The 57,671-nt window shown below is 48.2% G+C and carries 47 protein-coding genes, 4 tRNA genes and 9 pseudogenes (1 of these 60 running past the window's edge); 30 read left to right on the top strand and 30 right to left on the bottom strand.

Going from position 1 to position 57,671, the window contains the following annotated elements; genetic code table 11:
- Both NSMM_RS03070 and NSMM_RS03065 read right to left on the bottom strand, forming a co-directional pair.
- Window positions 1-147: the 5' portion of a hypothetical protein gene (locus tag NSMM_RS03070; protein ID WP_090284492.1), read on the bottom strand. It extends 2,112 nt beyond the left edge of the window; the window shows 147 of its 2,259 coding nt (coding positions 1-147); the start codon lies at window positions 145-147; the stop codon falls past the left edge of the window.
- A 105-nt stretch (window positions 148-252) separates the two neighbouring features.
- Entirely contained in the window at window positions 253-2,670 is a 2,418-nt protein-coding gene (locus NSMM_RS03065) for a TonB-dependent siderophore receptor (RefSeq protein WP_090284489.1), read from the bottom strand.
- A gap of 1,045 nt (window positions 2,671-3,715) precedes the next feature.
- Between NSMM_RS03065 and NSMM_RS15045 the strand changes: the two genes are divergently transcribed.
- Genes NSMM_RS15045 through NSMM_RS03045 form a run of 4 tightly spaced genes read left to right on the top strand, consistent with a single transcriptional unit; the run spans window position 3,716 to window position 9,661 of the window.
- Window positions 3,716-3,922, top strand: a complete 207-nt coding sequence (locus tag NSMM_RS15045) for a hypothetical protein (protein ID WP_143001839.1) — start codon at window positions 3,716-3,718, stop codon at window positions 3,920-3,922.
- Between the two features lie 19 nt (window positions 3,923-3,941).
- Entirely contained in the window at window positions 3,942-5,033 is a 1,092-nt protein-coding gene (locus NSMM_RS03055; RefSeq protein ID WP_090284487.1) for an efflux RND transporter periplasmic adaptor subunit, read from the top strand.
- A 25-nt stretch (window positions 5,034-5,058) separates the two neighbouring features.
- On the top strand, window positions 5,059-8,238 hold the full coding sequence (locus NSMM_RS03050) for an efflux RND transporter permease subunit (RefSeq protein ID WP_090284484.1): 3,180 nt from the start codon (window positions 5,059-5,061) through the stop codon (window positions 8,236-8,238).
- Complete coding sequence (locus tag NSMM_RS03045) at window positions 8,204-9,661, top strand: TolC family protein (RefSeq protein ID WP_425412349.1); 1,458 nt, start codon at window positions 8,204-8,206, stop codon at window positions 9,659-9,661. The genes NSMM_RS03050 and NSMM_RS03045 overlap by 35 nt, the downstream gene beginning before the upstream one ends.
- Window positions 9,662-10,055: 394 nt before the next feature.
- On the opposite strand, the gene NSMM_RS03040 is transcribed toward NSMM_RS03045, so the two are convergent.
- Genes NSMM_RS03040 through NSMM_RS03030 form a run of 3 tightly spaced genes read right to left on the bottom strand, consistent with a single transcriptional unit; the run spans window position 10,056 to window position 15,510 of the window.
- Window positions 10,056-13,235, bottom strand: coding sequence for an AAA family ATPase (locus tag NSMM_RS03040; protein ID WP_090284479.1), 3,180 nt, complete (start codon window positions 13,233-13,235; stop codon window positions 10,056-10,058).
- 1 nt (window position 13,236) lies between these two features.
- Complete coding sequence (locus NSMM_RS03035) at window positions 13,237-14,271, bottom strand: hypothetical protein (protein WP_090284477.1); 1,035 nt, start codon at window positions 14,269-14,271, stop codon at window positions 13,237-13,239.
- A gap of 15 nt (window positions 14,272-14,286) precedes the next feature.
- Window positions 14,287-15,510 (bottom strand): endonuclease domain-containing protein, encoded by a 1,224-nt coding sequence (locus NSMM_RS03030; protein ID WP_090284474.1) that lies wholly within the window; start codon window positions 15,508-15,510, stop codon window positions 14,287-14,289.
- Window positions 15,511-15,914: 404 nt separating this feature from the next.
- On the opposite strand from NSMM_RS03030, the gene merF reads away from it, so the two are divergent.
- Window positions 15,915-16,139: a mercury resistance system transport protein MerF gene (merF, locus tag NSMM_RS03025; protein WP_245654657.1), complete on the top strand. Its 225-nt coding sequence runs from the start codon at window positions 15,915-15,917 to the stop codon at window positions 16,137-16,139.
- Between the two features lie 23 nt (window positions 16,140-16,162).
- Here the strand turns inward: merF and NSMM_RS03020 are convergent, their stop codons facing one another.
- From NSMM_RS03020 to efp, 5 genes are all read right to left on the bottom strand, one after another.
- A complete protein-coding gene (locus tag NSMM_RS03020) occupies window positions 16,163-16,750 on the bottom strand; it encodes a DUF3619 family protein (protein WP_090284472.1) in 588 nt (195 codons plus the stop codon).
- Window positions 16,747-17,313 carry an RNA polymerase sigma factor gene (locus tag NSMM_RS03015; RefSeq protein ID WP_090284626.1) on the bottom strand — a complete coding sequence of 189 codons (567 nt, stop codon included), beginning with the start codon at window positions 17,311-17,313 and terminating at the stop codon, window positions 16,747-16,749. Before NSMM_RS03015 ends, NSMM_RS03020 begins: the two co-directional genes overlap by 4 nt.
- A gap of 182 nt (window positions 17,314-17,495) precedes the next feature.
- Entirely contained in the window at window positions 17,496-21,401 is a 3,906-nt protein-coding gene (locus NSMM_RS03010) for a translocation/assembly module TamB domain-containing protein (protein WP_176753836.1), read from the bottom strand.
- Window position 21,402: 1 nt separating this feature from the next.
- Complete coding sequence (locus tag NSMM_RS03005; protein ID WP_245654656.1) at window positions 21,403-23,142, bottom strand: autotransporter assembly complex protein TamA; 1,740 nt, start codon at window positions 23,140-23,142, stop codon at window positions 21,403-21,405.
- A 40-nt stretch (window positions 23,143-23,182) separates the two neighbouring features.
- Window positions 23,183-23,749, bottom strand: a complete 567-nt coding sequence (efp, locus tag NSMM_RS03000; RefSeq protein WP_090284468.1) for an elongation factor P — start codon at window positions 23,747-23,749, stop codon at window positions 23,183-23,185.
- A gap of 43 nt (window positions 23,750-23,792) precedes the next feature.
- On the opposite strand from efp, the gene NSMM_RS02995 reads away from it, so the two are divergent.
- Entirely contained in the window at window positions 23,793-24,437 is a 645-nt protein-coding gene (locus NSMM_RS02995) for a uracil-DNA glycosylase (protein ID WP_090284466.1), read from the top strand.
- Window positions 24,438-24,554: 117 nt separating this feature from the next.
- Here NSMM_RS02995 and NSMM_RS02990 read toward each other — a convergent pair whose 3' ends face one another.
- The 5 genes from NSMM_RS02990 to NSMM_RS02970 all read right to left on the bottom strand — a co-directional run bounded on the left by NSMM_RS02990 (window position 24,555) and on the right by NSMM_RS02970 (window position 28,750).
- Window positions 24,555-25,244 carry a DUF6781 family protein gene (locus tag NSMM_RS02990; RefSeq protein ID WP_090284464.1) on the bottom strand — a complete coding sequence of 230 codons (690 nt, stop codon included), beginning with the start codon at window positions 25,242-25,244 and terminating at the stop codon, window positions 24,555-24,557.
- Window positions 25,245-25,301: 57 nt separating this feature from the next.
- On the bottom strand, window positions 25,302-26,627 hold the full coding sequence (serS, locus tag NSMM_RS02985) for a serine--tRNA ligase (RefSeq protein WP_090284462.1): 1,326 nt from the start codon (window positions 26,625-26,627) through the stop codon (window positions 25,302-25,304).
- Window positions 26,628-26,677: 50 nt separating this feature from the next.
- Window positions 26,678-27,202 carry an adenine phosphoribosyltransferase gene (locus tag NSMM_RS02980; RefSeq protein ID WP_090284460.1) on the bottom strand — a complete coding sequence of 175 codons (525 nt, stop codon included), beginning with the start codon at window positions 27,200-27,202 and terminating at the stop codon, window positions 26,678-26,680.
- Window positions 27,203-27,305: 103 nt separating this feature from the next.
- Window positions 27,306-27,788 carry a YbhB/YbcL family Raf kinase inhibitor-like protein gene (locus tag NSMM_RS02975; protein WP_090284621.1) on the bottom strand — a complete coding sequence of 161 codons (483 nt, stop codon included), beginning with the start codon at window positions 27,786-27,788 and terminating at the stop codon, window positions 27,306-27,308.
- Between the two features lie 323 nt (window positions 27,789-28,111).
- Complete coding sequence (locus tag NSMM_RS02970; protein ID WP_090284458.1) at window positions 28,112-28,750, bottom strand: hypothetical protein; 639 nt, start codon at window positions 28,748-28,750, stop codon at window positions 28,112-28,114.
- A 403-nt stretch (window positions 28,751-29,153) separates the two neighbouring features.
- Here NSMM_RS02970 and NSMM_RS02965 point away from each other — a divergent pair.
- The 9 genes from NSMM_RS02965 (at window position 29,154) to ubiD (ending at window position 36,269) form a co-directional block, all read left to right on the top strand.
- Window positions 29,154-29,230 (top strand) — tRNA-Pro (locus tag NSMM_RS02965).
- A gap of 39 nt (window positions 29,231-29,269) precedes the next feature.
- Window positions 29,270-29,346: transfer RNA gene (locus tag NSMM_RS02960), tRNA-Arg, on the top strand.
- A gap of 78 nt (window positions 29,347-29,424) precedes the next feature.
- Window positions 29,425-29,500 (top strand) — tRNA-His (locus NSMM_RS02955).
- 255 nt (window positions 29,501-29,755) lie between these two features.
- Window positions 29,756-31,201, top strand: coding sequence for a Trk system potassium transporter TrkA (gene trkA, locus NSMM_RS02950; RefSeq protein WP_090284456.1), 1,446 nt, complete (start codon window positions 29,756-29,758; stop codon window positions 31,199-31,201).
- Between the two features lie 12 nt (window positions 31,202-31,213).
- Entirely contained in the window at window positions 31,214-32,671 is a 1,458-nt protein-coding gene (locus tag NSMM_RS02945) for a TrkH family potassium uptake protein (RefSeq protein ID WP_090284454.1), read from the top strand.
- Between the two features lie 148 nt (window positions 32,672-32,819).
- Window positions 32,820-33,215, top strand: a complete 396-nt coding sequence (locus NSMM_RS02940) for a response regulator (RefSeq protein WP_090284451.1) — start codon at window positions 32,820-32,822, stop codon at window positions 33,213-33,215.
- Window positions 33,216-33,319: 104 nt separating this feature from the next.
- Window positions 33,320-33,868: a chorismate--pyruvate lyase family protein gene (locus tag NSMM_RS02935; protein ID WP_090284449.1), complete on the top strand. Its 549-nt coding sequence runs from the start codon at window positions 33,320-33,322 to the stop codon at window positions 33,866-33,868.
- Between the two features lie 50 nt (window positions 33,869-33,918).
- Entirely contained in the window at window positions 33,919-34,782 is an 864-nt protein-coding gene (gene ubiA / locus NSMM_RS02930) for a 4-hydroxybenzoate octaprenyltransferase (RefSeq protein WP_090284447.1), read from the top strand.
- Window positions 34,783-34,805: 23 nt separating this feature from the next.
- Entirely contained in the window at window positions 34,806-36,269 is a 1,464-nt protein-coding gene (gene ubiD / locus NSMM_RS02925; protein WP_090284445.1) for a 4-hydroxy-3-polyprenylbenzoate decarboxylase, read from the top strand.
- Between the two features lie 171 nt (window positions 36,270-36,440).
- Here the strand turns inward: ubiD and NSMM_RS02920 are convergent.
- Window positions 36,441-36,725 (bottom strand): annotated as a pseudogene (locus NSMM_RS02920) (transposase); the annotation flags it as partial.
- A 171-nt stretch (window positions 36,726-36,896) separates the two neighbouring features.
- On the opposite strand from NSMM_RS02920, the gene NSMM_RS02915 reads away from it, so the two are divergent.
- Window positions 36,897-37,211 carry a BON domain-containing protein gene (locus NSMM_RS02915; RefSeq protein ID WP_090284440.1) on the top strand — a complete coding sequence of 105 codons (315 nt, stop codon included), beginning with the start codon at window positions 36,897-36,899 and terminating at the stop codon, window positions 37,209-37,211.
- A 111-nt stretch (window positions 37,212-37,322) separates the two neighbouring features.
- On the opposite strand, the pseudogene NSMM_RS16950 reads toward NSMM_RS02915, so the two are convergent.
- Together NSMM_RS16950 and NSMM_RS02910 are read right to left on the bottom strand one after the other, a co-directional pair.
- A pseudogene (locus tag NSMM_RS16950) lies at window positions 37,323-37,620 on the bottom strand (transposase); the annotation flags it as partial.
- A 160-nt stretch (window positions 37,621-37,780) separates the two neighbouring features.
- A pseudogene (locus NSMM_RS02910) lies at window positions 37,781-38,451 on the bottom strand (IS1595 family transposase).
- Window positions 38,452-38,819: 368 nt separating this feature from the next.
- Here NSMM_RS02910 and NSMM_RS02905 point away from each other — a divergent pair.
- Window positions 38,820-38,895 (top strand) — tRNA-Thr (locus NSMM_RS02905).
- A 50-nt stretch (window positions 38,896-38,945) separates the two neighbouring features.
- On the opposite strand, the gene NSMM_RS02900 is transcribed toward NSMM_RS02905, so the two are convergent.
- The 3 genes from NSMM_RS02900 to NSMM_RS02885 form a co-directional block, all read right to left on the bottom strand.
- On the bottom strand, window positions 38,946-39,155 hold the full coding sequence (locus tag NSMM_RS02900) for a hypothetical protein (protein WP_090284438.1): 210 nt from the start codon (window positions 39,153-39,155) through the stop codon (window positions 38,946-38,948).
- Window positions 39,156-39,741: 586 nt separating this feature from the next.
- Window positions 39,742-40,635 carry a carbon-nitrogen hydrolase family protein gene (locus tag NSMM_RS02890; RefSeq protein WP_090284436.1) on the bottom strand — a complete coding sequence of 298 codons (894 nt, stop codon included), beginning with the start codon at window positions 40,633-40,635 and terminating at the stop codon, window positions 39,742-39,744.
- The gene (locus NSMM_RS02885; protein ID WP_090284434.1) at window positions 40,632-41,291 is read right to left on the bottom strand and encodes a GNAT family N-acetyltransferase; all 660 of its coding nucleotides are present in this window, start codon (window positions 41,289-41,291) and stop codon (window positions 40,632-40,634) included. Before NSMM_RS02885 ends, NSMM_RS02890 begins: the two co-directional genes overlap by 4 nt.
- 186 nt (window positions 41,292-41,477) lie before the next feature.
- Between NSMM_RS02885 and NSMM_RS02880 the strand changes: the two genes are divergently transcribed.
- The 3 genes from NSMM_RS02880 to NSMM_RS02870 are packed head-to-tail and all read left to right on the top strand — an operon-like array spanning window position 41,478 to window position 45,129.
- The gene (locus tag NSMM_RS02880) at window positions 41,478-42,239 is read left to right on the top strand and encodes a 2Fe-2S iron-sulfur cluster-binding protein (RefSeq protein ID WP_218120987.1); all 762 of its coding nucleotides are present in this window, start codon (window positions 41,478-41,480) and stop codon (window positions 42,237-42,239) included.
- A 20-nt stretch (window positions 42,240-42,259) separates the two neighbouring features.
- Entirely contained in the window at window positions 42,260-43,876 is a 1,617-nt protein-coding gene (locus NSMM_RS02875) for an FAD-dependent oxidoreductase (protein ID WP_090284432.1), read from the top strand.
- Entirely contained in the window at window positions 43,873-45,129 is a 1,257-nt protein-coding gene (locus NSMM_RS02870) for an NADH-ubiquinone oxidoreductase-F iron-sulfur binding region domain-containing protein (RefSeq protein ID WP_218120986.1), read from the top strand. Before NSMM_RS02875 ends, NSMM_RS02870 begins: the two co-directional genes overlap by 4 nt.
- A gap of 175 nt (window positions 45,130-45,304) precedes the next feature.
- On the opposite strand, the gene NSMM_RS15955 is transcribed toward NSMM_RS02870, so the two are convergent.
- Window positions 45,305-45,484 carry a hypothetical protein gene (locus tag NSMM_RS15955; protein ID WP_090284430.1) on the bottom strand — a complete coding sequence of 60 codons (180 nt, stop codon included), beginning with the start codon at window positions 45,482-45,484 and terminating at the stop codon, window positions 45,305-45,307.
- A 27-nt stretch (window positions 45,485-45,511) separates the two neighbouring features.
- Window positions 45,512-45,841 carry a transposase gene (locus NSMM_RS02860; protein ID WP_090284428.1) on the bottom strand — a complete coding sequence of 110 codons (330 nt, stop codon included), beginning with the start codon at window positions 45,839-45,841 and terminating at the stop codon, window positions 45,512-45,514.
- Window positions 45,842-46,008: 167 nt separating this feature from the next.
- Here NSMM_RS02860 and NSMM_RS02855 point away from each other — a divergent pair, with 167 nt between their 5' ends.
- A complete protein-coding gene (locus NSMM_RS02855) occupies window positions 46,009-46,818 on the top strand; it encodes a VOC family protein (RefSeq protein ID WP_090284426.1) in 810 nt (269 codons plus the stop codon).
- A gap of 11 nt (window positions 46,819-46,829) precedes the next feature.
- Here the strand turns inward: NSMM_RS02855 and NSMM_RS02850 are convergent, their stop codons facing one another.
- Both NSMM_RS02850 and NSMM_RS02845 read right to left on the bottom strand, forming a co-directional pair.
- Window positions 46,830-47,318, bottom strand: a complete 489-nt coding sequence (locus tag NSMM_RS02850) for a nucleoside deaminase (protein ID WP_090284424.1) — start codon at window positions 47,316-47,318, stop codon at window positions 46,830-46,832.
- Between the two features lie 49 nt (window positions 47,319-47,367).
- Window positions 47,368-48,039, bottom strand: coding sequence for an SDR family oxidoreductase (locus tag NSMM_RS02845; RefSeq protein WP_090284422.1), 672 nt, complete (start codon window positions 48,037-48,039; stop codon window positions 47,368-47,370).
- A gap of 561 nt (window positions 48,040-48,600) precedes the next feature.
- On the opposite strand from NSMM_RS02845, the pseudogene NSMM_RS02835 reads away from it, so the two are divergent.
- A pseudogene (locus NSMM_RS02835) lies at window positions 48,601-48,870 on the top strand (transposase); the annotation flags it as partial.
- A gap of 102 nt (window positions 48,871-48,972) precedes the next feature.
- Window positions 48,973-49,056 (top strand): annotated as a pseudogene (locus NSMM_RS15040) (IS5/IS1182 family transposase); the annotation flags it as partial.
- Between the two features lie 9 nt (window positions 49,057-49,065).
- Here NSMM_RS15040 and NSMM_RS15035 read toward each other — a convergent pair.
- A pseudogene (locus NSMM_RS15035) lies at window positions 49,066-49,224 on the bottom strand (IS256 family transposase); the annotation flags it as partial.
- Window positions 49,225-49,278: 54 nt separating this feature from the next.
- Between NSMM_RS15035 and NSMM_RS02830 the strand changes: the two are divergent.
- The 3 genes and pseudogenes from NSMM_RS02830 to NSMM_RS02815 all read left to right on the top strand — a co-directional run.
- Window positions 49,279-49,467, top strand: a pseudogene (locus NSMM_RS02830) (type II toxin-antitoxin system RelE/ParE family toxin); the annotation flags it as partial.
- A gap of 156 nt (window positions 49,468-49,623) precedes the next feature.
- Complete coding sequence (locus NSMM_RS02825; protein ID WP_218120985.1) at window positions 49,624-50,679, top strand: zinc-dependent alcohol dehydrogenase family protein; 1,056 nt, start codon at window positions 49,624-49,626, stop codon at window positions 50,677-50,679.
- 380 nt (window positions 50,680-51,059) lie between these two features.
- Complete coding sequence (locus NSMM_RS02815) at window positions 51,060-51,479, top strand: hypothetical protein (protein WP_090284416.1); 420 nt, start codon at window positions 51,060-51,062, stop codon at window positions 51,477-51,479.
- Between the two features lie 104 nt (window positions 51,480-51,583).
- On the opposite strand, the pseudogene tnpA reads toward NSMM_RS02815, so the two are convergent.
- Both tnpA and NSMM_RS02805 read right to left on the bottom strand, forming a co-directional pair.
- Window positions 51,584-51,873: pseudogene (tnpA, locus tag NSMM_RS02810) on the bottom strand (IS200/IS605 family transposase); the annotation flags it as partial.
- Window positions 51,839-52,075 carry a hypothetical protein gene (locus NSMM_RS02805; RefSeq protein ID WP_143001836.1) on the bottom strand — a complete coding sequence of 79 codons (237 nt, stop codon included), beginning with the start codon at window positions 52,073-52,075 and terminating at the stop codon, window positions 51,839-51,841. The gene NSMM_RS02805 and the pseudogene tnpA, both read right to left, overlap by 35 nt.
- A 192-nt stretch (window positions 52,076-52,267) precedes the next feature.
- Here NSMM_RS02805 and gstA point away from each other — a divergent pair, with 192 nt between their 5' ends.
- Window positions 52,268-52,876 carry a glutathione transferase GstA gene (gstA, locus tag NSMM_RS02800; RefSeq protein WP_090284412.1) on the top strand — a complete coding sequence of 203 codons (609 nt, stop codon included), beginning with the start codon at window positions 52,268-52,270 and terminating at the stop codon, window positions 52,874-52,876.
- Between the two features lie 175 nt (window positions 52,877-53,051).
- Window positions 53,052-53,243, top strand: a pseudogene (locus tag NSMM_RS16365) (IS21 family transposase); the annotation flags it as partial.
- Between the two features lie 109 nt (window positions 53,244-53,352).
- Here NSMM_RS16365 and NSMM_RS02795 read toward each other — a convergent pair.
- Together NSMM_RS02795 and NSMM_RS02790 are read right to left on the bottom strand one after the other, a co-directional pair.
- The gene (locus NSMM_RS02795; protein ID WP_090284410.1) at window positions 53,353-53,814 is read right to left on the bottom strand and encodes a CBS domain-containing protein; all 462 of its coding nucleotides are present in this window, start codon (window positions 53,812-53,814) and stop codon (window positions 53,353-53,355) included.
- Window positions 53,811-54,995 carry a cation:proton antiporter gene (locus tag NSMM_RS02790; RefSeq protein ID WP_245654661.1) on the bottom strand — a complete coding sequence of 395 codons (1,185 nt, stop codon included), beginning with the start codon at window positions 54,993-54,995 and terminating at the stop codon, window positions 53,811-53,813. Before NSMM_RS02790 ends, NSMM_RS02795 begins: the two co-directional genes overlap by 4 nt.
- Window positions 54,996-55,378: 383 nt before the next feature.
- On the opposite strand from NSMM_RS02790, the gene istA reads away from it, so the two are divergent.
- Together istA and istB are read left to right on the top strand one after the other, a co-directional pair.
- Entirely contained in the window at window positions 55,379-56,917 is a 1,539-nt protein-coding gene (istA, locus tag NSMM_RS02785; protein WP_090284407.1) for an IS21 family transposase, read from the top strand.
- Between the two features lie 25 nt (window positions 56,918-56,942).
- Window positions 56,943-57,671 (top strand): IS21-like element helper ATPase IstB (gene istB / locus NSMM_RS02780; protein WP_143001835.1); only part of this gene is annotated, 729 nt, incomplete at its 3' end.

Raw genomic sequence — 57,671 nt, 5'->3', positions numbered from 1 at the left:
TTTAAAAGCTGTGACGGCCGATTCAATGACTGAAACATTGGATGCGGCTGCTGCGGTTAGCGTATTGCCGATACCGAGTACCATAAAGCACAAACTCATCAGCAATACCTTACGCAGTGAGTTTGCGAATCCCTTAAATAAAAACATTTTTAAACATCCTTTTAGAATTAGTTGATGACAATACGAATTTTAATGATAATCGTTATCATTAAAAAGGTCAAATAAAAAAACGCTACTACCGACTTCTACCTACTAGAAGTTGGCGATCAGCGACGCTCTAACCGCAATCGGTGAACCCGGTGTGATATTGAAGTCGTTATGCGCTGAGGAAAAGTACTTGGTATCGAACAAATTCTCGATATTCAATTGGCCACGGAAGCGCTTGCTAAACTGCGCGAAAAGTGCCGCATCGACGCGCGTGAAGCTGGGTACACTAACCCGATTGGTCAGCGAAGCAAACATATCGTCCCGGTGAATTACACCGAATGCCGCACCGATACTTGGCGTAATATCATAGCGGCTCCATATCGAGAAGGTGTGGCGCGGAAGCTCGGCAACCGTTGCTCCTTTCCGCGCGACGCCGAAGATGTCGCTGGTAATTTCCCCTACCTGATAGGCGTAACCGCCCATTACGCTCCAGTTGGGCGTCAGTTGACCGGCCAGGCTGACTTCGACACCTTCGGTACGCTGACCTTTGGTTAGGAAAGTCTGTCCTCCGACAATCGAATTGATGACATTGCTGCGATCCAGTTGGTAAACAGCAGTGGTGAAAGCCAGGTCAGGCCGGATATCCCATTTGACCCCGGTTTCCAGCGTTACAAACTTTTCCGGCTTGAGCGTTTCAATCGTGACGTTCAAAGCCGTGAGCTGATCACCAGCCCGTGGCACATAGGCTTGACTGTAACTAGCATAAAATGAGATCGGCTGAAACGGTTTATAGATCACGCCAAAACGGGGTGCAATCAAGTCATCTCTTGATTTCAAGTGATCCATCGGGCCATTTTTCTGCTGAAAATCCACTTCAAACAAGTCATAGCGCACCCCGGCAATCACCTGAAGTTGGGGAATGATCTCGATCTGATCCTGAATATAGAGTGAAGTGATATTGACAATGCTACGGTTCAACGCATCCAAATCGCCGCCCGAATCCCGTGTTCTGAACGTGATCGGGGTATCGGTGGTCGGATTGCTCAAGGGAACCAGCAGATTGGTATTGGCCCGATTATTATTGAACAGGCCGGTCGCGCGCCTGTTATCGGTTTCTTGGCGACCGACTTCGACACCTGCCATCAACGTATGCGAAATGGACCCGGTATTCAAGGTATATAGCAGATTTGTCTGGTTGAAGACATTTTCACGCGATGTCGTGTTGTTATAAGCTCCTATCGATACTAGACCAGTTAACGTATTAAACCCGCTATTGGCAAAAACATTCTGGTAAAACTTATCGTAGGTCGCATAATTGGTGCGATTCTGCAGCATAACGCCGGAGTCAAATTTATGTTCAATCAAGGAATTAAACGACAATACATCAACAATCGCATTACTACGCTTGGCATCGCCAAAGAATTGCGATTGCCGCACATCGACGGGTCCTGTGACTTCTCCACGAGCGCCCAGAACCGAGGTAATACCGCGATCAGCGGTGCGGTCATCATGAAACCGCTCCATATTGGCGACTATTTTAGTGCGATGCGTTGGTTTAATAGTCACCGTCGGAGAGATTCCAAGCCGCTCCGAGCCCACGCCATCACGAAAACTACCTGCATTTTCGTATAGCGCATTCAAACGAACGGCAGCCACATCATTAATCACATATCCGACGTCAGTCGTCATTCTTTTTAGATTGTAAGATCCACCCTGAAAAGTAAACTCTCGCACTGGTTTCCAATTGGCTTGTTTGGTAACACGGTTAACAACGCCACCTGAGCCGCCACGACCAAAAATCATGCCGTTAGCGCCTTTGAGCACTTCAATACGCTCAATGCTATAAAGATCGCGGAAGTATTCGACATCATCACGGATGCCATCAGTAAAAAAATCGCCGGTCGAACGATTTCCACGAAATACGAGCGCATCACGATTACCTTCGCCCTGCGAGACGCCAACACCGGGTACATAACGGACAGCATCGCCAATACTCCGGATTGACTGATCTTTAATCAGGTCATCGGTTATAACCGAAATAGATTGTGGAACATCGAGCAACACAGTATTGGTTTTCGTTGCAGTATTGGTGCTGACTGCTGCATACCGGTTTGTAGCGTTGGCGGTAATCTGTATTGCAGGCAGGACAGTAGCAACAGGATCCGTTGGCGACGCGGATATTGCCGTTAACACATAGCTATCGCCCTGTTGCACCACTTGCAGGCCGGAGCCGGCAAGCAACTGATTCAGCCCCGTTTTAATCTTAAAATCACCGGTTAATCCTGGTGTCACTTTACCCTGCAACATCGTAGAATCAATGACAAGTTTTATTCCCGCCTCCTGCGAGAACTGAATCAAGGCATCGTACAAGTAACCGGCAGGAATATTGTAGGTTCGTAGCGCCGCTTCAGTGCTGTTTGCTGATTCAGCAACACTTGGTTTAGACAGAAAAACTGCCGCCAGACCCAGACTGATTAGTATTGCAAAAAAATAAATACTTCGAGTAGAACAACGGACAACCATGATATTAGGGCGTAATTATTTTTGCAGTTCTTGCCAGCTCCTGGCACAGATAACTCTTATTCCAATATATAGAATCAGGCAGCAAAATGCTCCGATGATGCGGGTAATTTTAATAAAGACATCTCTAAAAATCCATATTTCGTCATAATACTGCGTTATTTGTAATAAATATTTAATTGCATATTAATTATATTCTGCGTAAACAATTCTTATTCTCGCCCGGTCTTGTTTGAAACTCTGAGCCTTTAAAAGCACCCATAAAAACGAAAAAATCATTAATAATGATAATGATTCTTAATTATACTTTGGTATTTTTAAAAAGCAAATGACTATTTAAGAAGGCCATCTATTTTGATTAATGAGAGGTATGCATTAGTGGTTTTATGCACCCAGCAGCCTTGCTGATCAGTTTAGGATCAATATTTGAAAACGGCTTTCCAGAAACCCAGCGCGCCATCGCTGATAGCCATCCGACAACGACAGCAATTCCTTGTGCCCCGTTTCATCAGAACCGATAATCACCAGAAGACATAACCGATTATCCGTTCTAAGCGTACCGTAGACCCCATCCGACCAGACATAGGCATAACGCTTGTTACTTCAAATCACGCCGACTCCAGTCCCGGTAGTCCGGCCCCATTGTTGCTTCAGGTGGCTGATTATTGTTGGTGACAATCCTGGTGCATCCGCTCCCAGAATGCGTTTCAGCATTTCGCTAAAGCCTCCCGTTGAAACCAGTTTCAGATATTGCCAGGGTAAAAATTCTTCAGCATTTCGCGTGCGCTTCAAGTAAAGAGGAATCAAGCTGCCCTGATCAAATTATAACTCTTCAGCTTCACATAATTTTTACTTTGTAAGAGCTAGAATCATTTCAAGAGTTAAATTGAATTGTTTAGTGCGGTTATTGATGGGACAGCATAAAAGATTTTCAAGTAAAGAGGAATCAAGCTGCCCTGGTCAAATTGTAACTCTTCAGCTTCACATAATTTTTACTTTACAAGAGCTAGAATCATTTCAAGAGTTAAATTAATTAGTGCGGTCATTGATGAGACAGCATAAAAAATTTATTAGTTTTCAATATGAAAATAAAAATTCAACATATCGTGAACATGATGCTAAAGAAGAAAATAGTATCGTTGTGCGAAAGTTCTGTCCCCTCTATGAGCCTGCTAGGAAAGATATACCCGCACTCGTTAAGCTGCACCATGCAGACTTTCTTGCTTCCCCTAACAAAAAATACTTTGCCCCTTGACAACCTAAATGGTAGAAAAATGATTACTAAATTATCCGTAGTTTTTCTAAGTTTAATCGCGGTTCCGTTTTTGAATGGGTGTAATCACGCAGAAACAGAAACGCATCATGAGTTGCCAAAATTTGAGGCAACGACACCGTTTCATAAAGATGTTTCCCTACCCAGGCAATATGTCAGTCAGATTAAAGCCATCATGCATATTGAAATCCGCGCTTTGGAAAAGGGCTACTTAGAGGGTATTTTTGTGGATGAAGGGCAGTGGTTAAAAAAAGGACAACCCATGTTTAAAATTATGCCCAAAATTTATCAGGCGGAATTACAAAGAGCGAGAGCCGAGGCGCAAACTGCAAAGATCGAATACCTTAATACCAAAGGTTTGGCTGATGAGAATATCGTCTCGCCCAATGAGTTGGCTTTGGCAAAAGCGAAACTAGATAAGGCTAATGCGGAGGTGAGGTTTTCGGAAACCCGCTTGGGTTTCACCGATATCAAAGCATCTTTTGATGGGGTTATGGGTCATTTTAATGCCAGGATCGGCAGTCTTCTCGATGAAGGCGAGTTGTTGACGGAACTATCTGATATCAGACAATTGTGGGTCTATTTCAACGTTCCAGAAGCAGACTACCTGAATTTTAGAATGGAAGAAGGCGACAAACTTGGTGAAACTGTCCAACTAAAAATGGCAAATGGCCAGATTTATGATCACACGGGTGTCATTGAGACGATTGTAGGTGATTTTGATAACACTTACGGCACCATTCAGTTTCGTGCCTTATTTCCTAACCCGGACAGAATTCTCAGGCATGGTGAGACAGGAACTATCCTACTGACCAAGCATTACCCAAATGCCATGATTATCCCGCAAAAAGCGGTGTTCGAAATCATGGATAAAAATTATGTCTACGTCATCAATGAAGAAGAAAAGCTGGAGCAAAGGCTTATCCATATAGAGGCTGAGATGACAAAATTGTTTCTTGTTAGCGATGGCTTGAATGTCAGCGACAGAGTGTTGCTTGAAGGTATACGAAAAGTTAATCCTGGAGACAAGGTGAGCATCAATTTAAGGCCGCCCGAAGAGATCGTTCCGGAATTAGAGTTGTATACCGAATAACTGTTTAGTTTTTAAGGATTAGGCCATGTTTAGTATTTTTCTTAAAAGACCTGTGATGGCGATTGTGTTATCACTGATGTTCGTATTTATGGGTCTTTTGGCAATGAAATCATTGCCGGTTTCCCAGTTTCCAGATATTGCGCCGGCTCGGGTCACGGTTGCGGTATCGTTTCCCGGTGCCAGTGCCGAAGTACTGGTGAAATCGTCCCTGATTCTCTTAGAGCGTGCTATCAATGGCGTGCCCGGTATGAGATACATCACTTCGGATGCAACCAGCGCCGGCGAAGCGACCATTCAAGTGTATTTCAATCAAGGCGTTGATCCTAATATTGCGATGGTCAACGTGAAGACACGTGTGGATCAGATGATGAGCAGGCTGCCAACACTGGTGGAGCTGGAAGGCGTGATCGTGAACTTCGTCCAGCCCAGCATGCTTATGTATGTCAATATCTTCAGCACGGACAAACACGCGGATCAGAAACTTTTATTTAATTATGCCTACGTCAATGTCATTCCAGAGATTCAGCGCATTACGGGGATCGCCCAAGCGACCATACTGGGCTCCCGCCAATATGCGATGCGCGTTTGGCTGAACCCGGAGCGGATGCGAGCTTATAAAGTCTCGGCAGAAGATGTGATGGAAGCCCTGGCAGATCAAAGCATTATCGGTCGTCCCGGTCGTCTCGGGCAAAGCACAGGCAAAGCCGCCGAGTCCAAGGAGTATGTGTTGGTCTATAAAGGGCGTTTCAATAAGCCGGAAGAATACGAAGATATTATTATCCGGTCTTCTTCGGAAGGCCAGATTCTGCGCATAAAAGATATAGGCGAGGTTGAGCTGAACAGTGAGTTTTACAATATTTACTCTGATAAAGACGGATACCCTTCGGCGTCTATCGTGCTTAAGCAAAATTACAACACTAACGCGCAAACAGTTATAGCGGCAACGAAGGAAAAACTGGAAGAATTGAAAAAGTCCTTCCCTGAGGGTATGGACTACGAAATCAACTATGATGTGTCGCGTTTCGTCGAGGCGTCCATCGAACAAGTATTACATACCTTGGTGGAAGCATTCGTTCTGGTTTCCCTGGTGGTTTTTATTTTTCTTGGCGACTGGCGTTCTACTTTGATCCCTGTCCTCGCGGTACCGGTTTCGCTGGTTGGAGCATTCGCCGTTATGTCCGCGTTCGGGCTTTCCATCAACCTTATCACCTTGTTTGCTTTAGTGCTGGCTATTGGTATTGTGGTCGATGATGCCATTGTGGTGGTGGAAGCTGTGCATGCAAAAATGGCCGACGAGCATTGCAGTCCTTATGAAGCTTCTCGAAAAGTATTGGGGGAAATCGGCGGCGCTATTGTAGCGATTACGCTGGTCATGGTATCGGTGTTCGTCCCTATTGCATTTATGCCAGGACCGGTTGGAGTGTTTTATCGAGAATTCTCTATTACCATGGCATCGTCGATCATTATTTCAGCAATTGTGGCGCTATCGCTTGCTCCGGTACTGTGTGCCATGATCCTTAAAAATACTCATGGTCAGCCGAAACGAAAAGATCCAATCAGTCTTTTCATCGATGGCTTTAATTTTGTTTTTGAAAAGGTCACTGGGCGCTATGTCCGATTGATGAACTTCATGGTCACTCGGCGCATTGTCACGCTTTTGATATTGGCCGGGTTTTCCTTCGGTATATTTATAGTCGGTAAAACCTTGCCTTCCGGTTTTATTCCCGGCGAAGACCAAGGCATGATTTATGCGATTATCCAAACGCCGCCCGGCTCAACCATCGAAGTGACCAACAAAGTGGCGCGAGAACTGGAAATGCTAGCTGAAAAAATCGAAGGTGTTAAATCGATTTCTTCCCTGGCTGGGTATGAAGTACTCACTGAAGGTCGCGGGTCAAATGCAGGGACCGTTATTATCAATTTGAAAGATTGGTCAGAGCGTAAACATTCTGTAATAGAGGTTATCGAAGAGTTGGAAGAAAAAACCCATGACATGGGTGCAGTCATCGAGTATTTCCAACCTCCGGCGGTGCCAGGATACGGCGCGGCATCGGGTTTGTCATTTCGCTTGGTAGATAAGACAATAAATACAGACTACTACGAATTCGATGAGATCACCAAAAATTACATGAATGCATTGCGCGAACGTAAAGAATTGACCGGCTTGTTTACCTTTTATGCGGCCAATTATCCACAATACGAGCTGGTTATCGACAATAAACTTGCCATGCAAAAAGGGGTTACCATCAATGATGCGATGAATCAGTTGGACATCATGATCGGCAGTACCTATGAACAGGGCTTTATCCGTTTCAATAACTTTTTTAAAGTATACGCTCAGGCCTTGCCGGAATTTCGGCGTGCCCCCGAGGATGTGCTGAAATACTTTGTGAAAAATGATGAAGGTGAAATGGTACCGTACTCCGCCTTCATGACTATGGTGAAAAAGCAGGGACCCAACGAGCTCACGCGTTATAACCTCTATAACACGGCAGCGATTCGCGCTGAACCCGCAAAAGGTTACACCACCGGCGACGCCATCAATGCAGTCCTGGAAGTCGCAGAAGAGACCCTGCCAAAAGGTTTTGACATTGCTTGGGAAGGCTTAACATTTGACGAAGCCGCACGGGGCAACGAAGCGCTGGCGATTTTCTTTGTCGTTATCTTGTTTGTCTACTTGGTGCTGGCCGCGCAATACGAAAGCTTTCTTTTACCCTTGGCCGTCATACTTTCTCTGCCCCCCGGTATTTTTGGTGCTTTCTTATTATTAAGAGAATTAGGGCTCGCCAATGATGTGTATTCACAACTGGGAATGGTGATGTTAGTTGGTTTACTCGGGAAAAATGCCGTATTGATTGTCGAATTTGCATCCCAGAAGCAAGCCCAAGGCATGACAGTTATGCAGGCAGCGATTGCGGGTGCACAAACGCGTTTCCGACCGATTTTGATGACGTCATTTGCTTTCATAGCTGGGTTGATACCTTTGGCGATGGCCACGGGAGCGGGAGCAATCGGCAACAGGACAATTGGTACCTCAGCGCTGGGTGGGATGATTTTCGGTACCGTGTTTGGTGTCATCATTATTCCAGGGCTTTATTATATATTTGCCAAAATGGCAGAAGGTAGAAAATTAATTAAAGATGAAGACCTTGACCCATTAACCGAGACTTATGACTATGGCCCTAAAAATGAGATCAAAGACTAAAATATTTCAGATTATGGCTTCAAGCGCGTTGGCACTTATGCTGCAAGCCTGCGGTACGCCTGATTTGCTCATCAAAAAAGAAGACACACATCTTCCCACTGTTTTTAAAGAAGGTGTTTTGGATGAAGACAATGTGGCAAATATTAAATGGGAAGATTTTTTTAGTGACCCTAATTTAGTAAATTTGCTGAATATAGCTGTTGAAAATAATAAAGAAATAAATATTGTGATGCAGCGTATCAGTATTGCGCAGAATGAAATTCAAGCACGTCGAGGCGAATACTTGCCATTTGTAGATATTGGTGGTGGTGCAGGTAGGGAAAGAGTCGGCGAGTTTACACGCGATGGCGCTGTTGAGGAGCATCTGCCAGTAAAGGAAGGCCGAAATTTTCCTAGGAACGTGGGGGATTATCGCTTTGGGCTGTTTTCAACCTGGGAGATAGATATATGGAAAAAATTGAGGAATGCGAAGCAGGCCGCTGTTTTCGAGTATATGGCGTCAAAAGAAGGTAAAAATTTTTTAGTGACTAACCTGGTCGCTGAAATTGCCCATTCGTATTATGAACTGCTTTCCTTGGATAACCAGCTTAACAATTTACAGAAAAACATTAATATCCAGCAAAATGCTCTGGCAATGGTCAGGCGTCTGCAAGAGTTCGCAAGAGCAAGTACACTTGCCATCAAACGCTATGAAGCAGAAGTGGCAAAAAACAAAAGTAAACTATACCAAACTCACCAGAGTATTACTGTTGTTGAAAACCGGATAAATTTTTTGCTAGGGAGGACGCCGCAACCTATCCAGCGTGCTTCTGATAGTTTTATGGAGTTCAAACCCTTCATGCTTAAGACAGGCATTCCGTCACAATTGCTGCAAAACAGGCCTGATATTAGGCAAGCAGAGCTTGAGCTAGCGGCGGCGGAATTAAATATAAAGGTGGCCAGGGCTAATTTTTATCCCTCCTTTAGCATACATGCTGGTATCGGATTTGAAGCTTTTGCAATTAAGTATCTGATCAATACCCCAGAGTCGTTGGCGGCCACTATCGCGGGAGAATTAGTGGCTCCACTGGTCAATAGGAATGCCATCAAAGCGGAATATAAAAATGCCAATGCCAGACAGATTCAGGCAGCTTTTGAGTATGAGCAAAGAATTATCAGAGCTTATACTGAAGTAGCGAATCAAGTTGCAAATATCAATAACCTAGACAAAAGCTATCAGCTTAAGACAGACCAAGTTGAAGCGCTCAATAAATCAATTGATATCGCTAGCAGCCTATTCAAATCTGCTCGTACGGACTACCTGGATGTGCTGTTGGCACAAAGGGAGACCTTGGATGCCAAAGAGGATCAAATTGAACTGAAACAAAAGCAAATTGACGCAATGGTGGATCTTTATAGATCACTTGGCGGAGGGTGGCAGTGAGCCTCAGGCATTTCGATTTCATCCATCCATGGCTGGGCAGGGTTTAGTTTCGATGGCAACTATACCTGGCCCACATCCAATGTCACCTTGGTGGAAGAGAGCTTTCGGGTGCAGACCTCTGCCGGTCGGCCGCTGCAAGGCCATTCCAAACATATTATCAATGCCAGCCTGAATTATTGACAATATCGATACCGGTACCCAGGACACCTTGCTTTATAACGTCGCCACCGAGTACAAGCATATTCCGCGAAGTTGGACACTGATTCTGGTCCAATTTTTTCAACGCATCACGGCGGGTACGCAAAGGCTGTGCGGCACGCGGTGGCCGTTCAGCGCTAGTCTATATCCTGCTGAAATTGCATGGAGACACAGAATTTTTAAATTCTATGTAAGTTCATAGAGTTGCAAATATATTATGGATAAAGCTTGAAATTGGATTTTCCTTTTTCTTGCCTGCCAACTTTAAAATTTCATGCGCTGGCACTTGTTCGGCCTGCACGAGAGAACGATCTGCTTTGATATTGCTCACTTCCCCATTATGGATGGCATAAAATTCTCCTGTTGTCTGGCCGGCCAGCTTGCTGGAGACATCCGTCTTCGCTTCACTCAGCATAGGTTTTAATTTATCCAGAGCCGTTTTTTCTTTGATGCGTCCAATAAACCATGTGGAAATCTGGTCGCGGCATCGGTAATCCAGATCACCCGGGCTCTGGGTTGCAAGCATCAGTCCAATTCCCGCCGAGCGTGCGCGCCTGAGCAGATTTTCCAATGGCTCTTTGGTGGCTGGCTTGGATTGGGCCGGCAAATAAAGGTCCGCCTCGTCGAATAATATGACGCCTTGCAGTTTTTCGCTTGGTGATTTCGCTGCGAAGCGACCAATATCCAGCAGCAGCTGCGATACCCAAAATAATATATTGTCATTGCTGCCCAAATTGTTGGTGCTGATAATGGTCAGTCGGGTCTTGTCGGATGAACGATCAAATAAATTTTCGGTATTCAGTAATTCTCCTGATTGCGAAAACAAATTTTTGTGTCCCAGTGCCAAAGTTTGCAAATCCTGCACCAGTTTTTTGGATAATTTGGGATCGAGCTTGCCAATCGCGTTAAGCAATAATGGGTCATCCTTGTCAATAAAATCCAGCAGATTATTGATTGTTAATGTATGACCTTTGTTTAATTGACTGAGAATGGAAATTGCCTTCCCCAGAATGACAATCCGAGTTTTATCCAGACCTTGATCTTTGTAGCCCATAATCCTTCCCAGAGAAAAGGCGGCATGATTGGCCAGCTGTTCACATTCTCCAGATGATAAATTCTCCAATCCCTTGGGTACGATGGGGATATTCAACGGACGACCTTGTCCCTCAATGGACCCGGGTGTGTAAACGATCACTTCAATTTTGTCGCGTAACGTCTTGCACATTTGGGTGCGTGCTGGGTCTAAGGCAGGGGTGCGCCATGCTTCATCCTTTGCATAGCTGCACAAATCACCTTTCCTGTCCAGCAGAATGGCTGGAATACCTTGCAGCAGCAATTGCTCGATAATATTCAAGGCCAAAGTTGTCTTGCCGCTCCCGGAGCCACCAAGGAAAGCGGCGTGGCGCGCGAATTGAGAAATATCGACTTCGTAAGGGGAGGATTGATAGCCCTGAATCACGCCTATTTTCAGTCGTGATGGATCTGGATCTTTATCTATATCTATAGGATCTCCTTGAGACCCTGAGCCGTCAGGGGAGGGCGAGATATCCGTAAGATCCAGAATTTTCTGAAATGAAGGCAAGCTGTGCAATGGTCGTTTGTCTTGCAGCCAGCGCGTGAAATGAGGTTGTTGTGCATGTTGCTCGCGAAATGACTGCATGGCGACCATCGTGCGCCAGTCGGCGTCCGAGACCAGCACTTTTTTGCCGCCATTGGCTATGAATTCACCCAACTGGAGGGCAATCTTAGACTTTGGGTTATCGGGAAACTCAACAGACCGGATGGCAATGGCTGTGCGTTTGCCTGCCATCGTTTGCAGTTTGTCGATCTGTTTTGCCAGTGTGCCACCTCGTGAAGATTTCTGGCATAGCCCTATGGTTGAGGCGATTACCGGATTCTCCGCAGTATTCCGAATGTCTAGATCGAGAAAATCTTCCCGTTGCACGATATTGCACTCAAGAGAATGACCGAATTCAGTGGCGCAATGTCCAAGCATGCGTCCGAGTAACTGCAGCATTTCATTCTCACTCTCAGGCACGGGATGCGAACCAACGAGATAATCATTCCATGATTGATCGAAGGATGGAACTGGAACTGGAACTGGAACTGGAACTGGAACTGGAACTGGAACTGGAACTGGACCCGAACCTGGATCTTGATCTGGATGTGGTGGCAGTACACCGGTCAGAATCGACTGTTCACGTTGCTGGCGGCACCAATCGAGAATTTGGCGTGTGGACTTGCCGACCTGTGAAGCGGGGATTTCACCTCCGAAGGGGAAAATGGAATCGTCTAAATTAGAATCAACTCCCTGGCTATCGTAAAGATCCTGCAGTCGTATGCCAATCAGTTTGCGTATTTCCGCTTCGCTACGCTTTACACGAAGTATGATCGGATCGGGATCTTTTTCTATTCGATCTTTTTGGGTTTCTGGTAAAGTACTTTTGAGTAGGCTGTATATATCATCCAGGCATGCTACTACAACAAGTACATTGGGAATTTCAGCCAGCTTGGTTATCTTTTCCATTGCGCGCCGGAATTTGATTCCAGCATCCTCTGCCGGATAAATATCTTCCAGTTGATCAAGACAGATGACAAAAGCCCCTGTGTTGATTGCCCGCATCAGCTGCGCCAGCGCTTGTAACAAACGATCAGGATCGTCTTCCTGAATGCGCGGCGTGATATTGCCAAGCAATTTGCAATCATATTCCGACATGTTCTCGCAGCGAAGATACTTGCGGATTCTTGCGTGGGTTGCAGGCTCATCATGCTGCAAATAGAGGAGTGCGCGAATCAAGTCGAGATCGACACTTCGAAATCGTTCACCTTGCTTATTCAGAATGTCATCGGCAATTTTATGAATCAAATCATTCAACTCATCGCGACTTAAGTCACCATTACGCAGCTGATCGATGTCATTCTGCGAGACAACCTGTCGTCTTTCGATTAACGCATTGGACAGGTGCACAAGCCCCGTCATATTGCCGCTAATTGCACAATAGGGCTTGTCGAGAGAATCTATCGTGTAATGAAGCACATAGCTTGCATAATTGGAAACAGATGAGGTCATTTGCATATAGGCAAAATATCCCAATCCCTTCTCATGTGTCTGGTTGCGAAAGGCACGCATGAGATGGGTTTTTCCGGCTCCGGAATCTCCCAACAGCAACATGATGCGTCCCGAGTCCGTTTGCTCGGCGTTGCTGATACGATTCAACAATCGTGCAAAACAGTCACGGCTTTCCTGGTGGATATTTTCGACATCATAGGGATCGGGTTGCCAAATCTGGTTGTGATGGGTAATGGAATGAAAGATCTCTTCCTTTACACGGGCACAAAAAATCTTCGAACATTCTTTTTGTGGGATTCCAGTCATTTTATGGTTCCAGGCGTATGAAATGGAAAATTGAATTCTGATAGGAGGTCTCCGATGCCGAAACCGCATTCTGGTCCATGGCACAAGCAAGATCCGCACGGCTCAGGCTGATCAAGTCCTTGTTGTTGGCAAGTGCAAGGTGCTCCTTAAACTGCTTCAGATCCAATCCGAATGTATTGCCGTCGAGTTCCATTTGATGCCAGACATGAGAAATGAATACTTTGTTATCACCGAATTTTCCGGTTTGACTGCGTTTGGCTGACTGCATTACCTGGTTAGCAAAAAGTTCTAAGCTGAATGGCTGCTTAAGTTGCTGCGTGCCTGCAGGTTTCTCTGTGGCGGTTCTGAGAATTGCCAGACGCAGCTCTTCCGGGCTAATACGCCGTGCACCTACTGCCTTTGCGGCAAGTTGTTTCAGCGCGGCATCCCAAGGCAATTCGCGTTCAGTTCCCAATAGGCTATTCAGAAGCAAAGCAATAACTGAACCTATCGTAAAAGGTTTGGAACGTGTGGCATTGGATGCCGCCAGTTGATGCTGCGGATTGGCAGTGGCTTCGGACCCGGCCAATTGTTGCCAAAGGAGGCTATCCCGGGCTTTAGTCAGGGAAGGATAAGAACCGGCAGGCAGCCGGAACGCATTGACCAGAATGCTCGCCCGGAGGCCATCAGCGCTTGTAATGGAACGACGGTCACGCTCATTGGTTGGGGCAGGTAATTTCAATAGGGAAGCAATCAAATAGCAATTTTTCAGCGCCGGCCAACGTGTTGTGGAAGGCAGGACTTGCAGCCCCAGTTTCTGTAGTGCTAATTTCTGTCCGGCGGCTGAGATGTGGAATCGTGACTTACCTGTTTTATTCAACAGCCCGTGCTCGGTTAGTTGTTGCAAGCATTGCAGCCATTCATTGTTCGAAGGCGGTTGATCAAAAAAAGGGTGTAACGATTTTTTTATTTCGCTGATTGCCAATCCGTTATCCGGGCAAGCCAGGCATCGAATTGAAATAAGCTCTTGAAGAGTCAGATTATCGACTGTAACCATGATTGGTTTCCTAGTTTATTTTTTGCGGCGGTGCCGTCGTGCCTGACGAACAGTCTCAAGAATTTCATCAAGTCGGGAAACGACGTCTTCGGCCAGAAAGCGTAAAACAAGTGTGCCATGTGTTTGTAATATAAAGTCCTTGCGTCGATCCCGGCGCCAGGATTCCGAGTTCTGAAAATGATAATAGCCATCTATTTCCAGAGCTATTTGATCAGAACTGGAAAACAGGTCGACTTCCATCGATCGATTTCCAAATTTAAACGGCATTTTGGCATTTAACTGAAATACGCTACGTGTTTCTGGCGCCAACTCTAATACGCGGAATAGAAATTGTTCAGCTTGGCTGCGGGCGAGAGAAGGGTCATTCTTTTTTTCAGCGATCAGCTGGAGTAATGATTTTGCCTCCTCATATAATTGCGGGGGTGCGCCATATTGCCGAAGAATGTTATCCGTTTCGTCAGGTAAGGTGCCGCAAGAATCTGTATGGATATGTGTCTCGATAACACTTTGACATAACATGGTTTTTGCTCTTGATTCGGGTGCCTTTGTGCAGTAATTTTCAAAGTGCTCGGGCATGACAGACAATGCAATTGGCATTTCTGGCAAGCGCTCTGCAACCTGTGTCAATGCCCGAATGAATGGTGGCTGTAATAATTCGCTATCTGTGACTTCCACGAGCAGACCAGGCAGAATTTTCACTGGCAGTAATTCAGTAAAAGTCATGATGCCTTGCGCGAAATTCTGGTTATTTTCCAGTTGTATGGCCTGTGCCAGATTTAATGCCAGATCAGATGTCAATTCACGGGACAGGGTTATTTGTGTTAAGAACCACTTAAGAAGCAATGATCCTTGTGTAGATAACTGAACGGGTAATTGCTGTTGAAAAATATCCAGCTCATAGCTCGACTTGTTTGCCAATTTAAAGATGAGGTCTTCTGGAGCGTAACGACTGACCTCTGCCAGATACAGCAATAATTGAAACTGCAGGTCAGGTCCTGCGAGCAGCCTTTCTAGCCAGCTTATTGAAAGCGGCTTGGTCATTCCTGGCGACCAGATAACCGTGTCCTTGCCTTCTTGTTGTATCCAATGGCACCATATTTCTTGAGTGTTATTCAAAACGCCCTTGAGAACCGTTAAGACCGGAGTGCCTTGACCGCGTCTTTGTGAATGAATGGCAAGATAGGTCTGTGGTGAAATCTGGGGATCAGTCTGTCTGGTTTGAAATGAGCGTTTCAACATCTGATTTTTTGAAGTGAGTTAAGAAAGGAAGCGTTTGCCAATTGGTTCTTCAGGCATAAAAAATCAGCGAGCCTGGATGGTAAAAGGGCCATTAGATTAATCCTTTAATGGTGCCGAAATTTACAAGTCTGCGCACGGATTGCGGGTGAACAACCGATGAATAATATCGGAGGACAGTCTGAAACTGTATTGCTGCTTGATCAATTATCGGTGCCTACAATCCAGACTGCCCGGAATAATCATTGACGACAAGTAAGCTAATCCTGGCCAACATACGAAATTTAAAATATCGACAGGCGACCTGGAAAACAACACCATTTTCAACAAGAGATACCTTATTTCGGAGAAGACCCAAGAATACTGCTACGGATTAGCATTATCGGCACGATTTTCGTGGCGCTGTATTGTTTCACGCCCGTCCTGGTTATATTCTGCTCGGGGTGGTCGGTTTGTCCGCTCTAACTGGTTATTTGGACTATGTGTTGCTGCCTACGCTAGCAATTTTCATCGGCTTGACCATCTATGCCATCCAGCAAAAACGCCAAGCCGATACTTGCTGCATCAAATCCGTGAGTCACGATCAAATTCTGGCTGCCATCGCCGCTCGAGACACGAGCGTAGCCGATTAACATATCGTGTTATGGAAGCTTAGCTATTCATCAATTTCGTTATCCTTGCGAATATCGATCAACGGATTCTCAATCGGCTCGGTTATGCTCTCGATGGCATTCTCAACAGGTGTATCGGAAGTCACCTCAGGCTGTTTATTCATGATTGGCGGAATCTCGACGGAGATGCCATCCTGAACCTCAGGTTCAGCATCAATCTGAGCATTCGTCGATAAATCATCCATCAACTCAAGCATATTATCGAGGTATTCCTCAATCAACTCGTGCTCATCATCGGAGGCGCCCTCGTTTGGCAGATCATCAATTAGCACCGTGGTGTGAGATAATTTCCCTCTATCCAGAAATTGCCAATAATTCGCTGGCACCATTGTAAAAATGAACAAAATGACCAGAAGCAACAATAACAATTTGCCAGAATAAAAATATGGTATATGGATCCCAAAAATGGAAGTGCCATTCCCTGAATGCATGACTTCCAAAGTAGAGTAGTGATTCTCCAAAGCTGCGCGACGAGCGGATTGCAGTCGATACAAAGTGCTCTGCTTGATATTCTCAGTAGTACCCAAATCCAGTAATTTGGCAATTTTTTTTCCCAACTCTTGCTCGTTCATAATTTAACTCCTCTTTCTCTGAGTATCGACGCCAGTGTATGCGTTGCTCGGGAACAATGAGTCTTCACACTTCCCTCGGAGCAATTCATCACCGCGGCGGTTTCCGCCAAGCTCATTTCCTCCCAGTAACGCAATATGAATGCTTCGCGTTGACGCGCAGGTAAAGTTTCCATGGCTTTTTCTATCAGATCAATTAATTGAGATCTCTCGAGTTGTGCGTCAGGTTCGTTGGCTGCTTGTTTTACCAGTAGCGTTTCGAGGATATTGAAGCCTTCGTGATCTTTGCCCTGGCCATTCGGTGCAAATGCTGAAAACAGCGTAGTCCATAGTGATCGAGTCCTCTGACGACGATAATAATCTCGAATAGTATTCTGTAGAATGCGTTGAAATAACAAAGGCAATTCCTCAGCCGGCTTCGAAGCATACTTTACGGTAAGCTTCATCATCGAATCTTGAACAAGGTCCAATGCAGCATGTTCATCATGCACTGCAAACAACGCCTGCTTATAGGCACGTTTTTCAACGTTAATCAGAAAATCTGAAATTTCTTCACGAGTAGCCAGAATTATCAACCTTTACTTTAAGTAATTAAACTTTAGGGTGCTTCTAAAAATTCATATTTCACTACAATACTTTGTTGCTCAAAAAATTTCCTTACATATCAATTGTATGCTGCGCCAACATTTTTTATTCGCGTCTGGTATTGCGCAGAACTCTAAATTTTTAGAGACGCTCTTAATCAACTTCAGTCGAAACTAAAGTTGTAAAATAGATCTACGGTGCTGTCTTCACCGGCGCGCGTGACGATGCTAACGTGGGGGAACAAGGTGTAGGTGAGCTTAGCGACACCAGTGGAGGCGTTGGTCAGGCCGTGTTCATAGCTTAAGTAGGCGCGGGAGGAGAGGCGTTTACCGACGGTACCGATCTGATCAGCAAGCGAGTTGCTGCCTTCACGCTGCCGGATTGAAAAGTCATCGAATCCAAGTCCCTGTGTAATTTTGTCGAGCATACTTTCATCGGATTGCCCGCCAAGAATGGAGCTAGCGGCACTGAGTAACATCCCACTGTCGAAACCGCCTGTATCGGGTGCGCGTCCCAGAATCAGCCAGGAGAGTTTTTCGAAATCGGGAACATTGGGTTGTGAAACCAGTTTGATTTTGGGATTACGTACGGTGCCGGCAACTTCTACGCCTGCTTCGACCTGCAAGCCGTCGCGTACGGCGAGGATATTGAGTCCTGGGTTGTCCAGCGGGCCGTCAAAATTGACGATGCCGCGTTTGACCAGCAGTTTCTGATTATAGGCTTCGAAGTGAGTATCGCGGGTAGCGATGCTGCCAATGGCGTTGAGTGGCTGACCAGGTCTGCTACGCAGCCGTAATTGTCCGGCCAACCGTCCTTCCAGCCCAGAGGCGCGTAGATAAAAATGATCCCCCAGCTCAAGTGTGGCATCAGCATTAACTGCAAGTGCAGGCGATTCGGGCGGAGGTTCTGTTTCGCTAATGATAGTGACGTCATCATCGAGCGTTGGACGCCCGGTGGCAGGTTGTTTCAGAAAACCGACTTCAGTCAGGATTTTCCCTGTGATGGTAAGTACACGCTCCTGGAAGTCGATACGATTATCGCCGGAGACGACAATCCAGCGATCAGGCTGCTGAGTCAGTGGTAGATGATCAAATACCACGTGTAGTTTACCAAGATGTTTGCGTAGATTAAAGTTACCGTTCAGATCGACCTGTCCACTTTGACGTGCCAGTTTCAGCCCTCTAAGCAGGCGGTCTTTCGATGGTTTTTCCAATGGGGCGGTAAAAGACAAGGTATCCAGCACAAGGCTGTCTTGATCGAAGCGCGCTATAAGTTTTCCATCCTGTATTTGCAAGCCTTCATCGAGCAAGGTTAGCGAAAGCGCCTGCCCCTCAATTTTCCCTTGCAGAAGTGGCATTTCAAGAGTGCCGGCAAGTATTACATTTCCTGCAAGTTTGCCGTTGCTGAGAAAATTGTCATCAATTGCCGGACCAATCCATGACAGATCAGGTAGATTGAACTGTAGATTGCCGCTGATCAGGGTGTCGGGTTTGATTTGCCAGGCTTGTTCCGTGCGCTGTAGTGGGAGCTTGACGCTGGCCAGCGTTTTGCCAATATGCGTACCTTCGACGATGAGTTGGCCATTGACGGTATTTCCTTCAGTCAGTAATTCGAGTGACAGGGTTTGCAGGCCAAGTGCAAACGGAGTCTCCAACGGTAGCACCCAGTCTCCGTTGGTGCGCTGAAGACGAATATTACCGCTGAGTTGCCGGTTAGCGGTAAGCTGCCAGTTACCGTCAACTGTCAATGGTTTGCTGGTTGCTGTGACCGCTGCGTCTGTTGGTAACACGATTTGCTCAAACGTGCCTTCAGTCGCCCAGTTTTCAGGTGTCCAGCTGGCTTTCTGGATATCAATGTTGCCCGATGCTACCGTAAGACGTGTATGTCCCAGCATGACCTGTTCAGGACTCAGTATGATTTCTGGCCGCGTGACGAGCCTGAATGGAATAGAGCCAGTCAATGCGAGTTGCTCGATGGCGCCGCCCCATTGGAAGCCGTCGCGATTGCGGCCATTACTGGTTAGTCCGCCGTTTGCTAGGAATTGCAGCTGGCTCGCCTTATCGATATCGGCTGTCAGTGACAATTGATGCCGGGATTCCGTACCTGCGAGGGCAAAGGTGAGTTTGTGCAGATAGGATTGCGTACCCGCGCGGTATTCTCCAGTTTGCAGATCGAGCGCAATGGCTTCACCTTGCCAACTGCCCTTTGCTTTGAGACTGGCAAGCTGATGCTCATCACCATAATTGAGTCGTGTCGAGCTGGCTTCAAATGTGACGTCAGGGCGATCGAGCCGCCCGGCAAGCGCTAAACGGACGTCGAGATCCCCTTTCAGATTCAACCTAGTTTGTATCAGCTTGGGAGCCGAGAGGGTGAACGACAAGCGATCACCGGCGTTGCCAAGCTGGCCTTTGATTTGCAGCAGATTATCACCAAGACGCAGCTCGGCATCGGTGGCGAGTCGCTTTTTCGTATCGATTTGGTTGAGCGTAATCACACCTTTCCCCGTTACTGGCTGATTATCAAAATGGCTACGCGTGATGCTGTAGTCGATTTTCCCTGCTGGTTGAGGTGCTAGCCGACCATCCAGTCCGAAACTGGCGTTGAGATTGGAGCGTGGCGCATCGATCAGCGTCGACAGATCGAACTGTTTGAGGACGCCCTCAAAGGTGAAAGGCTGGTTCGCATCCAGTTGTAAACTGCCATGACCGGAAACTTGAGCACTACCATGAGAGAAATCGAGTGACTCGATGGCGATGGTATGGTTGCGGTGGGATAATGCGGCGTCAAAAGCAAGCTTTAAAGACTTATCATGCAGCTGGATTCTACCTTGCTGTATGCTCTGGCCTCCCTGCAATTCGATCTGTCCTGACAAATTTGCGGGTTGCAGACGGGTATCGAGCAGTGCCGGATTGACCGCATGGACACCGATAACTGCGGAGCTGGCGGCGTCACTGATATCCCAATGAATTTCACCGGTAAGATGGGCGGGCGTCTGTTTTGATCCGGCGAACCGTATCGCAACATCGTCGAGCGCGATTGTCTCGTTCGTAAGAGAAACTCGCGTTCGAACATTCTGCAGCGGGAGCCCGTCTTGGTCGAGTGTTTGGGGCTGCGTATTGTGTATCTCGACATTGCCTTGTAATGCGCCCTGTGCAGTTTGCTGCAGATTCGTAGTCAGATTGAGATAGGCCGAAGGAAAATCAGCCGAGAAACGCCGCGGATTGAGATTGTCGAGCTTAAGATCAAACGTAGTGAGTGGCTGGATGTTGAAAGGCTGTAGAGTGATTGTGCCATGTCCTTGCATTTCTCCTGCTTCTATTGTCAGTAACGCGCGCGCCTGCTCCAGGTCACCGTTTAAACGGAGTGAAACGTGACTGGATGCAGGATAGTTTGCTGCTAATGCGGCTGGCCAGTCATGCAAAACAATAAGGCCAGACAGATCGAACGGCGCATGCGTTGCGATCTGCAGCCTACCCGCGAGCTTGCCCTGTTCGAGTGTGAGCGAAAAAATGGGAATTTTATGCACTGTATCGCCACTATCCAGACGCAGAACAAGTTCTTGCGCGCTGAACTCAGGACTATCGCTGCCAAGAGTAAATGTGCGTAACGAGCGAATGCCCAATTGGTTGATGACGATATTGAAGGGCAGTTGCAGTGTGTCCGGCAGACTGGGTGGGGCATCCGATGGCGCACTGGAAAATTCGACGGTATCGGCAGCAAGCATTTCGATTAGCAAAGTTTTACCCAACAGTTTGCGTGGTTGCCAGTCAACGGCAAAGTTTTCCACCGTGACAAGGTTTTCGTCATCCTGAAAGTGAATCAGCCCGATTCGCAAAGCGTGCAGGTTGCCGGTGACATCGGTGAAGGCCAGCGTATTGCCGCTTGCTCGGGAAACTGTTGTCAATAGCCACTGCAGGCCGGATGTGGTTGTACTCAGCCAGTAAGCGCTACCAACCACCATGGAGAATACAAGCAACAGGATGATCAAAAATCGAATTTTGAATACAACGGAACGGTTTGTGGCCGGTGTCGTTATCGCGGTTGACGTGGGTTGACTGGTTTCGTTCATATTAAAAAGCAACTGCAATCGAAAAATGTACCCGCAAGGTACCGGTGTCATGGCGTCTGGCAAGATCGAGCCCAAATGGTCCCGCAGGGCTGCGCCAGCGCACCCCCGCGCCATAACCGAGATTTAGTTTGAGTCTGCGTAGGTTGTCGGCGGCATCGCCAGCATCGGCAAATACGGCGGCTCCCCATTTTTCCGTCAGCCAGCGGATATATTCGACGGTGCCGGTTACCATAGCACGCCCACCCACAATTGCATTGCCTTCACGAGCGCCTAGACTCAGAAAATCATACCCCCGGATCGACTGAATACCACCGGCACGGAACAAGTATTCCTGCGGAATACCGCTGCGTGAAGCAGAAAGGGTGTAGCCTGATTCTGCACGGATATGCAGCACATCGCGCTCGCCGATTGGCCACCAGCGCATATGGCGGGCATAACCGCGCAGAAAGTCGCGATCGGATAAAACGTGACCTGAACCACCACCCAACCTGATATCGGAAACATGCCCTTTCCTGACGTGTACCGGGTTGTCGACATCCAAATAACGCCACCAGAGATCCAGTGTCAGCGCTTTGACGGTGGTGTTGGGTGCACCAGCGGGTTGCCTACTTTCGCGTTGCCAGTTGATTCCATACTGCAGGGTGGAGTTGGCCGTGACACGGATTCTGGAAAAATCTGCGCGCTGGCTCAAAGTTTCCAGATTCTTGATATCGGTACGGGCAATTCTGGCACCGAAGGTGTAGCGATACTGGTTGGCGTCCGGTAAGGTGTCCACCCGGGTCGAAAAGGTTTGCTGTTTCTGTTCCAGTCGCATCAGGCTGGTCAATTGCCATGCACGCTGCAGAAAATTAAAGTCGCGATAATTGATTTCACCACGTGCACCGTTGTTTGAGCCGTAACCAAGACCGATGCCGATACGTTTACTTTGTGCTTCGGTCAACATGACCGATATTGGTGCAGCTGGAGCGAGCGCGGGGTCGTTATCGATGCTGATATCCACGCTGTTGAACAACTGACTATTTTGCAGCGTGGCCTGAAAAGCAAGTAACTGATCGCGGTTGTAAGGATCTCCTTGTCGAAAACCGGCACGCTGTTGCAGCAATTTGAGTGGATAGCGTTTCAATCCCTCGACCTGCAATTTTCCAAAACGGAAAGCCGGGCCAGAGTCGATCACGATTTTCAGATCTGCTTGCGTTTTTTCCGGATCGATTCTTGCCTCACTCGATTCGATGTGGGCAGCGGCATAATCCTGGGCCATGACGCTGGCAATTAAGGCTGATTTGGCATCTTCCCAGCGGGCATTCTTGAAAATTTTTCCCGTGATCAGAGGCCATGTAGCCTGCAGTTTAGCCCGGCGTGTCTGGTTCTCAGGTGTTTCTTCAGCTATTGCTCCCTTGAATTCCAGGGAAAAACTAGCAACGCGAGTACGTGGCCCGGGTGTAATTTTGAGGCGATAGGGCGTGTTCGCGGTTGCTGGTTCAAAATGAGTGGCCGGTGTGAAATAGCCCTCGGTATGTAAGAGCTCGGTAATTTCCTGGGTGACTCGCCGCTGAAACCCGGCGTGCTTAGCTTCGTTTGCAAAAGGTTTTTCAGGAAATTCGATGTGTTGCTCGATCAGCCTGCGGATAGCGTCAGGCGCATCAATCGTAATGACAAACGTATTGGCGGTTTTATTGGATTTGTGATCGGAGCTGGAAGCGGGTGCGGCAGCAGAAGTGGCTATGCAGAGAGCCCAGATCATTAGCACTGCGACCACAGCCCGAGCTGTCATCGCAGATACCTTACATGCGTTCGATATAATCACCTGTACCGGTATTGATTTTAATTTTTTCTCCTTGCGTAACGAAAGACGGCACCATCACAACCAGCCCGGTCTCAACTGTGGCAGGCTTGAAAGAACTGGTGGCGGTTGCGCCTTTTAGGCTGGGTTCGGTTTCAGTTACGGTCAGAACTACATTTGGCGGTAATTTGACGCCAATCGGTCGTTCATGATGAAAATTGATTTGTAGTTCGGCGTTGGGCAACAGATATTCGCTCTGGCCTTCCAGAAAATCCTGCGGCAGGCTGAGTTGTTCATAGGTTTGTTGATCCATGAAAACATATTCATTATTTTCCTGATAAAGAAAAATCATATCGCGCGGTTCAACCTGTGTGCGCTCGATTTTTTCATCAGTACGTATACGTTGATTGATCTTAGTGCTGGTTTCAATATCTTTCATTTCCACTTGCATAAATGCGCCTCCGCGTCCGCCGACGTGGACATGGTAACATTTGGCTACGCGCCAGATGCGCTTGTCCCACTCGATCAGATCTCCTACTCGGATTTCGGTTGCCAGAATCTTGGCCATAGTTGTTAGTCCGAATTAAATGCCTATTTTACAATAAAGCACTATGCCTGAATCTTCGACGTTCCAGCCAGACTGCCGCCGCTGCCCGCGTCTGGCACAATATCTTGATGAAGTAAAAATTGCTTATCCAGATTACTATGCGCGCCCTGTACCTCCTTTTGGTGCGACTCCAGCCAGATTGCTGGTCGTCGGGCTAGCACCAGGGATACATGGTGCAAACCGCACCGGCCGACCTTTTACTGGTGATTTTGCGGGCATTCTCCTCTACCAGACCTTACATAAATTCGGACTGGCCAGTCATAGTGAGTCAATCGCACACAGCGATGGGCTGATTTTGTCAAACTGCCGCATTACCAACGCGGTTAAGTGTCTGCCACCCGCGAATAAGCCGGATACTAGCGAAATTCGGCAGTGTAATCATTATCTGAAAAATGAGTTGATTCAATTTGTGGAGCAGGGCGGTAAGGCAATATTAGCGCTGGGTGGTGTCGCGCACCGCGCCATCGTAATGGCGCTGAGAGTTAAATCAACAATTTTTCCATTCGGCCACGGTGCGGTACACCAGCTCGACAATGATCTGTGGCTGTACGACAGCTATCATTGCAGCCGCTATAATACTCAGACGAAGCGGCTCACTGCAGAAATGTTCGAGCAGGTATTTATGAGGATAGACGAGGATTTGGGTTAGGAGCCTGCTGAACCGATTTTTGGTTTTGATGGACGGGCATCTCTAAAAATCCATATTTCGTCACAATACTATGTTGCTTAGAGCTCTGAATTTTTAGAGGATACCTGGACCTAGGTGTTATTTGTCATTATCCTGCCTGATGCGATCTGCAATTCCGGTCAGTACGCCGCTGGATATTTTGTGCAACATGTCTGCTGTCATTTGGGTCAATTGTACGCCTGCTTCTAGCTGCGCGCGCCCGGTAGAAGCAACTTGATGCGCCAAAACTGCAAGAGTATCTTTTAGTTGGGCGCCAACGGCTGTTCCATTACGAACCGCATGCGTATGCATATCTTGCAGGGTTTCTGCAATTAATCCCTGCGTTGCTTTGGCGGCATGACTCAAGGTTTCCAGGAAAAGTGTTTCCAGACTTTCCAGATCAGCCCGTGTTTTAGTTAATTCACCTTGCGAGAATTGTCTGGCTTTACCAGCTGCCTCTTCCAGCGCTAGCTTTGAGGCGCTCGCCAGCTGCGCAAACGCAGTATCCAGTCCGGTTACTGCCTGCATAATCTGGTTTTGTGCAGCGTGGGATTGTTCGGAGGCATGTGCTAAGGCATGTTGCGAGCCTTCATGCGCGCCTTCCATTACAGCAGTCGCGATTTTTTTCAGGGACTCCAGGTCCAGACCATGGGTATGCATCGCCTCAAGGGTAAGTTCTCTGACTTTTTTCTCAATATCGCCACCCTGTGCAACTGCTTCGCGTATTTCATCGGCAAAGCGGTTAATGTCACTCTGGGATTGTGTGGAGCCGTGGTTTTTATTTTGCATAATAGTACCCTTCGTTGATAGCCTATCGATAAATCAAGTGTAGTAGGATTGTGCGCTTTATCCGGTCAGCCGGTCAAGACCATTCATGTAAGGACGTAGAACTTCCGGGATGGTGACGCTACTGTCTTCATTCTGATAATTTTCCAGTATGGCAACCAAGGTACGCCCGACCGCAAGGCCTGATCCATTCAGGGTGTGCAGGAGTTCCGGTTTGCTTTGTTTACCGCGGAAACGCGCCTGCATCCGCCGCGCCTGAAATGCCTCGCAGTTACTGCATGAAGAAATTTCTCGGTATGTATTCTGGGCAGGTAACCAAACCTCGATATCGTAGGTTTTGGCAGCGGCAAATCCCATGTCACCACTGCACAGCAATACCACTCGGTAGGGAAGCGCCAGCTTCTGCAGAATTTTTTCGGCGTGGCTGACGAGCGATTCCAGTGCATGATAGGAATTTTCTGGCTGTGTAATTTGCACGAGCTCTACTTTGTCAAACTGGTGCTGGCGGATAAGGCCACGAGTATCTTTGCCGTAACTGCCAGCCTCGGAACGGAAACAGGGAGTGTGCGCGACCAGTTTGAGTGGAAGATTTTCGAGAGGAACAATCTCGTCACGTACCATATTGGTTAGGGGTACTTCAGCAGTCGGAATCAGATGTAATTCGGATACTTCACCTTGGCCAGAAATTTCGGTTTCAGTACTTTCCGCGCCATGCTCATCTGTCCGAATAGAAAAGATATCCGCTTTGAATTTCGGAAGCTGGCCGGTACCACGCAAACAGGCGGAGTTGACCAGATAAGGAGCATAAATCTCCTGATAACCGTGTTCCTGAGTGTGGGTATCCAACATAAATTGAGTGAGTGCGCGATGTAGGCGGGCAACACCACCTTTAAGCAGGCTAAAACGGGCGCCACTGAGTTTGGTGGCGGTTTCAAAATCGAGTAGTCCCAACTGTTCGCCGATTGTGACATGATCTTTGACTGGAAATGTATGGGTTCTTGGAGTTCCCCAGCGCCGCAATTCAACATTATCAGCTTCACTTTTTCCAATAGGCACACTCTCATGAGGCAGGTTGGGGATTTCCATCAATAGTTGTTGAAATTCAGCCTGCACCTCGTCCAGCTGTACTTCTGCCTGTTTCAGTTCATCGCCAAGTGTCGCAACTTCAGCCATGATGGGAGCAATGTCTTCTCCCCGTTGTTTAGCAATACCGATTTCCCTGGATGAAGCATTGCGTTTTGCCTGAAATGTCTGTACCTGAGTCTGTATTGACTTGCGTCTGGTTTCTAGCGCTTCAAAATTGGCTGTTGGGAGGTTATACCCTCTACGAGCCAGATGGGTGGTGATGGTTTCCAGATCATTACGCAGCAGTTGAATATCTAGCATGAATTTTAGTTTTATCGTTAATTTTTCTTGTAAATAGGAGAAAACCGGAATTACTCCTCAAAGCTGCACAAGGAATAGAGCTTATATCCTTGCTTCTGCAGGCGTTCTGCGCCGCCAACTGTTGGCAAATTAATGACAAAGCAGCACTCTATCACTTCTGCTTTCATATCCAGCATCAGTTTCAGAGCCGCTTCCATAGTGCCGCCAGTTGCAATCAGGTCATCTATCAGCAGTACTCTATCGTTTTCATTAACAGCATCGACATGAATTTCTACCCGGTCATGCCCATATTCAAGCTGATAGTCACACCCAATCGTTGCCGATGGCAATTTTCCCTGCTTGCGAACAGGAACAAAGCCTGCACCCAAGGCATAGGCGACAGGTGCCGCAATAATGAATCCCCGTGATTCAATACCGACAACCTTGTCTATTTTCTCATTGCGGTAGCGAGCAACAATTTTTTCAATGGTGTTCCGCAATCCGATCGGGTCTTGCAGTAACGTGGTGATGTCCCGAAACATGATTCCCTCTTTGGGGTAGTGGGGGATAGTGCGAATAAGTGATTTAATAGGCATAAACGGACAAACAGAAAATGGTGGCGGGGGAATTTTGCGGACAAGCTGCAAAACGCTTTTTACAGCCCTGGTTAGAGCAAAATGAGATACAAAGATAGTAGTTTCAGCGATTGGCAGGACGGATATACAGACCAACCAATTCAGTCTGACCAACTACATGGCCGTGCATGGCTTCCTCCAGTACTGTTTTGGTTGGCTGCTTCAGATCAGGCAGGACAATATCGAGCGCATAAAGTTTGTGAAAGTAACGATGCGTTCCAATTGGCGGGCAGGGGCCGCCATAACCCACTCGATTCCAGTTATTCAATCCCTGTAATGTGCCTGCGGGCAAATTATTTTCCATGACATTCTCAGGCAATCCGCTGATTGTTGGTGGAAGGTTATACAGTACCCAATGTACCCAGGTCATCTTCGGTGCAGCGGGGTCGGGTGCATCTGGGTCATCAACAATCAGAACCAGAGTGCGAGTACTATCTGGAATGTTTGTCCAGTTTAGCTCCGGCGATAGATCATGATCGTCGCAAGTATGTCGTGCCGGTATCGGCCCGTTGTAAATAAAAGAAGGTGAGGACAGAGTAAAAGTCATCGTTTTCTCCTTAATTTTCGAAATACGTGAACGACTTTGCTGGTGCTGACAGAACATAACTTCCATGCAGCCAATAAAGTTTAATTCTCTGGCTGCGGTGCTACCGACGAAATTTGCTGTTAATAATATTTGGGCACATCTAAAAATCCACATTTGTGAGCATCCCCTTCGGGGATTGCCTGTTTACCCCGTCTCGTCACAATACTGTGTCGCTTATAAAAAATGTTTCCTTATATATCAACTATATGCTGCGTCGACATTTTTTATTCACGCCTGGTCTTATTTAGAACTATGAATTTTTAGAGTGGCCCATGTGTGAAAGATCAGGTTTGGGATTCCTTGGCAAGATCCTTGTCACTATTTTTCTTACGCAGGAAGAAAAAAGCGGCGCCTCCTCCTGCCGCGATAATCAGAAAGATTATTTCCAGCATGCCAAATCCGTCACCATGACCACCATGACCTCCACTGCCACCTACATGAACCGGGATGCGCACGGCAGTTTTTGCATTACCAGCACCATCATCTGTTTCCAGCAGGATAGAGTACTGACCGAGTTCATCGAATTCGGTTGAGACAACAATAATCCCGGACAGATACTGCTCGGCAGGCATGTAAAGCAGTTCGTGTTCACCGTGATCCATTCCTTCATGTGCATCCATTACCAGACGAACAGCGATCGGAATTTCGCGTGTATCGAGATCTGAAATTTCGATTGTTATGTTGACTTTTCCGACATCAGGAACATGATCACAAAAGGAGTGCATCGGCGGAAGATCTTCTTTGGGGACTTCATATATGCTGACTGTAACTGGAAAATCTCCTGATTCGATTACACACCCTCCCGCGTCGTGATGGCCTTCGTGCGCGAGCATCAGCTGTGCAGACAAAGGTAGCGATAACGATAATAGAGACGCCGTGACGCATAGTCCTGTGATAAATTTGTTTTGTAAATTTTTTCTCATAAATTCCCCGCGTTTTTCTGAAAAATAATCTTAATTTATATTTAAAATACAGTTTGTTAAGGTTCCGGAGCGAGTTGGCCACTACAATGCGTAATGCCTGGCCAGTTAATTACTGTTAACGGCTTCTTATATTGTCGAACAGAGCAATCAGTTTTTTGTATTTCTGACTTACTCTACTGATTTTTTATTTGGAGCGTTTAGATAAATACTAATTCCATCTCAAATTATTTTGCGCGTGCAAAATTAGCTTGGGTGTCAGAATTTATAGAAACACACTCTACGTAAAGAAAGCGCGAGCAATTGTATAACAAAATGTCAAATTCAGCATCGTGAAGCTCGAGATGCGGATAGTCGTAGCAGAATTTGACGCATTCGCAGTATATAGGTATAGTAACCGACTTTACGGGGTGTAGCGTAGCCTGGTAGCGCGCCTGGTTTGGGACCAGGATGTCGGGAGTTCAAATCTCTCCACCCCGACCAGATTTCAAATTAATTTGTGTCGAGCCGGTTTGAGTATTAGTGCCCGTAGCTCAACCGGATAGAGCACCAGCCTTCTAAGCTGGGGGTTACAGGTTCGATTCCTGTCGGGCACGCCAGATTAGAAAAGATACTTTGTACTTTTTTATTGGTGTCTGGCAGAAAGTATGATCTGCCGTTGAAGCTTCTAAAGTATGGTGGCTGTAGCTCAGTTGGTAGAGTCCCGGATTGTGATTCCGGTTGTCGTGGGTTCGAGTCCCATCAGCCACCCCAGCTCTTCTGTAACAGATAAACCCGTAATAAGCAGGATTTTCGAAATGTAATATCATTTCGTTGCCGTATCCCCTTGTCCCTGCAATATCAGCTTCTTCAATCCTGAAGCGGTTTACTGGAAATGGTTGATTAGGCAAATTAAAGAATTTCTGGTAACTACTATGATAGTTAGTAAAGCGTGCTTATAAAGCTCATGCATTGCTACTCATCGGTTACGATAACCCGTCTGCATTAGGCGGGATGAGGTGTTAACGATTGAAGATCATTATTCTAGGTGCTGGCCGGGTAGGGTCCACGGTTGCTGAAAGTCTGGTTGGCGAGTCTAACGACATTACCGTTGTCGATTTATCCAGCAGTAGACTCAGTTTGTTGCAGGATCGGCTGGATCTACGCACCATAATTGGTAATGCCTCGCATCCATCTGTTCTGACTCAGGCTGGTGCGGACGATGCTGATATTCTTCTTGCTGTTACCGGTAGCGATGAAACCAATATGGTTGCTTGTAAACTAGCCAAGAGTATCTTCAACACACCGACCAGAATTGCACGAATTCGGGCTAGTGAGTATCTGGATCACCCAGTTATTTTTTCCAAAGAAAATTTTTGTGTTGATTTCGCAATTTGTCCTGAACAGATTCTGATGCGCTACATCGAGAAACTGATCGAATTTCCGGAAGCCTTGCAAGTGCTGGATTTTGCTTCAGGCAAAGTCAGCTTAGTCGCAGTCAAAGCTTTTCATGGCGGCCCTCTGATTGGTCAGCAGCTGCAGGAACTGCGCAGACATGTCCCCAATGTTGAAACCAGAGTGGCCGCAATTTTTCGCCATGACCGTCCGATTATTCCTGAAGGTAATACTGTTGTGGAGGTTGGTGACGAGGTATTTTTTATCGCGGCATCAAACGATATACGGGTAGTACTTCGGGAATTGCGCCGGCTGGATAAACCCGCAAGGCGCGTGATGATCGCCGGGGGCGGGAAAATAGGCAAGCGGTTGGCGATGGCGCTGCAGGACAATTATCAGGTCAGAATCATCGAATATGATGGCAAGATTTGTGAAATATTGGCGCAAGATTTAAGCAATACGCTGGTGTTGCATGGTGATGCGACCGATGAAGAGCTACTGGAAAGCGAGAATATTGGAGAGATGGACGTATTCTGCGCGCTGACCAATGATGACGAAAACAATATCATGGCTGCTCTGATGGCCAAGCGTATGGGAGCGCGCAAAGTTATTTCATTAATCAATCGCAGTATTTATGTTGATTTGATGCAGAGCAGCGGCATTGATATTGCCATTTCACCAGCACAAGTAACAATTGGTTCCTTGCTGGCTTACGTCAGACAAGGCGATGTCGCAGTCGTGCATAGCTTGCGCCGTGGTGCGGCTGAAGCATTGGAGTTGGTAGCGCACGGTGACGCGAGTGCTTCCCGGGTGGTTGGTCGCAGAATTGATGAGATCAAGTTGCCTAAGAGCGCAACCATTGGTGCAATTGTCCGCGGCATGCCCAGTGATGGTGGTTTGCTTGATGAGTCAGATAATGTAGGGCATGACATTGTCACGCAACCTAACTCGCCACAGGTAATTATTGCGCATCATGATACGGTGATCGAACAGAATGATCATGTCATCATGTTTGTCGTCAACAAAAAAATGATTCGTCAGGTGGAAAGACTGTTTCAGGTAGATGTGGCTTTTATATAGACACCGGCTGCGATGAATCATTTATTGGCGGTTGTCAACATTCTTGGCAAGCTGATCGTTGTGTTCGGCTTGACGATGCTGCTGCCATGTATGGTGGCCTATTTTAGCCAGGATGAGTCGCTGATTGTTTTTTTGCAGGCACTACTCACTACACTGGGTACTGGAACTGCGCTATGGTTAAGCACACGCCGTTACAAACGCGAATTGCAGACACGTGATGGTTTTTTGTTGGTGGTGCTGACGTGGCTATCCTTGCCGTTATTTGGCATGTTGCCCATTTTGAGCTATTTTCCTGAACTGGGCTTCGCCAAATCCTATTTTGAAGCAACTTCAGGTTTGACTGCAACGGGTGGGACGGTTTTAACTGGTCTCGACTCGTTGCCTTATGCTATCAATTTGTGGCGGGGACTGATGATCTGGTTAGGCGGTATGGGTTTGATCGTGCTGGCAGTGGCGATTCTCCCAATGCTAGGAGTGGGTGGACGTCAGCTTTTCAAGGCGGAAATTCCGGGGCCGATGAAAGAATCGAAGTTAACACCCCGCATTGCAGAAACCGCGAAAGGGTTATGGATGGTTTATACCTTCTTGACATTACTTTGTGCCTGTGCCTACTGGCTGGCAGGAATGAACGGGTTTGACGCGATCATTCATGCATTTACTACCCTAGGTCTGGGTGGTTTTTCCTCGCATGACGCCAGTTATGGATATTGGGATTCACCGCTAATCGAAGTGGTGGCAATTGTATTCATGTTGATTGCGGGAATCAATTTTGCTTCACATTTCATGGTGTGGCGCGCCAGAAGCTTTTCGCCTTATTGGTTTGATCCTGAAGTGAAATTGTTTTTGTTCATCGTACTGACAAGTTGTATAGGTTTGGCTGGTTATCTCTGGAAGATGGGCATTTACGCCCACCCTATAGAAGCATTGCGCTACGCTTCTTTCAATGTGGTATCTGTAGCAACAACTACGGGTTATAGCAATACCGATTATGCTATCTGGCCGGTATTTGCTCCTTTATGGATGTTGTTTCTGTCAGGATTTTCTACTTCTTCAGGATCAACTGGCGGTGGGATTAAAATGATCCGCGTACGCATACTCTATCAGCAATTCTTCCGGGAGATGATTACCATCATGCATCCTCGGGCGATTTCTCCGGTCAAGATCGGGCAAAGCATTATTTCCAACAAGATTATTTTTGCAGTGCTCGTATTCCTGTTTGTCTATCTGACCAGTATCGTGCTGATGACCCTCGTGCTTACATTAAGCGGTCTGGATGAGATTACTGCCTTCTCGGCGGCAATAGCTTGTTTGAATAATCTGGGTCCTGGTCTGGGTGAGATAGGTCCGGCAACCACCTATGCTTCACTTAATGATTTTCAGATATGGTTGTGCAGTTTTGCCATGTTGCTTGGCAGACTGGAGTTTTACACACTGATTATTGTATTTACCGTGGCTTTCTGGCGTAAATGAGACAGCTCTGACCAGCCGGACCGCAGAAAATCAGGTGAATAGCTGGCAGAAAAGTGATCACTTCGGATAGAATCGACCAATAATAGAAATACGCTTGTGTCTGAAACGACAACGATAAAATTATTGTAAACAGGGGAGTTCATAAGAGATGACAGATTTAACGGGTATCAAGGTAATGGTAGTGGATGACAGTAATACTATCCGCCGTAGTGCCGAGATTTTTCTCGCTCAGTCTGGATGTGAAATTATTCTGGCTAGCGATGGCTTTGATGCAATGGCAAAAATAATTGATCATCACCCCGATATCATTTTTCTTGATATTGTGATGCCACGTCTTGATGGCTATCAAGCCTGCATGCTCATAAAACAAAATCCAAAATATAAAAAGGTACCAGTAGTCATGTTATCCAGCAAAAGCGGGTTATTTGACCGGGCGCGCGGCAGAATGGTGGGCTCGGATGAATATCTGACCAAACCATTTACACGTGAGGCTTTATTGGATACAGTCAAAAAACACACATTTGCCCAACCTGAATTGGTTTGATATTAATATTGGAGATATTGCCGTTTTTCTGGTAGTTTGCCCGATTGATTTTGTTGCGAGATCTCTCTCTTTGTCTTACTTGACAGCCAGTATCTCGAGTAATCGTGAGCGTTGATCCATCATCAGCATGGCACCCCGTTCCCGTTTGTGCGTCTGCTGAAATCCGCTGGTGGTTGCAGCATCGCGAATCACTTACACGGCTGATCCAGGTGCGCTGTCGGCATTTTCGTGTCGAACCTGTTCTCCAGAGACTGGCAACCGCATGCATTGATGAACTGGCATTGATGGGTTTGCGTAGACTGGAGCAAGCGATGGTGCGAGAAGTATATTTGTACAGTGATGAAATGCCAGTTGTTTTCGCACACTCAGTTATCAAAAAGAAACATCTGCAAGGTGCATGGAGAAGTTTGAGCAACCTTGGCAATCAATCACTTGGCAGTATGCTGTTCAGTAATCCCCTGATCCAGCGCACCGCATTTTCTTTTAAAAAACTGAAATCTGGACACCCATTGTATGACCGTGCCTGCCGGAAACTGGAAGCTAGCCCCACCAGCTTATGGGCGAGAAGATCACTTTTTACTCTACAAAGGCAACCCATACTTGTTACAGAGGTTTTTCTACCAAAGATTCATCATCTGGCGCAAAAACAATAATGATGCCAGGTACTCAACTTCGTTTTCTTATTTTATTCTGACACAAGGTTATGACGTTCAGGCAAAAACTGATTCTCTATGCAAGACTGGTGCGTCTGGACAGGCCGATCGGCATTCTGTTGCTGCTATGGCCGACGTTATGGGGGCTATGGTTGGCTGCTGATGGTCTGCCGGATCTCAACGTTCTGTTCATTTTTGTGCTGGGCACGATTCTGATGCGATCCGCCGGTTGCGCGATCAACGATTTTGCTGACCGGCGCATTGATCCGCATGTGGCACGCACGCGAAACCGACCACTGGCAAGTGGCGCAATTCAGCCAAAAGAGGCGCTGCTGGTTGCAGCTGGGTTGAGTTTGTGTGCGTTTGTATTGATACTTCCACTGAATCAGCTCACCATTCTGTTATCAATACCTGCGTTATTGCTGGCAGCCTCTTACCCATTCACCAAGCGTTTCTTTGCAATGCCGCAAGCGTATCTTGGTATTGCTTTCAGTTTCGGCATCCCTATGGCATTTGCAGCGCAGACCAACAGCTTACCCTTTATCATCTGGCCGCTGCTGTTTGCCAACTTGTGCTGGGTAATTGCTTACGATACCGAATACGCAATGGTTGATCGGGAAGATGATCTGAAAATAGGTGTCAAGACATCAGCGATTACGTTGGGGCGTTTTGATGTAGCAGGCATAATGCTGTGTTATGTGGCTTTTCTCAGCCTGCTTGTTTATGTCGGGTTAGAAGCACAGCGCGGCATCTGGTTTTATGCGGCCTTGCTGATGGCATCGGGGTTGGTGCTGCACCAGTATCAATTGATTCGTGACCGTGATCCCTCGAATTGTTTTCGGGCATTTCTAGATAATAACGTGGTGGGAGCAACCGTATTCATTGGCATTGCGCTGGATACAGCATTTGCCTGATTGATCAATATCCAGGGTAATTCATGAAATATCAGGATTTGCGCGATTTTTTGTCACAACTTGAACAACGCGGTGAGCTAAAGCGTGTTGATATTGAAATCGATCCTCGGCTGGAAATGACCGAAATCTGTGATCGTCTGCTGAAGCAGGCCGGTCCAGCGGTTTTGTTCGAACACCCCAAAGGTCACGCCATGCCCGTTCTGGGTAATCTGTTCGGCACTCCGCAACGTGTTGCTCTGGGAATGGGGCAGTCGTCAGTTGCTGCTTTACGGGAAGTCGGCAAACTACTTTCCTACCTCAAGGAACCGGATCCCCCCAAGGGGCTGCGGGATGCCTGGGAAAAATTGCCTATACTGAAACAGGTGATGAATATGGCCCCGAAGGTCATTACCAGCCCGGTTTGCCAGGAAATTGTCTGGGAGGGCGAAGCAGTCGATTTGGCGCGCTTGCCGATTCAAACTTGCTGGCCGGAAGATGCCGCTCCCTTGATAACCTGGGGTTTGACCGTAACCCGTGGCCCACACAAAACTCGTCAAAATCTGGGTATCTACCGTCAACAGGTTATTGCACGCAACAAGGTCATCATGCGCTGGCTGGCACACCGCGGCGGCGCACTCGATTTCCGAGATTTCTGCATGGTAAATCCCGGGCAGCCTTATCCCGTAGCCGTTGCACTGGGCGCCGATCCCGCCACTATTCTCGGAGCAGTGACACCGGTTCCCGATAGTCTCAGTGAATACCAGTTCGCCGGTTTGCTGCGCGGCGCCCGTACCGAAGTGGCGCGCTGTCTGACGCATGATCTGCAGGTGCCAGCAAGTGCGGAAATTGTCCTGGAAGGACACATTTATCCTGATGAGACCGCAGTAGAAGGACCATTTGGTGATCACACCGGCTATTACAATGAGCAGGACACCTTTCCGGTATTGACAATCGAACGCATGACCATGCGCCGTAACCCCATTTATCACTCAACTTACACTGGTAAGCCACCGGATGAGCCGGCGATTCTCGGAGTTGCGCTTAACGAAGTTTTCGTGCCACTGTTGCAGAAACAGTTTAGCGAAATAGCTGATTTCTATCTTCCACCAGAAGGCTGTTCCTACCGGCTGGCAATCGTCAGCATGAAAAAGCAGTATGCTGGCCATGCTAAGCGTGTCATGTTCGGCGTATGGAGTTTTCTGCGTCAGTTTATGTATACCAAATTCATCATCGTTACCGATGATGATATCGACATCCGCGACTGGAAAGAAGTGATCTGGGCAATCACCACCCGCGTTGACCCGGCCAGAGACGCCCTGATTGTCGAAAATACACCGATCGATTACCTTGATTTTGCCAGCCCGATCTCGGGATTGGGTGGCAAGATGGGACTTGATGCTACGCATAAATGGCCGGGCGAAACTACCCGTGAATGGGGGCGAACGATTGCAATGGATGCCGCGGTTAAGACGCGTATTGATGAACTTTGGCAACAGTTGCCATTTTAATATACGACTATAAATTACTTCTTCAGCGATTTTTTATAAACTGACCAGATTTCCGTTCGATTAAAGTGAGGTTTTTTTCACGTTGGTTCCTGTCTTTTTCAGGATGAACATGTCCGCTTCCACCGGATTTAGTGAGTTGGATGAGTGTGGATTGCGTCACATGGTCGCTTCTCAATCCGCCGCTGACGTTCGCAATCGGCCGATGAATGGTTTGATTCGGGTACGGATAATTTTCAGCACACCGCCTGCCGCAGTATGAGCAACATACCGCCGGGCGAGGGCTTGGGGGTGGCACGGCCACCTGCTTGATGAGTTGCGCCAGCCGAAGAATTGACTGTTGGGATGCAAAAAATCGAGGTGGCGAGCGCGATGGTAGCCTTTGAGCAGGATGTGTTGCAGAACAAGGCGCAGGAATGCCGTGCCGTTCAAGGTACGAGCTCTAGTTCTCCTAGTCTGTCCCATTTACGTTTTACTCAAAGGAAGGTCAGCATTAACCACAAAATTGTTTTGAGGACCTGGTGGGTATAGTGCGCTAGCGCACATACTCAATATACGGTTCCTGACATAATTAAAACCGATTCACTGGAGAATTTTCGAGTTTGGTAAATTACTTAAGAGATCTACGCCATGAGACAATATAAATTGCATTTTGCTGCTTTATTTCTTTCTATCCTGATGCTTTCTCTTGTTGGGTGTGCCTCAACACCGGGCCAGTCAGGAACGGGAGAATTTATTGATGATTCTGTCATTACTACCAAAGTCAAAGCAGCTATTTTTAATGAGCCTACATTAAGTGCTTACGAAATAAATGTTGAAACTTACAAAGGTATCGTTCAGCTGAGTGGCTTCGTCAGTTCTCGCGCTGATATCAATAAAGCTATTCAAGTTACGCGCACGGTCAAAGGAGTGAAGTCTGTTAAGGCTGACATGCAAATCAAGTAAAGATAGATTGCGCTTAGACTCCTTGAGGGCACTTTCAAGACCAAAACAGGAAATTGATGTGGTCTATTAGGCCACATCAATCACGTCCGAGTTGATTTACCTGGTCCGGATTCAATTTCGAAGTGCAACGCTTAACGGTGGTTTGGTGTAGCGCACCGTCTTCCCGGAGAATACCTCAAACGGAGTTCTGAATCTAAGCACCTTGCGTGGCAGATGGTTGAGTCTATCCGTCGCCCACTGTACTTGTATCCTGGGTAACCTCAATCAATTCCATCCTCTTGTGGAAATACTGCTGCAGCAACCCATTGCTGTTCTCGTTCAAGCCACGCTTCCATGAATGGTAGGAATGGGCGAAATAGACGTCCGCATTCAGCTCCGCTGCGATGGTTTTATGCTCTAAACTCTTTCTGCAGGCGTTGAGAGCAGGAAAGCGTTTCCTAGTCTCAACGGTGCCATGACAAGCGTAGCCTGATCATTGGTTTGCCGCTCCATCACGTGATGATGCAGGATGAAACGGTGCTGATCTTCCAGGATACATAATACCTCTCTGATTAGAAGGATTCTTCAGCTTACCGCAGCCAGCGTGCTGGGCGAGGCCCGATAGTGGCTCGGCGACGAACAGACGTCAGAGGGAGCGCTTCAAGTTGGAAGCGCCGGTTAAAAACGGTAAACTAACGCACCGAGGTAACAGGTTCCGTATTTTGCGAAATCGAACGTATGATAAGCGCCATCCAGGCTGGTTTTGATGTTGCCCAAAACCGTGTTGATCCAGCTGAATTCTGGCAGATCCTTAGGCTTGTGACCGTCTGCAACGATTGCCCGGTGCGGGCAGCCAGCAAAGAAAGGCACCTTGCTCTTGGAGCCCCGACCTGCCTTGCCGCCAGCCAATTCTCCGCCAAGGTAAGCATCATCCGCGTGGACATTGCCACATAACGTGTACTTGGCACCCCGTTCGACCATCGCCTTCTTCAGCAGAAGCTGATGCTTAGCGACAGGTGGGTGCTTTGGAGCAAGATACTTGCGATCAGAGATATCTGCAACCGGCAGCACTTGCATTGGAAATTCTTGTGTTTTCCTGCCTTAAGCAAGTAATAATTTGCGTTGCCGCAGCCTGGGTAGCTAGATCTTTGCGGCCAACGGGATGCCTCCAATACATCCACGTATTGCTCATCTGTACCAAACTTCACAAGAAATGGAGGTAAGGCAAGCCTGTCTGGAATTGGATGCGGTTCATGGCCATGGCAGTTCCTCTTTGAGGGGTTTGTTTAGGCGATATGCGCTTTATCATAGAAAAAAATCGGGCTTAGCTGAACAATCTTTCTAATCAGGGCATGAAATCCATGATACTTCGCTGCTACAGTATTGAATAATATATTTATTCTTAATATTTCAAACACTTTTTGATGAAAAGTCACAAAGTTGCGTTATAATTTGGTGCATGCAAATTCTATGCCGCAGTAACTCAGTTGATAGACTAGCTGATTCGTAATCAGGACGGCGATGCCTTGATGACGAAGGCAGAAGCTAAGCACGGCAAGGCCTTCGGGCCGCAAGCGGTCTGATGACAAGGTGGTACTACAGACACGGTTTGAACAAGTTTTGATTTTTGCCGGTGTAGCTCAGTTGGTAGAGCAGCGCATTCGTAATGCGAAGGTCGGGGGTTCGACTCCTCTCTCCGGCACCACTTGATGTGAAAAGGCCACCCGCATGGGTGGCCTTTTTGTTTTCTGTCGCCTACAGCGCAAGCGCCGTTTGCTGTCGGTACTCCTCGATGCTGACCGACTCACCGGCAGCGATCCTGTCGTACAAGGGCATGGCTTCGGGCGTCATGCCCTTGGCGAATCCCTTGTCAATGTCGTGCCCCGATGGTCGCATCTTCAGGGTGTAGAACTTGTTGAGGTCCTCGATCAGATTTTTTATGCGGACGCTGTACGGGGAGAACACCTCCGTGACGTTGGCCTTCGACCACTCGGTCTTGCTGAACTAGCACACGGCGTCAACGGCAATGTAATTTTGACCCCTTTTACCGCTTCATCGGCAATTTAAATTTGCCCCCTGGTTAACCATGTAGGGTGGGCACGGTTTTGTGCCCACGCGGATTCTTTACGGTGGTCGCTTATCGGCCGGTAGTCGATTCTATGTGGCATAGCGATTCGTAACGCATTGCGCGCCACAATCGAAACGGTGCGTGTGGCACGTCCTTTCGTCATTGATGCATGGATATTGTTGCCTGACCATTTGCATTACCTGACGGTGATGCTGATTTTTCTACCCTTTGGATGATAATCAAGCGAGCGGTTTCTTTGGCCTGCAGAGAAGATTATCGTCATGCCGACTGGGTGGCTGCATCAAAACTCAGACATCGCGAACCCACTATCTGGCGACGGCTATTCTGGGAACACCAAATTCGTGGTGAAAATGATTTTGTCCGCCATGTCGATTACATTCATTTAACTCTCCAGTTACACTAAGTCCTAAAGTCATCCGCATTCTAACGGCGTGCCCCATAGTATCGGCCTTCGCCAACCTATCAGGATTTCGTTGTGCTGTTCTGTGTTTTAATGATATCAACAGGATTCTGATACACCTCGCGCATCTTGTCGTAGAGCGGGATGGTCGTGCCGTTGATTCGGTTCTGCATCAGCGCATCGAGATCGACATCTGCGACCACCACTTGCTCCATGTTGGTCACACCTTCCGAAGCGATGCCATCGCGCGAAAACGGAAAATCAGACGGCGTCATGATGCAAGCCTGGCCGTAATGCATACCTAGCCCTTCCACCGCAAGGTTTCCCACGGTGCTGGTCATCGCGACGTAGACCTGATTCTCAATGGCGCGCGCATGGGCGCAGTAGCGCACCCGCCAGTAACCCTGGCGGTCGTCGGTGGATGATGGCACGAACAGGATATCTGCGCCCGCCTCGCACACCATCCTCGACAATTCTGGAAACTCGATGTCATAGCAGATCAGGATGCTGACCGCGCCATATTCAGTCTGAAAAAGGTGCAGCTTGCTTCCTGACGAGGTATCCCACTTTTCGCGCTCCCAGCGGGTACGGTGGATTTTGTCCTGCATGAACATCTCGCCTTGCGGTGAGAACATGAATGAGGTGTTGTAGAGCAGGCCGTCGCGCAGGTTGGGGTGGCTGCCAGCGATCAAGTAAAACCCGTATTTCCTGGCCATCTCGGCCATCAGATCCTGATAGCGTGGGGTGAAGTCGTGCATGCGCCGCACAGCAGCCTTGATATTGTTATCCGCATCCATGAATGACAGCAACTGGCTGGTAAAAATCTCCGGCAGCATTACAAAGTTCGGCTTATATTCTGCGGATGCCTTGAGCATGAAGCGAACCTGGTTTTCAAAACCGTCCCAGTCTTTAATTGAACGGAGTAGATACTGCACGGCGGCGATACGGACTTTCACGAAGCTTCTCCTTGCATGATGAGATTAGGTTTCTTTGCATTGTAACGCGGGTTGAGCCAGACGATCAGTGCGGCATAGCCGCGGCTCTCCTGATCTTCCGGTATGTAGCCGACAACGACGCCGCAGTACTGGAATTCTTCGCGCAACTGGAAACTGAGCACCGGATCATGAAGATCGCCCCACACGACCTTCTGCGCATAAAGTTCGGCGGACATCTGGTCAGCATAAAGATGGTAGCCTGGCAAGCGACCGCAAGCCATGATGCGTTTCAGATTGAGCCGACGGCACAGTCGCCGACGCTCGTGATACAGTGCATGCCCTATCCCCGCACCGCGTTTGTGCGGATGTACGAATACTTCGGCGGCATATAGCGTACGACCCTCGGGATTGTGGGTGTTGAAGCTGCCACGGGCGGTGATTTCTTTCCAGGTATGTTCCACCCGCCATTCATCCCACAGCACCACGAACGAACTCGACGCGCCAACCAACTCACCATCGATCTCGGCGATGAACTGCCCCTGAGGAAACACTTCCAACTGATTCAGCAGCAGATCCTCACGCCAGGGCGGGATAGTCGGATAGACGTGCTTCTGCAACTCTATCAACGGAGTTACATCTGCATGGGTGGTATTGCGAATAACAACTTTCCTGCTCATACTGAACTATGATTCGTGTGATTTAACCAATGGCCAGTTTACGCTTTTTTAAACCTAATTGTCGCCAGATTCGGATCACTTTGCGTGTGACAAAGATTGGATTTTTTTGAGGCGCCCTTCACTGTGATTAGCCACCAAATCAAAACCATATAAACTTCAACAGGAGATCAAAACCAATTACAATTTTTGTCGACTTATCTACATCTGCGTAGTACGCTACGCAACAATTTCTACCTGGTCAGTTTCAACCCGGCATTGCTGGTCAATCAGAAGTCAGTGCCAACAAAAATGAACACATTCTTGCCTATAAGTCGTCAAAATATGAACCAAACTACAGAAACTTTAATAAATGCGACTATTAATGGTAAAGCTATAAGCGCTCCGGAGTATTTATCAGTTATTCAGGCGTTATGGCATGCGGGCTATCCGAGGATAAAAAGCGTGGGTTGCCTTGAGGGTGTTTGCGGCACCTGCCGGGTATTGGTGCGCAGGCAAAACTCTCAGAACATTACTACTGAATTAGGTTGTCAGGTACTAATTGAAGAAGGCATGCAGGTTAATTTCCTGGCTTTCCCAACGCCTGCACAACAGCATTACAAACTAGAAGATATCCGTAATTCATGGGAAGTACAGAACAATTTCCATACGATTTTCCCGGAAGCAGAAAATTGTCGGCATTGTGGTGGTTGCAATACAACCTGCCCTAAAGGGATAAATGTCGAAAAAGGCGTGATTCTTGCCGCCAAGGGACGTTTCAGAGAAGCCGGTGATCTTTTCACAGAATGCGTGCTGTGTGATCTTTGCCAAAGTGCATGCCCTGAAAATATTGCCCCGAATCATGTTGGCATTTTTTCTCGTCGAGTCACTGCTCACCTGCATACACGCCCATCAAATTTAATAAATAGGCTTGAGCGACTACGCAAGGGCGAGCTTAAAGTCGTCATCTGATGCTGAGATAAATAATTTATATGACTAACAATATATCTTACCAGGAAGCATTAGCTAACTATAAGGCCGTTGCAGAAAGACCTTTGCCTGAAGTGAACTATGAGGGGTTGCTTGAAAAATATCACCCGGATTATTTCAAAGATGCGTGCGTTCAACTTAAGATTGGTCCGAACAAGGGCGATATTTGCCATATTCAATTAGCCGAGATGTTACAGGCAGATGCACGAATTGATGAGGCCGATCTTGCAGGTGCACAAGTCATTGAAACAGATATATTGATTATTGGCGGTGGTGGTGCCGGGTGTGCCGCCGCGCTAACCGCCGCAGAGACCGGCGCCCGTGTACTTATCGCAACTAAATTACGTTTAGGCGACAGTAATACCGTGATGGCTGAGGGTGGTGTGCAGGTTTCTATAGAAAAAGATGATACGCCACAGCAGCATTATGATGACACGTTGCGTAGTGCAGATAGGTCGGTTGATAAAACACTGGTCGCTGAAATGGTAATGAGTGCGCCTGATGTTATTCGTTGGCTTATCCAGCAAGGAATGCAGTTTGATCTGGATGAATATGGTGATTTGCTTACCCGAAAGGCGGGCGGAACCACGGCCCCTCGAGTGGTCTATTTCAGGGACTACACTGGTCTTGAAATGATGCGAGTGCTAAAGGAGGCGGTGCGCAGCAGTGAAATTGAGGTGCTGGATTATGTGCCTACAGTAGAGTTGCTGTCCGATGAGGATGGTCATTGTACAGGCGCTGTGCTGTCCTCTTTAGAGGACAATCGTTATAAGTTGGTAAAGGCCAAGTCTGTGATCATTGCCACGGGTGGAATAGGTCGTTTGCATTTGAATGGTTTTCCTACATCAAACCACTTCGGCGCGACGGGTGATGGGCTGGTGTTAGCATACAGGTTAGGTGCGAAGCTACGGGATCTTGATTCATTTCAGTATCATCCATCTGGCCTGGCGTATCCGCAGCATTTATCCGGCACGTTAATTACCGAAGGTGTGAGATCTGCCGGTGCATACTTATTAAATGCTCAGGGAGAGCGCTTTGTTGATGAGTTACAGTCGAGAGATAAGGTCGCGGCGGCAATCATGCGTGAATGTGCAGAAGGGCGAGGCGTAGATGCAGGGAATGGTATAAAAGGCATCTGGATTGATACCCCTGGCTTAGAGCTTAAAAATCCAGGTATTTTTAACGCTCGATTTCCTAAACTAATTAAAATAGGCAAAAAGTCCAGCATAGACCCGCGTAAGCAACCATTACTTATTTATCCAACACTTCATTATCAGAATGGTGGCGTTATCATTAACAAGCATGGGCAAACAAATATTCCGGGCTTGTATTGTGTCGGTGAAGTGAGTGGCGGTATTCATGGACGTAATCGCTTAATGGGTAATTCGCTTCTGGAAATAATAAGTTTCGGCCGCAGAGCAGGCATCCATGCTGCCAAATACTCACCAAGGAAGCCTTTTAGAAAAGTCACTATTGAACATTTAAGTCGATTGCGCAGGGAGTTGATGCTTGCTGATATGCCAATGGATCCAAAAGGTCCTATTTTATTCCCAGCTTATGCAAAGTTCGAGACAGATTCAGATTATTCCGGACTACATAAGAATATAAAGAGTAAATGATGGAAAATGTGCTTAATCAGGTTCTGTTGCACAAAAATAGCAGAGTGGGTGCAGACTATATACTCTGGAAAAATAGCTGGGGTGGGCAAGGTTTAAAGAATGCCATGGAGCGTCCTGCTGATATTGTTTCTATGATTAGAGACGCAGGTTTGCTTGGTCTTGGCGGCAGCGGTTTTCCGACACATATAAAATGGCAAGCCATTGCTGATCAGACAAATACGGAAAAGTATTTGATATGTAATGGCAATGAAGACGAGCCAGGTACATTTAAAGATAGAGTGTTATTAGAAGAAACACCGTTTCAGGTGATTGAAGGCGCAACGATTGCCGCGTTAGCCTGTGGTATAAATAATGTTGTTTTTTATATTAATCCTAACCTCAAAACCTGTCATGAAGTTATGCAAAGTGCCTTGGCGAAATGGCTTGCTTCTGAAATTTACCATAATGCTTTACAGCAGGGCTTAAATCTAAAATACACAATAGTTGCCAGTAGCGGACACTATATTGCCGGGGAAGAAACAGCCGCCATTGAATCAGTCGAGGGCAAGTTTCCTTTTCCAAGAGGTAAAGAGCCGCGTCCTACTAGTTCAGGTGTTAATGGGCATCCTACCCTGATTAATAATATAGAAACCTTATGTAACGTCCCGCATATTTTGCGTAACGGTGTGCAATGGTATCGAGATTTAGGTATAGGCGAAGCGAATGGCACGAAAATATATTGCTTGAGTGGTGATGTGCTTTCACCCGGTGTTTATGAATTGCCAATGGGCACACCTTTAACGGAGCTCATATTTAATTATGGGCAGGGTATGTTGGTAGGTAAGGAGCTGAAAGCAGTATTTACCGGCGGCCCATCAAATACCATTCTGACTGAAAAAGATCTGGATGTTAATCTGGATTTTAAATCTGTTTCAGAAAGACGTTCAGCTTTGGGTACAGGTGCAATGATTGTAGTGTCACGTGGTACAGGTATTGTTAAACGCGTGGCGCAGTATGTTGATTTTTTTGCGGCAGAATCATGTGGCCAATGCCCCGCTTGTAAAACGGGTACATACTATATGTCTCAATTGTTGGGTGAAATAGATACGGGCAAAGGTTCAAAGGCCGATCTGGATAGTCTGGTTGATTTATGCAAAATTTTACCGGGAGGCGGGCGCTGTCATTTATTGGATGGTGCTGTAAAAGTTGTAGATAGCTCGCTTTATCATTTTCTGGATGAATATAAAGAGTCATTAAATGATGACTTAAATTAGCCGTGAAATAACGCACAGATACACTCTCGATTTTCTCCCATGACGCAAACTTTCCCGCCGGAAAATTCATCTATTTTGACTAACTTGTTGATTTGTAAGGGTAAAATATTAACTCTGTTCGGGCTGAGTTTGTCGAAGCCCATTTACCTTTTGACAGGCTCAAGGCGAACGGACTTCAAACATAATCTGTCCGAGTCATGTGGGATGGGCACGTTTTTGTACCCACGCAGAATCTAAGCGACGGTGCTGCGACGCCAAGTGTCTGCAAGGTGGCACCTTTCATCGGATTGCCATTGTCCGAATGCAATACCACCTGATCCGGGTTGATGGCTTCCCGTGCGAAAATATCCTGCATTACATCGTGGTGTATACCCACCGCACTTCAAATTTTTGGCACACAAGCGTGACCGATGATTTGGAAGCGATCGGTCAATAGCAAGCGTAGCGAGGCGCGGTGCTGGTCTAGTCCGGCAAAGAAGTTGTCGCACGCTGTTTTGAATTGGCAAAAGGTTTCGTAGTAGCGCCCATACAGTACGGTTTTCTTGAAAAATTTCCAGAACCACTCGATCAAATTGAGGTCCGGCGCACGAGGTAGCAGGAAAACCAGTTCGATTCTGGAATTCGCCAGGTAGCCTTTCATTAACTGGGCATGATAGTAACGGGCGTTTTCATAGATGATATGAATCCGCGCGGCTTTATAAAACGCCTGCATTCCGTCAAGCCAAAAAAACCAAACAAGACTGCGACACAATTGAATTGCGCAGAACTCTTACTTAGTCTTTTTTAACCAACTGTCAGTTACTTTTTTATTATTATTAAATGGCACGGATATGACGAATTCCGTCTGATAAATGCAAACAGCACCAAAGGAGCTAGACCATGAGCACTAGCAATCACGGTAACCCCTGCTGGTATGAACTGGCGACCAGCAAGGGCAATCTAGAACCCGCCACGAACTTCTATAGTGTGATCTTTGGCTGGAAGGTCGAGGATTCGGGGATGATGGACTTCGACTACTACCTGGCTGAATCCGACGGCGACCAGGTCGCCGGCCTGATGGTTATGCCCGACGATGTGGCGAATATGCCACCTTTCTGGTTGATCTATTTCGCCGTCGACGATGCCGATAACTTTGTCGCCGGTGCCAAGGCGGCAGGGGCCAGCGTCCACCGTGCCCCCGAAGATATTCCCGGCACCGGCCGCTTCGCTATACTGGCCGATCCGCAGGGTTCGGCATTTGGCATCCTGCAAACGGACATGAGCACTATGTTGGAGGCGGACTGCGTTAAGGCTGAAGCGGGCCAAGGCGCGTTCAATCAGAACAAGCCCGGTCATGGCAACTGGAACGAGCTGATGTCCACCGACCCCAAAGCGGGATTCACCTTTTATTCCAAGATGTTCGGTTGGACCAAAGGGGAAGCCATGGACATGGGCGACATGGGCTCTTACCAACTGTTCCGCCACAACGATGTGGATATCGGCGGCATGATGACCCTTGGCGAAGCGCCGGTGTCTAACTGGCTACCTTATTTCGGCGTGGGTGGCAGCGTATCGGACAAGATTGAGGCAATCAAAGCCGCAGGCGGCAAAGTACATCACGGCCCTATGGAAGTGCCGGGTGGCGTCTATATCGCTGTCGCCCAGGATCCACAAGGAGCGTGGTTCGCCGTAGTTGGCGCGAGCAAATAACACCGCAAATATCAACTATCCGCGGGTTTCCTGTGCAAGGTTTTATGCATCTGGCGGATGCGTTCCGCCAATTCCGGCACCGGCCCTGCAACTGGTACATTGGGAGCTACAGCGTTTATGGGCAAGGTGTTGACCGGCGCGGCCGGCACGCCCATTTCACGCAACCAGGCACCTAGTTGCTCAGAGGAGCTGGCATACACAATGCGGCCAAGCCCTACCCAGGCATGGGCGGCTGAGCACATTGGGCAGTGCTCTCCAGAGGTATAAACCACTGACTCCGCCCGCTCTTGCACTGTCAGGTTCTGAGCTGCCCAACGAGCGATCGCAAACTCGGGATGCTGAGTATGATCGCCACCGGCAACATGATTGTGATCTTCAAACAACACCTCACCCTGGGCTGATACCAGCACTGAACCAAAAGGCTCATCTCCCTTATTCAGCGCCTGCTCCGCCAGTTCAACCGCGCGCTCAAGAAAATGCATATCAATCTGATTAATCACATGCCACCCTCATCAATTCACAAGAATAAGATCTGAACACAAGGTTCTACTACCACGACAATAACTCACCATTTTGGTGCCAGAAAGAACCCGTATTTTCCAGATTCAACTCTTCGATGCGGGCCGCCAGCCCTTTTGCAGACTCCTCAGGGGTAATCAGCCCACCGAAATTCACCATGCGGGTCTTCACGAAGCCCGGGTGCAACAAGGCAACGGCAATACCCTTCAGCTTCAAGTCGATAGCGAGAGATTTTGCAAACGCATTAAGGGCTGCTTTTGAGGCTCTGTAACCGTAACGGCCACCAGAGTCGTTATCCGCAATTGAACCCATCCGACTGGTTATGTTGGCAATCTTGCCGCCGGAAGGAATATTCGCTATTAACGCTTCCGCCACACGCAATGGCGCATAAGCGTTAATTTCCATCTGTTTGCGAATGGAGTCTAAATCGATGCTGCCCAGCTGCTCGTCTTGTAACAAGCCGGCGTTGTTGATCAGCAGGTCAACGCGCTGGTTCGCCAGCGCAGCAATCATCGCCTGAAGGCCTGCATCCTGGGTAACATCTACGCCCTCAACAACCTTGGCAGCTACATCTTTGAGCTCTGCCGAAGCTTCGCGGCAGACGCCGATAACGTTGCAGCCCGAGCGAGCGTAATGGCGCGCAAGCTCCAGACCGATGCCTCGATTGGCGCCGGTAATCACTACAACATGCTTCTCAGCCATAACCATCTCCTTGTTACCAAATCAGCAAATAAACCAGCAGTTTTGTTAATATTACGATTATTAGAAAGTGACCTAAATAATGGGCCTGATTCATCAAGCCCATGATCAGATTCTTACAGGTAATCATGTATCAATCCACTTACCACAGGATGGATAGGCAAGTGTCGGTCTTTCCTCCCTTTTCCTGATACCTTCATAGCTTTCTACAGGTGGACGTTTTGTACCCTTGACCGGGTTATGGGTAACAGCGTTCTTGTCACATAGATACTTGAACAAAGATGAAATAGAAGCTAATTTGTTCCGAATGATTGACTCGGAAAGATCACGTTTCTTCGGTTCATTCCTGAATTCCTCTGGTTTACAAATCCCAGTAAATTGCATGAAATCACGTAATGCATTTTTGTAAGCGTGTTTTGTATTTTCATTGTCCAGATTCGCATGCCATTCTAACTCAACTGGAATTTCTGACAATTGTTGAAATTTTGCCAGGTCAAGAATTCGAGTTGAGGGGCCCAGGTCGATTGGAAGGTTTTTATTTGAGAAGTCAGATTTATCCAGTTCTCGGATGCCTTGGCCTGCTTTGGTGCCGTCACCAAAATTGGCTGTAGTCACCATTTTACAGTTATCGCCGGACGCAAACCAAAGGAGACTCCCGAGTTCCGGTGGATCAACACTATCCTCGGCAATCTCAAGACCAGCTTGTCGGGTTGTTACCATACTTTCAACTTCCGCAAGTATGCCGCTCGCTATCTTGCCGCCTTCAGTTACCGATTCAACCGGCGTTTTGATCTTTGCTCACTGCACGAACGATTGCTGATCGCCACTGCTTAGACCACTCCGCAGCCCTTGCACTCTATTCGAATGGCTGACGTTCGTTGCTAATCAGGATCTTTTTTAGTTTTGCCATACCAGTTTCAAATTGGATAGGCTTTCTATAAAAACTGCGAGCGATTGCTCAATACCAGCTTACAGTTCATTCGCTTGGCATTTCTAGTAACCCTGCTAAAAAGACTTTGAACAGGTTCTCAGATCGCGGCGAGTCCAGTTTTGATAATCCTGTTCCCAGTCCTGCTTCAAGCGGCTGATTGTCGCAGGCGATAATCCAGGCGCGTCTGTTCCCAGCAGGTGTTTTAAGGTCTCTGTGAAATCTCCTGTTGAAACCCCTCTCAGATACAACCAAGGTATAAATAGATGCTCTTTAATACAACTCGCTGAGTAGGATGAGTTGATGAACGTTGTGAGAGCTTGTCAAAATTCCCGGAACGCGGCAGCTACTCGAAGGAACTGGTCAGCCTTGGCATCAAAGAATACCGCCAGCCGTACCGCGTGATTTACCGCATCATAGGCAGCCAAGTCATCATCTATCTGATTGCTGACGGGTATCGTGACAGGCAATCAGTATTGGCGAAAAGACTGCTGGGCGCATAGTCGATCTGCTAGTACTGGCTACAATTCTCATGACTTTGAACCAGTGCGTGCCAGTCCGGTGTACACATATTCTCGACGCTATGTCCGATTTGTCCAGCTACGCTGTAGTACCATAGAGAGCGTTATTTTTGAACGCCTACAACGAGGAGGTGCAGCATGACTACGCCAAAGCAAATGCAAGCCATTGTTTACGGTGGACCGGGTGTTAAATCATTGAAAAGCGTGCCCACACCAGAAATCTTGCAACCGACCGATGCGGTTGTAAAAATCGTTAAAACCACTATTTGCGGAACAGATCTGCATATTCTTAAAGGAGATGTCCCAGCAGTGACATCGGGGCGTATTTTGGGTCACGAAGGAGTAGGTATTGTTGAAGAAGTCGGTAGCGCAGTGAGTCGCTTTAAGAAAGGCGACCGCGTGCTGATTTCTTGCGTCACCTCTTGTGGTAAATGTGCTTATTGTAAACAGCAGCTTTTTGCACATTGTGAGGATGGTGGATGGATTCTGGGGCACTTAATTGATGGTACTCAGGCAGAATATGTACGCACCCCACATGCTGATAACAGCCTGTATCATGTCCCTAAAGGCGTAGATGAAGAAGCACTGGTGATGCTTAGTGATATTTTGCCGACCGGTTTCGAAATCGGTGTGCTGTATGGCGCAGTGAAACCTGGTGATACCGTGGCGATTATTGGCTCAGGCCCCATTGGAATGGCGGCATTGTTAACGGCGCAGTTTTACTCACCCGCGCGATTAGTAATGGTGGATGTGGATGATTCACGCCTGGCCATGGCGAAGAAATTTGGTGCAACAGATGTGATTAACAGCGCCAAAAGTGATGCCGCAGCCGAGTTGATGACGATGACTAAAGACGGTGTTGATGTCGTCATTGAAGCGGTGGGTATCCCGGAAACCTTTGATATTTGCCAAAATGTGGTACGACCTGGCGGGCATATTGCTAATGTGGGCGTACACGGTACCAGTGTGGATTTGCAGCTACAGGAGCTATGGATTAAGAACATTACGTTAACCACTGGTTTAGTGAATACCAATACCACACCAATGCTGATGAAGACCCTTGAATCGGGTAAATTAAAACCGGCAGAGCTGATCACCCATCGCTTCCCATTTAGCGATTTTATGCGCGCCTATGAGGTGTTCAGTAATGCGAGTAAAGAAAAAGCGCTAAAAATTATTGTTGATAATAGTTAAAGCCGAGATCGAAAGGGAGTTTATTTGACCAAGACTCAGCGCGGGGCTTACATTGCACCAACTGCGCCCATGGGAACTGATAGCCTTTTTCTGTAAGCGGTGCGGAGCTATCCCTCGTGCGATGGATGGCGCATGGTGCAGCTGTACATCTATTTAGTGTTTGCCAGAAAACCTCATTTTTTTTACGAGAGAGCTGTCTGCTTTTTAAGCAGCGCGAGTGAAATGCTGTGCAGCGATTGGCATAGAAAAGCTTCTGACTGGATTTTTTCGACAAGCATCACAAAAAAAACAGGTTTTTTGTCTCTCGAATTCGTCACATAGGGTTGTGTATTGCGCTAAATGTGTTATGGCTAAGGTTTAATCAAAACAAAGGAGATGGTATGACGGATCAGAATGCAACTAACACGAATGAGAAACCGAAATATCCGACAAGTTTTGGTCTTTTTTATCCCGTCGGCTATCTGGTCGCTGCATTCCAGAACCATGAAGACGCACAAAAGGTAGAGCAGGACATGAAGACTGGCGGGTATGAGCCAGACGACTGTGTTTATTTCCCATGCGAAGAAGTGACAGAAGTCGCAACGGAAAATCTCGACGCAAATACGGGCTTTCTTCCACGCTTAGGTTGGGCTGATGAAGCCATTAAAATTCATTTGGAAGCAGCAAAGAAGGGTGGATCCTTTCTTGTGATTTATGCTCCCGACAAACTCACGTCTGATCGCGCTATGAATGTTATCCGACGTGTGCCCTTTAAGTTTGTACACAGATACCACCGGCTTGCTATCGAAATATTGAAGTAAGGCTCTAGGTATACGGGTCAGCCTCGCTGAATAAACAGCCACCGACTTTAGCCGGTGGGTTACGGACTGAAAGCCTGGATACGCGTCGACTAAACGACGCGTTTTTATTCCGGCTCAATTTTAAAAATATCGTTTGGATTTGGTTCAAAATCATGCTCCAGGTATTGTTTGATCATATCCCTGTCATCTAACCTACAGTCGCGTAAAAGCACCCTCGCGCCCAAAAACGCCTTCCCCAATACTTCTTCAGGTGAAGAAACTCTTTAACCAGATAGCTCGATGTCCGTCCTTTTATCCGCTTCATGATCTCGCTCGGCGCCATCTTCAGAGGACAACTCATCGGTATATGCACATGATCCTTACTCACATACACCCTGTCTTCTATTGCCAGGCAATGCGTCCATGTTGGTCGGCGAGATCAGAATATTCCTGCGGCTTGCCGCAAATCGGGCGCTACTAGCAATTGCCGCCTCCACAAACCAAATCGTGATATCACCCAGTCGCCGCAATCCGTTGTTATACTCGTGCCAGTTCGTCATTTTATAGCGAGATTTTTCGATCTTATGACGACGGCTTTTGTTGTTTTTATAGGGCATTGGTTTCTCTGCAGGCAAAATTCTCAGCATTACGCCTGACAGGTTATATTTTCGCTGCCAGCCCCGATTTATTCAAGAACGCCTAACTTAAAATGATGACATTTCAGCTCATCTGAAATATACGTTTTTGCGCTTAATGCGACAGAACTCAGAGCTGCGAGTCAATCACAATCCAGACTGATGAGGACTAGTATGAAATTATATTATGCACCGGGCGCCTGCTCTCTGGCTCCTCACATCGCGCTGCGCGAAGCAGGTCTTAGCTTTGAACTGGAGAAAGTCGATCTCGCCAGTAAGCAGACCGAAAACGGCGAAGACTACACCAAGGTGAATCCAAATGGCTATGTACCAACCCTTAAGCTCGACAACGGAGAGATTCTGAGCGAAGTCGCCGTGCTGTTGCAGTACATCGCCGATGAAAAACCGAATTCTAAATTAGCGCCAAAGTTGGGCAGCATGGAGCGTTATCGGTTGATGGAATGGCTAAATTTCATCGCAACGGAGATTCACAAAACACTGGGCGCACTTTTTAATCCGAGAATTACGCCAGAGTGGAAGGATTCTCAGCTTGCCGTCTTTGCCAAGCGCTGTGATTCTTTGGCCGAGCAGCTTGATGACAAGCAGTATTTGCTGGGTGACTCATTCACCATTGCGGATGCGTACCTGTTTACGGCACTGAGTTGGACCAGGTTTCACAAGGTTGATATGAGCAAGTGGCCGACACTCATGGATTATATGACCCGAGTCGCTGAGCGCCCAGCGGTCACAGAAGCCATGCAGAAGGAAGGGCTGATACACTAGTCCGAGCACAAGCGATAGGTTATCAATTACTCACCTTCCTTGGCTAAGGGTAAATGGGCTTACTTGTATCGCACTGTTGATACATTTGGCGATACGATTTAAAAATGTCTCCTAACGGCAATTAAAAATTGCCCCCCCCTGAATTAAGCTGGTCATTTTTTCTACGAGGGGACTGCTATTGTTAACACAGGAGATACTGGCACAGGGTTATCAGGGCAAGATACGGATGTTGAGCAGCTGTATGGCTTGTTTGAAACCACGAGTAAAGCCAGATCCAGTGGTACGTTTCGAAACCGCACCTGGCCAGCAAATGCAGGCGGACTTCACCACGATCCATCGTGGGCGAGAAACACTCAAAGCTACGGTTTTATGCTAAAAATTTCTGTTCTTACCGCACTAAAACCAAGAGAAAAGTATTATATCTCTCGCGTAGCGTCAAACATGAAGACGTGTATGAAAGACGGGCTACTCTCGGACTAATCGGTGAGAGTGCCGTTATCGGTACTGATGGCCTCGCGTAATAAATCGGATAAACGAATCACCCCTAGCAGACGGTGCTGCCCGTCGACAACCGGGATGTCTTCAACACGACGGTCCAGGTGCTGCTGGAACAGGTCATGCTGATACAGAATGTCGTCGATATCCTCATCGGTTCCGGCACACATCACCTGATCGTCCATATGGTCGGCAACGGTGCCTATAGTGATCCGCTCGATCAGTTCACGCAGGCTGAGTGTGGGGTGCAGCTTGGCCAACAGAAGGGTCGCCACGTGCCAGAAGCCCAAGTGCCCGCGGACTTTCCCTTCGGTGTCTAGAACAAACAGATCGCGTCCTTCGGGGTCGTCCAGCAGCAAGCGTGCGGCGTGCTTAAGACTGCAGTCGCCAGTGACGGTCAATGCCTTGGCCGGATGAGCTTTGAGCCATTCGCTGGTCTTCATGTCGACTCCTTCATCTTGGTGGTTTTAGCAAGCTGACCGAGTTCACCTGCCCGCGACAGCCCAAAGCGTGTGGCCACTGCACCAAAGGTTTCGGTCAGCAACGTGGTGGCGGTGACGATATTAATGATCAGCAGCGCGGAATCCTCAAGGCTTGGCACTCCGGTGAGCATCAGTGCCATGCCGATGGCCACACCACCCTGAGGCAGCATAATCAGACCCACATTATGGCTGATCACTCGTGGCGCACCAGCGAGTTGCGCGCCGATCATCGCACCGATAATTTGCCCGCCCGCTCTGAGCAGAAAATACAATACAATCAGTCCTGCATGACTGGACACCACCGCAGGCGCGAAATGCAACCCGGCGAGAGTGAAGAACAGCACATATACCACTTCCTGAAGCTGCTCAAGTGGCCGGAATAAAGGCTCGGGATGCTTGCCAGCGAACATTCGGGCGGAAAAGCCAAGCACCGTCGCAGCTAGCAACGGTGAAAAATGCCAGGCGTTAGCCAGCCCGGTGAGCAGGATGATGACACCCAGCAGGGCCGCCAGCTTTAACTCCTGTTCTGGCAGGTAGCGAGCGCCGCGCTCTAACACATAGCCGCCAGCCATGCCCAGGCCGATTGCCGCAACGATTTCCCAGATAACGACTGGAATCGCGTCGGCGAAGCCGGTGCTTTCAATAGCTGCCAGTACTAGTGAGAAAATCACCAGCGCCAGCGCATCGTCAAGCGCGACCATGACCAGCAACGCGGTGGTGAGTGGGCCGCGGGCCCGATATTGGTGAATTATGGCCATAATAGCGCCGGGAGCGGTGGTGGTCGCAATCGCGGCAAGCAGCAAGGCCAGCGTCCAGGCAGGCACATCGGCTACGGTTGTGCCCAATAGCGTAAAGCCCACCAACACGGCCACAAAGCTACCGCTGACCTTGCCCAGTGTGGCGCTGACGATCATCCAGCCGAGTTGGCGCAACTGCGCAACGGTGGCAGCGCCGCCGATCAGGTAAGCGATGATTCCGAGGGTAACGGCAACAACCGATTGGGTCCATTCGGTGGCTTCAGCCCCTAACGGGCCGCCCAGAAAATCTGGCGCAAACAGTACGCCTGCGAGTATATACCCAACCACGCGGGGCACATGAAAGAGGTGGCTGCCCAGTACGCCGAGTATCAGCCCGGAGATCACCAGCAAGCCGATCAGCAGGATTTCTACGTAACCCCCATCATCTTGAGCTGTTGAATATCATGTTAATTTTCAATTGGTTATTGTCAATACTACCAGTAATCTAGCGAGCGCACCATTGCTGATGCGCTCATTTCAGAAGCTGCCGATGTCGAAGGTGAAATGGTTTAATACAATAGGACACTTCTAAAGATAGTTTTATAAGGCTATGTAACAATTAATTATTGAATTCCGGTTCAACCTGGACACGCATTCCACGGCAAACTGGACAGCCATTCCAGAGCAAACTGGACACTGATTCCACGTCAAACTGGACAGTGAAATTAGAGACGTAGCGGTACGCGGGATAACCGTGGCAACCTCGGAGATTTTTTCCGGGGGACCACATGGCCAACAACAGGTTATCCATGCGCAAAATTACAGAAACACTCCGGCTGCATTTCGAATGCGGTCGCTCTAACCGGGAAATTTCCCGCGCCATCGGCGCGTCGCCGACCACTGTTTGCGATTATCTTCGCCGTGCCAAGGCCGCTGGCCTGAGCTATCCGCTACCCGAAGGTATGGGTGATCTGGCACTCGAACGGCGGCTGTTCCCGCCAGTTGTGCCTTCTGATATTGTTCGGTCCGAGCCGGACTGGGTCTGGGCGCATCGCGAAATGCGCAAGAAGAGCGTTACGCTGGAGTTGCTGTGGCAGGAATATAAAGCGGCACACCCTGACGGTTACCAATACAGCTGGTTCTGCGAACGCTGCCGGCAATGGGTGGGCAAGCTGTCGGTCACCATGCGGCAAACGCACACGCCAGGCGATAAGCTGTTCGTCGATTATGCCGGGCAGACCTTGCAGATTATTGACGGGCTGACGGGGGAAGTCAGGTATGCGCAACTCTTTGTTGCCGTACTCGGCGCATCCAACTACACCTTTGCTGAAGCCACCTGGACACAGCAGCTGCCCGATTGGATCGGCTCCCATGTGCGCGCCTTCGAGTTCATCGGGGGCGTGCCGGACATCCTGGTGCCAGACAACCTCAAGTCAGGCGTCAAGCATCCCTCCTATTACGATCCGGAGTTGAACCCGACTTACCGCGACTTGGCCACGCACTATGGCGTGACGGTTCTACCGGCACGCGCTCGCCGTCCGCGCGACAAGGCCAAGGTGGAGAATGGCGTGCTGGTGGTCGAACGCTGGATACTGGCACGGCTGCGCAACCAGCATTTCTTCAGTCTGGAAGAGGCCAACCGCGCCATATCGGCATTGCTGGCCGACTTGAACCAGCGCCCATTCAAGAAACTGCCCGGTTGCCGCCACCGCGCGTTCGTCGAGTTCGACTGCCCGGCACTCAAAGCATTGCCGGCGGATCGCTACCAATTCGCCGAATGGAAGATCGCTCGTGTCGGCATTGACTATCACGTTGAGATCGCAGGCCACTATTACTCGGCGCCGTACCGGTTCGCTCGTCAGGAAGTGGATGTGCGCTTCACTGCAACGACGGTTGAAATATTCCATCGCGGCAGCCGCATCGCCGCACATGCCAGAAGTTTGCTCAAAGGGCGGCACACCACCATCGATGCGCATATGACACCGGCGCATCAGCAAGTGGCGGGTTGGAATGCCAAACGCCTGCTCGACTGGGCGCAGAAGGTAGGGCCTGACACACGCGCGACGGTGGAGATCATGTTGGGGCAGCGCAAGCACCCGCAACAAAGTTACCGCGCCTGTCTGGGCGTGCTGCGCATGGGTCGCGATTACAGCAATCAGAGGTTGGAAGCCGCCTGCACTCGCGCGCTTGCCCTGAACGCGGCCAACTACCGCAGTGTCAGCTCCATCCTCAAGAATGGGCTGGATAAACAAATCCAGACGGAAGCCGCGCAAACCACCTTGCCGCTCACGCACAGCACGGTGCGCGGCCCCGAGTATTACCACTAACCACAACCCACCAAGGAGAAACGGCATGTTGAATCACCCCACCTACCAGCAACTCAACCAACTGCGCCTGTTCGGCATGGCAAAGGCGCTGAACGAACAGCAGCGATTGCCCGAACTTGACCGCATGTCGTTCGAGGAACGTCTCGGCCTGTTGGTCGAACGCGAGGCCAGCGAACGCGCATCCATGCAGACCACGGCACGATTGCGCCGCGCCAGGCTGAAACATGCGGCCACGCCGGAAGATGTCGATTACCGCGTGGCGCGCGGCCTGGATCGAATCTTGTTCAACCGGCTGCTGGCAGGCTCATGGATCAAAGAGCACCAGAACGTGTTGATCACGGGGCTGACCGGACTGGGTAAAACCTGGCTGGCCTGTGCTTTGACCAATCAGGCGTGCCGGCTGGGCTATTCGTCTCTGTATGTGCGCGTGCCGCGTCTGTTCGAGGAATTGGCCGTTGCGCATGGCGACGGGCGTTATGTGAAATTCATCACGCAGCTCGCCAAGGTCGATGTTCTGCTGCTGGACGATTGGGGCGTGGCGATGCTGACGGATTCCGCGCGGCGCGATTTGTTGGAAATACTGGATGACCGCTATAACCAGCGCTCGACCATCGTCACCAGTCAGTTGAAGGTGGACGACTGGCATGAATCAATCGGCGATCCCATCCTGGCGGATGCCATTCTGGATCGGCTCGTGCATAACGCACATAAACTGGATCTGTCCGGCGAGTCGATCAGAAAGAGCAAAAGAGAT

The organism is Nitrosomonas mobilis (genome assembly GCF_900103035.1).
Classification (GTDB): domain Bacteria; phylum Pseudomonadota; class Gammaproteobacteria; order Burkholderiales; family Nitrosomonadaceae; genus Nitrosomonas; species Nitrosomonas mobilis.
The sequence above is the reverse complement of the archived record's forward strand: the minus strand, read 5'-3'. Positions and strand labels throughout refer to the sequence as shown.

Excerpts from the sequence above, each read along its gene's own strand:
- NSMM_RS02815 (WP_090284416.1), top strand. The coding sequence starts at position 51,060 with ATGACGGATCAGAATGCAACTAACACGAATGAGAAACCGAAATATCCG.
- NSMM_RS03020 (WP_090284472.1), bottom strand. The coding sequence starts at position 16,750 with ATGAACGAGCAAGAGTTGGGAAAAAAAATTGCCAAATTACTGGATTTG.
- NSMM_RS02855 (WP_090284426.1), top strand. The coding sequence starts at position 46,009 with ATGAGCACTAGCAATCACGGTAACCCCTGCTGGTATGAACTGGCGACC.
- NSMM_RS15045 (WP_143001839.1), top strand. The coding sequence starts at position 3,716 with ATGAGACAGCATAAAAAATTTATTAGTTTTCAATATGAAAATAAAAAT.
- NSMM_RS02885 (WP_090284434.1), bottom strand. The coding sequence starts at position 41,291 with ATGAGCAGGAAAGTTGTTATTCGCAATACCACCCATGCAGATGTAACT.
- NSMM_RS02915 (WP_090284440.1), top strand. The coding sequence starts at position 36,897 with ATGAGACAATATAAATTGCATTTTGCTGCTTTATTTCTTTCTATCCTG.
- NSMM_RS02975 (WP_090284621.1), bottom strand. The coding sequence starts at position 27,788 with ATGACTTTTACTCTGTCCTCACCTTCTTTTATTTACAACGGGCCGATA.
- efp (WP_090284468.1), bottom strand. The coding sequence starts at position 23,749 with ATGGCCAAGATTCTGGCAACCGAAATCCGAGTAGGAGATCTGATCGAG.
- NSMM_RS02875 (WP_090284432.1), top strand. The coding sequence starts at position 42,260 with ATGACTAACAATATATCTTACCAGGAAGCATTAGCTAACTATAAGGCC.
- NSMM_RS02990 (WP_090284464.1), bottom strand. The coding sequence starts at position 25,244 with ATGCAAAATAAAAACCACGGCTCCACACAATCCCAGAGTGACATTAAC.
- NSMM_RS03005 (WP_245654656.1), bottom strand. The coding sequence starts at position 23,142 with ATGATCTGGGCTCTCTGCATAGCCACTTCTGCTGCCGCACCCGCTTCC.
- NSMM_RS02805 (WP_143001836.1), bottom strand. The coding sequence starts at position 52,075 with ATGCCCTATAAAAACAACAAAAGCCGTCGTCATAAGATCGAAAAATCT.
- NSMM_RS02995 (WP_090284466.1), top strand. The coding sequence starts at position 23,793 with ATGCCTGAATCTTCGACGTTCCAGCCAGACTGCCGCCGCTGCCCGCGT.
- gstA (WP_090284412.1), top strand. The coding sequence starts at position 52,268 with ATGAAATTATATTATGCACCGGGCGCCTGCTCTCTGGCTCCTCACATC.
- NSMM_RS15955 (WP_090284430.1), bottom strand. The coding sequence starts at position 45,484 with ATGCAGGATATTTTCGCACGGGAAGCCATCAACCCGGATCAGGTGGTA.
- NSMM_RS02970 (WP_090284458.1), bottom strand. The coding sequence starts at position 28,750 with ATGAGAAAAAATTTACAAAACAAATTTATCACAGGACTATGCGTCACG.
- NSMM_RS03065 (WP_090284489.1), bottom strand. The coding sequence starts at position 2,670 with ATGGTTGTCCGTTGTTCTACTCGAAGTATTTATTTTTTTGCAATACTA.
- NSMM_RS02940 (WP_090284451.1), top strand. The coding sequence starts at position 32,820 with ATGACAGATTTAACGGGTATCAAGGTAATGGTAGTGGATGACAGTAAT.
- NSMM_RS03055 (WP_090284487.1), top strand. The coding sequence starts at position 3,942 with ATGATTACTAAATTATCCGTAGTTTTTCTAAGTTTAATCGCGGTTCCG.
- NSMM_RS02860 (WP_090284428.1), bottom strand. The coding sequence starts at position 45,841 with ATGCAGGCGTTTTATAAAGCCGCGCGGATTCATATCATCTATGAAAAC.
- NSMM_RS03040 (WP_090284479.1), bottom strand. The coding sequence starts at position 13,235 with ATGACTGGAATCCCACAAAAAGAATGTTCGAAGATTTTTTGTGCCCGT.
- NSMM_RS03010 (WP_176753836.1), bottom strand. The coding sequence starts at position 21,401 with ATGAACGAAACCAGTCAACCCACGTCAACCGCGATAACGACACCGGCC.
- serS (WP_090284462.1), bottom strand. The coding sequence starts at position 26,627 with ATGCTAGATATTCAACTGCTGCGTAATGATCTGGAAACCATCACCACC.
- istA (WP_090284407.1), top strand. The coding sequence starts at position 55,379 with ATGGCCAACAACAGGTTATCCATGCGCAAAATTACAGAAACACTCCGG.
- NSMM_RS02825 (WP_218120985.1), top strand. The coding sequence starts at position 49,624 with ATGACTACGCCAAAGCAAATGCAAGCCATTGTTTACGGTGGACCGGGT.
- ubiD (WP_090284445.1), top strand. The coding sequence starts at position 34,806 with ATGAAATATCAGGATTTGCGCGATTTTTTGTCACAACTTGAACAACGC.
- NSMM_RS02945 (WP_090284454.1), top strand. The coding sequence starts at position 31,214 with ATGAATCATTTATTGGCGGTTGTCAACATTCTTGGCAAGCTGATCGTT.
- NSMM_RS03050 (WP_090284484.1), top strand. The coding sequence starts at position 5,059 with ATGTTTAGTATTTTTCTTAAAAGACCTGTGATGGCGATTGTGTTATCA.
- NSMM_RS02795 (WP_090284410.1), bottom strand. The coding sequence starts at position 53,814 with ATGAAGACCAGCGAATGGCTCAAAGCTCATCCGGCCAAGGCATTGACC.
- NSMM_RS03035 (WP_090284477.1), bottom strand. The coding sequence starts at position 14,271 with ATGGTTACAGTCGATAATCTGACTCTTCAAGAGCTTATTTCAATTCGA.
- NSMM_RS02980 (WP_090284460.1), bottom strand. The coding sequence starts at position 27,202 with ATGCCTATTAAATCACTTATTCGCACTATCCCCCACTACCCCAAAGAG.
- ubiA (WP_090284447.1), top strand. The coding sequence starts at position 33,919 with ATGACGTTCAGGCAAAAACTGATTCTCTATGCAAGACTGGTGCGTCTG.
- NSMM_RS02845 (WP_090284422.1), bottom strand. The coding sequence starts at position 48,039 with ATGGCTGAGAAGCATGTTGTAGTGATTACCGGCGCCAATCGAGGCATC.
- NSMM_RS02870 (WP_218120986.1), top strand. The coding sequence starts at position 43,873 with ATGATGGAAAATGTGCTTAATCAGGTTCTGTTGCACAAAAATAGCAGA.
- NSMM_RS03045 (WP_425412349.1), top strand. The coding sequence starts at position 8,204 with ATGACTATGGCCCTAAAAATGAGATCAAAGACTAAAATATTTCAGATT.
- NSMM_RS03030 (WP_090284474.1), bottom strand. The coding sequence starts at position 15,510 with ATGTTGAAACGCTCATTTCAAACCAGACAGACTGATCCCCAGATTTCA.